At 61.3% G+C, this 56,909-nt stretch carries 35 protein-coding genes (1 of these 35 only partly in view); 17 read left to right on the top strand and 18 right to left on the bottom strand.

Translation table 11 applies throughout. From position 1 onward, the window contains the following. Positions 1-2,493: the 3' portion of a TonB-dependent receptor gene (locus ASG67_RS13925; RefSeq protein ID WP_056531334.1), read on the top strand. The gene continues 528 nt to the left of window position 1, outside the view; only the last 2,493 of its 3,021 coding nucleotides appear in the window; its start codon lies off the left edge, out of view; it ends in the stop codon at positions 2,491-2,493. A 73-nt stretch (positions 2,494-2,566) separates the two neighbouring features. On the opposite strand, the gene ASG67_RS18470 is transcribed toward ASG67_RS13925, so the two are convergent. After that, entirely contained in the window at positions 2,567-4,798 is a 2,232-nt protein-coding gene (locus ASG67_RS18470) for a glycoside hydrolase family 88 protein (RefSeq protein ID WP_082543536.1), read from the bottom strand. 126 nt (positions 4,799-4,924) lie between these two features. Further along, positions 4,925-6,280 (bottom strand): glycoside hydrolase family 28 protein, encoded by a 1,356-nt coding sequence (locus tag ASG67_RS13935; protein WP_056531336.1) that lies wholly within the window; start codon positions 6,278-6,280, stop codon positions 4,925-4,927. Between the two features lie 224 nt (positions 6,281-6,504). Between ASG67_RS13935 and ASG67_RS13940 the strand changes: the two genes are divergently transcribed. Continuing rightward, entirely contained in the window at positions 6,505-9,138 is a 2,634-nt protein-coding gene (locus tag ASG67_RS13940) for a glycosyl hydrolase (protein WP_162244363.1), read from the top strand. On the opposite strand, the gene ASG67_RS13945 is transcribed toward ASG67_RS13940, so the two are convergent. After that, positions 9,124-10,680: a glycoside hydrolase family 28 protein gene (locus ASG67_RS13945; protein ID WP_056531340.1), complete on the bottom strand. Its 1,557-nt coding sequence runs from the start codon at positions 10,678-10,680 to the stop codon at positions 9,124-9,126. The genes ASG67_RS13940 and ASG67_RS13945 overlap by 15 nt on opposite strands. Positions 10,681-10,742: 62 nt before the next feature. Further along, a complete protein-coding gene (locus tag ASG67_RS13950) occupies positions 10,743-13,892 on the bottom strand; it encodes a TonB-dependent receptor domain-containing protein (protein ID WP_082543537.1) in 3,150 nt (1,049 codons plus the stop codon). Positions 13,893-14,377: 485 nt separating this feature from the next. Between ASG67_RS13950 and ASG67_RS13955 the strand changes: the two genes are divergently transcribed. From ASG67_RS13955 to ASG67_RS13965, 3 genes are all read left to right on the top strand, one after another. Further along, positions 14,378-15,874, top strand: coding sequence for a glycoside hydrolase 43 family protein (locus tag ASG67_RS13955; RefSeq protein WP_235535216.1), 1,497 nt, complete (start codon positions 14,378-14,380; stop codon positions 15,872-15,874). A gap of 30 nt (positions 15,875-15,904) precedes the next feature. After that, positions 15,905-17,476 carry an MGH1-like glycoside hydrolase domain-containing protein gene (locus ASG67_RS13960; RefSeq protein ID WP_056531342.1) on the top strand — a complete coding sequence of 524 codons (1,572 nt, stop codon included), beginning with the start codon at positions 15,905-15,907 and terminating at the stop codon, positions 17,474-17,476. Positions 17,477-17,855: 379 nt separating this feature from the next. Beyond that, positions 17,856-19,028, top strand: coding sequence for a pectinesterase family protein (locus ASG67_RS13965; RefSeq protein ID WP_082543538.1), 1,173 nt, complete (start codon positions 17,856-17,858; stop codon positions 19,026-19,028). Positions 19,029-19,089: 61 nt separating this feature from the next. Here ASG67_RS13965 and ASG67_RS13970 read toward each other — a convergent pair whose 3' ends face one another. Next, on the bottom strand, positions 19,090-19,404 hold the full coding sequence (locus tag ASG67_RS13970; RefSeq protein WP_056531343.1) for a hypothetical protein: 315 nt from the start codon (positions 19,402-19,404) through the stop codon (positions 19,090-19,092). Positions 19,405-19,705: 301 nt separating this feature from the next. After that, a complete protein-coding gene (locus ASG67_RS13975) occupies positions 19,706-20,488 on the bottom strand; it encodes a cupin domain-containing protein (RefSeq protein WP_235535217.1) in 783 nt (260 codons plus the stop codon). On the opposite strand from ASG67_RS13975, the gene ASG67_RS18475 reads away from it, so the two are divergent. Further along, entirely contained in the window at positions 20,474-22,750 is a 2,277-nt protein-coding gene (locus ASG67_RS18475; RefSeq protein ID WP_235535218.1) for an alpha/beta fold hydrolase, read from the top strand. The genes ASG67_RS13975 and ASG67_RS18475 overlap by 15 nt on opposite strands. Positions 22,751-22,825: 75 nt before the next feature. Continuing rightward, entirely contained in the window at positions 22,826-24,199 is a 1,374-nt protein-coding gene (locus ASG67_RS13985) for an amidase (RefSeq protein WP_156460830.1), read from the top strand. A gap of 94 nt (positions 24,200-24,293) precedes the next feature. Here the strand turns inward: ASG67_RS13985 and ASG67_RS13990 are convergent, their stop codons facing one another. Further along, positions 24,294-26,648, bottom strand: coding sequence for a TonB-dependent receptor (locus ASG67_RS13990; protein WP_162244364.1), 2,355 nt, complete (start codon positions 26,646-26,648; stop codon positions 24,294-24,296). Between ASG67_RS13990 and ASG67_RS13995 the strand changes: the two genes are divergently transcribed. Next, on the top strand, positions 26,618-28,213 hold the full coding sequence (locus tag ASG67_RS13995; RefSeq protein WP_082543542.1) for an MFS transporter: 1,596 nt from the start codon (positions 26,618-26,620) through the stop codon (positions 28,211-28,213). The two genes, ASG67_RS13990 and ASG67_RS13995, sit on opposite strands and share 31 nt — an antisense overlap. A gap of 32 nt (positions 28,214-28,245) precedes the next feature. Next, positions 28,246-29,331, top strand: coding sequence for an alcohol dehydrogenase catalytic domain-containing protein (locus ASG67_RS14000; protein WP_162244365.1), 1,086 nt, complete (start codon positions 28,246-28,248; stop codon positions 29,329-29,331). An 11-nt stretch (positions 29,332-29,342) separates the two neighbouring features. Here the strand turns inward: ASG67_RS14000 and hisD (ASG67_RS14005) are convergent, their stop codons facing one another. Further along, entirely contained in the window at positions 29,343-30,647 is a 1,305-nt protein-coding gene (gene hisD / locus ASG67_RS14005; protein WP_056531471.1) for a histidinol dehydrogenase, read from the bottom strand. Between the two features lie 78 nt (positions 30,648-30,725). Between hisD (ASG67_RS14005) and ASG67_RS14010 the strand changes: the two genes are divergently transcribed. From ASG67_RS14010 to ASG67_RS14020, 3 genes are all read left to right on the top strand, one after another. Then, entirely contained in the window at positions 30,726-31,799 is a 1,074-nt protein-coding gene (locus ASG67_RS14010; protein WP_056531354.1) for a LacI family DNA-binding transcriptional regulator, read from the top strand. Between the two features lie 190 nt (positions 31,800-31,989). Next, on the top strand, positions 31,990-34,356 hold the full coding sequence (locus tag ASG67_RS14015; protein WP_056531356.1) for a TonB-dependent receptor: 2,367 nt from the start codon (positions 31,990-31,992) through the stop codon (positions 34,354-34,356). Between the two features lie 5 nt (positions 34,357-34,361). Then, a complete protein-coding gene (locus ASG67_RS14020; RefSeq protein ID WP_056531358.1) occupies positions 34,362-35,642 on the top strand; it encodes an MFS transporter in 1,281 nt (426 codons plus the stop codon). Here the strand turns inward: ASG67_RS14020 and ASG67_RS14025 are convergent. The 7 genes from ASG67_RS14025 to ASG67_RS14055 all read right to left on the bottom strand — a co-directional run bounded on the left by ASG67_RS14025 (position 35,639) and on the right by ASG67_RS14055 (position 44,595). Further along, positions 35,639-36,394 carry an HpcH/HpaI aldolase family protein gene (locus ASG67_RS14025; protein WP_056531472.1) on the bottom strand — a complete coding sequence of 252 codons (756 nt, stop codon included), beginning with the start codon at positions 36,392-36,394 and terminating at the stop codon, positions 35,639-35,641. The two genes, ASG67_RS14020 and ASG67_RS14025, sit on opposite strands and share 4 nt — an antisense overlap. Then, positions 36,391-37,539, bottom strand: coding sequence for a cobalamin-independent methionine synthase II family protein (locus ASG67_RS14030; RefSeq protein WP_056531360.1), 1,149 nt, complete (start codon positions 37,537-37,539; stop codon positions 36,391-36,393). Before ASG67_RS14030 ends, ASG67_RS14025 begins: the two co-directional genes overlap by 4 nt. 24 nt (positions 37,540-37,563) lie before the next feature. Next, positions 37,564-38,328 (bottom strand): SDR family NAD(P)-dependent oxidoreductase, encoded by a 765-nt coding sequence (locus ASG67_RS14035; RefSeq protein WP_056531362.1) that lies wholly within the window; start codon positions 38,326-38,328, stop codon positions 37,564-37,566. Then, positions 38,325-39,650: a histidinol dehydrogenase gene (gene hisD, locus ASG67_RS14040; protein WP_056531364.1), complete on the bottom strand. Its 1,326-nt coding sequence runs from the start codon at positions 39,648-39,650 to the stop codon at positions 38,325-38,327. Before hisD (ASG67_RS14040) ends, ASG67_RS14035 begins: the two co-directional genes overlap by 4 nt. 893 nt (positions 39,651-40,543) lie before the next feature. Further along, complete coding sequence (locus tag ASG67_RS14050; protein ID WP_200940802.1) at positions 40,544-43,489, bottom strand: TonB-dependent receptor; 2,946 nt, start codon at positions 43,487-43,489, stop codon at positions 40,544-40,546. Positions 43,490-43,875: 386 nt separating this feature from the next. Further along, positions 43,876-44,241: a hypothetical protein gene (locus ASG67_RS18480; RefSeq protein ID WP_235535219.1), complete on the bottom strand. Its 366-nt coding sequence runs from the start codon at positions 44,239-44,241 to the stop codon at positions 43,876-43,878. Positions 44,242-44,250: 9 nt separating this feature from the next. Then, a complete protein-coding gene (locus tag ASG67_RS14055; protein WP_056531371.1) occupies positions 44,251-44,595 on the bottom strand; it encodes a phytanoyl-CoA dioxygenase family protein in 345 nt (114 codons plus the stop codon). Positions 44,596-44,967: 372 nt separating this feature from the next. On the opposite strand from ASG67_RS14055, the gene ASG67_RS14060 reads away from it, so the two are divergent. The 4 genes from ASG67_RS14060 to ASG67_RS14075 all read left to right on the top strand — a co-directional run bounded on the left by ASG67_RS14060 (position 44,968) and on the right by ASG67_RS14075 (position 51,719). Further along, a complete protein-coding gene (locus ASG67_RS14060; protein ID WP_056531373.1) occupies positions 44,968-47,415 on the top strand; it encodes a S9 family peptidase in 2,448 nt (815 codons plus the stop codon). Positions 47,416-47,612: 197 nt separating this feature from the next. After that, entirely contained in the window at positions 47,613-47,882 is a 270-nt protein-coding gene (locus ASG67_RS14065) for a glycoside hydrolase domain-containing protein (protein WP_056531375.1), read from the top strand. 241 nt (positions 47,883-48,123) lie between these two features. Next, positions 48,124-50,637 carry a TonB-dependent receptor domain-containing protein gene (locus ASG67_RS14070; RefSeq protein WP_082543554.1) on the top strand — a complete coding sequence of 838 codons (2,514 nt, stop codon included), beginning with the start codon at positions 48,124-48,126 and terminating at the stop codon, positions 50,635-50,637. A gap of 185 nt (positions 50,638-50,822) precedes the next feature. Further along, entirely contained in the window at positions 50,823-51,719 is an 897-nt protein-coding gene (locus ASG67_RS14075; RefSeq protein ID WP_200940803.1) for a YdcF family protein, read from the top strand. 1,257 nt (positions 51,720-52,976) lie between these two features. On the opposite strand, the gene ASG67_RS14080 is transcribed toward ASG67_RS14075, so the two are convergent. After that, entirely contained in the window at positions 52,977-53,651 is a 675-nt protein-coding gene (locus tag ASG67_RS14080; protein ID WP_082543544.1) for a DUF1349 domain-containing protein, read from the bottom strand. 85 nt (positions 53,652-53,736) lie between these two features. On the opposite strand from ASG67_RS14080, the gene ASG67_RS14085 reads away from it, so the two are divergent. Continuing rightward, positions 53,737-54,285 (top strand): TetR/AcrR family transcriptional regulator, encoded by a 549-nt coding sequence (locus ASG67_RS14085; RefSeq protein WP_056531382.1) that lies wholly within the window; start codon positions 53,737-53,739, stop codon positions 54,283-54,285. Between the two features lie 300 nt (positions 54,286-54,585). Here the strand turns inward: ASG67_RS14085 and ASG67_RS18490 are convergent, their stop codons facing one another. Next, complete coding sequence (locus ASG67_RS18490) at positions 54,586-55,122, bottom strand: J domain-containing protein (RefSeq protein ID WP_082543545.1); 537 nt, start codon at positions 55,120-55,122, stop codon at positions 54,586-54,588. Between the two features lie 543 nt (positions 55,123-55,665). Further along, a protein-coding gene (locus ASG67_RS14090; RefSeq protein ID WP_414887637.1) for an IS3 family transposase occupies positions 55,666-56,849 on the bottom strand; the annotation gives its coding sequence in 2 pieces (ribosomal slippage) (positions 55,666-56,567 and positions 56,567-56,849; 1,185 coding nt in all). Positions 56,850-56,909: the final 60 nt, after the last annotated feature.

Here is a 56,909-nt window from a genome sequence, read left to right on the forward strand (position 1 = left end):
TTCCCCACCGAAATCTTCGCGGCCCTGGCGGTGCGTAAGACGCCATCGGCGGATATCGAGGAAGGATCGTTGGGTGCGACCGTCGATCTGAAGGCACCACACCCGCTCGACTTCAAGACCGACTTCGTGATCACTGCCACCGCGCGCGGCATCTATAACGAGGTCGCCAAGAAGGTCGACCCGCGCGCTTCGATCCTGGTGGCCAAGCAGTTCGCCAACGGCACACTCGGCGTCCTCGGCTCGTTCGCCTATGGTAAGCGCAATCTGCGCGAGGTCGGTTATTCGGCGGTCAACATCCTGCCGGCGTACATCGATGGCGGCTTCTGTTCGCCGGTCGGCTATGCACCGCAGAACCCGGCGACCAATGCCACCCGTGGCACCAACGCCGCCAATTGCAGCACCAACAATCCCCGCACCAGCACGACTGCGGCGTATAACACTATCCAGAACCTGCGCGGCATCACCAACCAGCCCGGCGGCGGCGCGTTTTTCCCGCGCATCCCGCGTTACGTCAATTCGGAGCAGGACGCCGAGCGGCTGGGCGGCACGCTGACGTTGCAGTGGAAGCCCGACGATAACACCGATATCTCGATCGATGGCTTGTATTCGCGGTTCGATGTCGAGCGGCGCGACAATTACATCGGCGCGATCTCGTTCGGCCGTACCGCCACCAACGGCGGCAAGCCGATGACATCGGTGCGAGACATCCAGTTCGACCAGAACGGCTCGCTGCAATATGGCGTGTTCGACGGCGTCGATGTTCGGTCAGAGGGACTGGTCGACCGGTTCGTGTCGACCTTCAAACAGGTAAATCTGAACGTCGAACACCGCTTTTCCGACAGTTTCAAATTCACCGGGCTCGCCGGTATCTCCAACTCGCGGTTCTATAGTCCGCTGCGATTGCAGACGTTCATGGACGTCATCAATGCTAATGGCTTCACGATCGACTTCCGGGACGGCGGCAACATTCCCAAGATCGGCTTCGGCGTCGATGTGGCGAACCCAGCCAACTTCAGTTATGCGCCGAGCCCGGACGGCAACTTCACGGTGTTGGGCGGATTCAGCACAGCCGGTCGGCCGCTGACTCAGAATACCCGCAACAAGACATTCGAGGGCAATCTCGAATGGAACGTCACCGATAATTTTGCCTTTAAGGCCGGTGGCCAGTTCCGTGAGAGCAATCTCCAGATCACAGGTAACAATTTGATTCCCAGCCAGGTCGCGGTGCGCGCCCTGCCGGCCGGTACGACACTGGCCAGCATCACGCGGCAGATCACAAATTTCGGCAAACTGCTGGGTGACGGGTCGCCAGCCGAATTCTCGGCGATCGATCCGGACAAGTGGAAACAGGCCGTCGGGTTCGACAGCTTCCAGTATTGCGGCGTCGAATGCGGTGCCCAGCGCTCGGGTGTGCGCGAGCGGATCAAGAGCGGTTACCTGATGGCGACGTTCAACACCGAGGACATATTGCCGATCCCGATCCGCGGCGACATGGGTGTCCGCTACGTCCACACCGATCAGGACTCGTTTGGCTTTATTCCGGTGGTGGCGCCGGCGGGATCTACCTACCCAACGGTCGGTCGGCGCGGCGATGTCAGCCGGTCATATGAAGACTGGTTGCCGTCGATCAACATAGTTGGCGAACTGAGGTCCGACCTGCTACTGCGTCTGTCCGCGGCCAGCGTGCTGTCGCGACCGGAACTGGGCCAGTTAACCCCTACCTCCGGCGTGACGGTCGCGACGCGAACCGGCTCGGTCAACAACCCGTTCCTCGACCCGATCCGGGCCAACACGCTGGATGCCGCGCTGGAATGGTATTTCGCTCCCGGATCGCTATTGTCGGTCGCATATTTTCACAAGAATATCGGATCGTATATCCAGTCGATCTCAAGCCAGGTGCCTTACAGCTCACTGGGCCTGCCAGACGAGTTGCTGGCGGGGACGCCATCGACCCCGGCTGATCTGTTCACCGTCAACCGGTCGGCGAATACGCCGGGCGGTTCACTTAACGGTGTCGAGGTCAATGCCCAGCTCCAACTGCGCTTCCTGCCCGGTTTCCTGTCGAACCTCGGCGTGTTGGGCAGCTACACCTACGTCAAATCCAAGATCAACTATATCTTGGCCAGCGCGAATGGCGTGCCGACGCAGACGACGACCGACGACTTAATCGATCTGTCCAAGAATTCGGCCAGCGGCACGCTGTATTACGAGGACAAGCGGTTCAGCATCCGCAGCACGGCGAGCTATCGGTCCAGCTTCAATCGCGGCATTCCGTCAGGTGCGAACGACAGCGACGTGCGCGCCAACGCATCCACGCTGTTCGTCGATGCCTCCGCGTCGTACAACCTGACCGACAACTTCAAGCTGATCATCGAAGCGCAAAATCTGACGGACGAGCGCAACACGCTGTATATCGACAGCACGCGTAAGGACACGCTGTTCGAAACACGGTTAGGCCGGACGTTCAATGTGGGCGCAACGGTGAAGTTCTGAAGGCTTTCGCCTGACGTCAAGAAAAGGGCGCCGGCAGCGATGCCGGCGCCCTTTTCTCGTCAACCGCCGATTGTCAGCGCGGCGGTGTGAAACTCGGCGTTTGCGCCATCACATAGCGTTCCCACGTCGCGCGATCGTGGAAGTCGCGGCTCTTGCTCCACGTTGCACCCATATAATAAACCAGCGGCTTACCCGGCGTGACATTTACCAGGATCAGGTAGTTGTCCGAATCCTCCACCACATCCGCGATCTGCGCCGGATCGACCATGATCGCGACACCCATGGCGCCCTTGTCCGGATCAGTGGGGGTCCAGAAGCTGAACCGACCGCGCGCGCGGTCGGCGGTAAAGGTGCCAGCGGTGGTCGTCGTCGGTTTCTTCTGAATACCGATGCCGACCACCATTGGACCCGGCTTGTCGGAATGAAGGGTCGACACCATCCGGGTGAAGTTGGTGCCGGTAGGCAAGGTGAAGCGGCGGGTTTCCGAGACCGTGCGCTTCACGTCCACCGGCCAGGGCGCGTAATCTACCTCGAAATCGGCCGTGTCCGGCCCGTCCTTCAGGATGCGGTATTCCGTCCAGTTTCGCGACACCCACAGCTTGTCGTCGTACCAGATGCCTAGCCCGCCTGCCCCGCGCGTGGTGCCGGCGTTGTAGAAATCGATGCCTTCACCGTGATAATCATGCTGCTTGCCGGTCTTCAACTGGCGTTCCATGAACGGCCATTCGACGTTCTTGCCCCAGGCATCGATGGCGCTGCTCGATGGCGGTTCCTCTCGCTGCAGGGCGGGGCCGTAGATGCGGTGCGCCGTGCGGTCGTTTTCCCACAACAGATCGTCGAAGCGATAGGGCGCGAACTTCACGCTCGCCCGCGCGGCGCGCTGATCTACGGGCGGCGGCGTCAGCGGCAGCGTGATGCGCGGCATGACGACGCCATCGGGGCCGGGCACTGGTGCGTCGGCGGGTTTCGCCGCGGCGGGGTTGTATGCCAGATCGACCATCGCCTGCCGTTCCGCCATGATGCGTTCCCATGCCGGGATGAGGGCAGGGTCGGACGGGCGATCGCGCAGCGCAATCGGCAGGCGCATCGGGCCGGGCGCATCGCGGGGCGGCTCGGCGACCGGAAGCGCGCTGACCGGCACGCCCAGCTTCATGACTTCCACCCCCGCCAGCAGGAACGCGCCCGTGCCATAAAGCGCATGGTCGCCCGCAACCGCCGGTTCCGGCTGATCGCCCGCGCGTTGCGCAAAACCGAGCAGCCCATCCGGCTGTATCTTTCCTGCCAGCCCTGCCCAGGCGCGCTCCACCTTTGGCAGATACAGCGCCCGGTCGAGCAGGCCGTGATTGATCCCCCAAGCCATGGCATAGGTGAAGAAGGCCGATCCCGTCGTCTCCGGCCCGACCGGATCGGCGGGATCGAGCAGATTGGCCGTCCACAAGCCGTCCTCGCGCCGTTGCGCGGTGGCGATACTGGCCATCATCGCGGTGAAGGTATCGACATAGCGTTGCCGCGACGGAAATTTGACCGGCATGGTATCGAGTACGCGCGCGAGGCCACCCACGACCCAGCCATTGCCGCGCGCCCAGAAGACTGGCTTGCCGTTCCGCGTGCGACGATCGACGAAGCGTTCGTCGCGGAAATAGAGGTGATGCTCTTTCGACCAGAGCCGGTCATAGGTCCGCCACCAGCCGGCATCCATCGCTGTCAGATAACTATGGTCATGCAACTGCGCTGCCGCGCGGGCGAAGACCGGCGGCGCCATAAACATCGCATCGGCCCACCACCAGACGAGCTGCTTCGGCGCCGGCTCGATGCCGAGATACTGGCCGGTATAGTCGAGCCTGGTGCGTAGCGGGGCGATCTCACCGCCCTCGCCGGAGCGGGCATAAAGCTCCTGATAGACCTCGCCCATCGCCAGATTGTCGGCATCTAGCATGCCATAGGATGACCAGCCGCCGAGCAAGCCGAAATTATAATGGTCCGCTACGTCGCGCAGATATTGTCGGGCGCCGGATTCGTCCGATACGCGGGCGAGGCGCCCGAGACCGATCAGGAACGTCGCCGATATCCAGTTCGGCGCGACCTGACGCATCGTGTTGGGGAGGCTCAGATTCTGCGCCTTCAACGCCGCTATCTGCGCGGTCGCGGTGCGATTGAGCAGGGCAAGAACCTGTGCCTCATCCATTGCTCCTGCGACAGCTATCGGTGCCAGCGCCCGCGCCGCCACAGGGGTGCCGGTGGCCAACATGCTCGCGGAAAGCAGCAAAGGCAACGCACGTGTCAGACAACCGGGAGAAGCGCGCATGTGGTGATCCCTCTCGTTCCGCGAGCGTCGCTGCGCTTGCTTTGCCCGGATCATATGGCGGGCCGATCACCCACGCAATCAGGTTATCATATCTGTTCCTACGGTCAGATAGACTGGCTGCACCCGTTAACCGGATACACGGTACGTCGGCGCATTGGCCGCGGGATCGGGCGCGACATAGCCCGGCGCGGACACCGCCCTGTCGTTGATGACCACCTTATCGAACATGATTCCGGTCGCGCCCGTGGCGGCCAAGGCGGCCTCCACCGTCAACCGCACCCGGATATCGGCGAGTCGAATGTTGTCGATCGTCGTCTGCCCGACATTGGGTCGGACGGTGCCGAAGGAGCCGAAGCGCCCCCGGATGTTTTGCAGGGTGATGTTGCGGACCGTCGACGTCGGCGGTTCGGCACCACCAAAATCCTCGTATTGCGACCATGGTTCGATCAACAGCATCCGCCCGCCGGAACTGTCGAGCGTGATGTTGCGTACGTGGATATCCTCGTACCGCTGCGGTGTATCGGGACGCAGTTTCAGCATCAGCAGGTTGATCGCGCCGGTGACTATGCAATCCTCCATCACCACGTTGCGGACGATCGTCGCTTCGCTGCCGCAGGTGAACGCCTGATGCCCGCGACGGAAATGGCAGCGTCGTATTCGAATATTCTCGACCGGCGGACTGTCCGTATCTGCCGTCGCCCGTGGGCCCTTGGAACCCTTGGCCGCGATACAGTCGTCGGTCACCGAGAAGTAGCAGCCCTCGATTACGATGTTCCGGCTGCTGTCGAGATCGATGCCATCGGTGCTGGGTGCCTGCTTGTAATCGTCCGGCACCTCGAACCGGGCTTTATGCACCTGTACGCCATCGCACCGGTAGATATGCAGGTTCCAGAACTGCGAGTCTTTGAAGGTGATGCCGTCGATCACGACCCCCTTCGCATTCTCGATGATCGCCAGCCGGGCACGGGCCAGTCCGACGTTCGGAAAGCTAGCGGGGTCCGGTGATGCCGCCCGCATCGCCCAGAACCTGTCCCAGATCGGCCGCCCTGCGCCATCGAGCGTTCCCTGCCCGGTGATCCGCAGACCATGACAGCCATCAGCATTGATGAGGGCGGGCGTGAAATGCGGTTCGAAATGCCCCTCGATCCGGGTTCGCTGGCGGGGGAAGTTCTCCATCGCGGTACTGCATCGGAGCACAGCACCCCGAGCGAGATGCAGATTGACACAGGGTTTGAGGAACAGGGCGCCGCTGACGAATATGCCGGATGGCACGACCACCGTTCCGCCGCCCTGCGTCGCCGCATGGTCGATCGCCGACTGAATCGCCTTGGTGTTGACGGTGATGCCATCCGCCACCGCGCCGAAATCGGTGACGACCGCTCGATCCGATGGCATCCGCTTCGCTTTCGCCATCTGAGTCCACAGCGCCGAGGCCAGAACCGACAAGGTGAAGCCACGACGGGTTTGAAACGGCGTCGTCATGGTCCGCTTTCTCCTCGCCGGGTCGGTTATCCCGCTGCCGGCCTGCTAGACAGACAGGTGCGCGGGTAAGTTGTTCCCAAGACTGACCATCCAATGCCGGCGGTTCAAGCGATAATATGTCGGCGGGCTCCCGTGGCGGCAGGATGGCACAACATCACTGGCCTTTCCAACAACCGTGGCTCAACATCTCGGTCGCCCATGTGCCGCCCGGGAATTATCGATCGATGAAACGCTTCATTCTGCTGCTTGCTCTGGTGTCGACCGTACCCGTCGCGGCGCAGGACGCGCCATCGAGTGGATCCGATTTATGGGACCGTTTCCAGTCACCACCAAATGACGCCCGCCCCATGGTCCGCTGGTGGTGGTTCGGCCCGGCCGTCGATACTGCCGAACTGGATCGCGAGATCGTGGCGATGAAGGCCGGGGGGTTCGGCGGGTTCGAGGTGCAACCGACCTATCCCCTTTCGCTGGACGATCCGGCGGTCGGTATCCGTACCCTGCCCTACCTATCCGATCCATTCCTGTCCGCGCTTCGTCATGTCGGCGACACCGCCCATGCGACAGGAATGCGGATGGATGTGACGATCGGCAGCGGATGGCCGTTCGGGGGTCCGCATGTGCCGGTGTCGCAGGCGGCGGCGGAGGTTCATATGGTGAAACTACCCGTGCCGGCGGGTGCCGATCGCGTGCCATTGCCGTCGATGCAGCAAGGTGAGCGGGCGCTGGCAATTTTTATCGACGGGCAACGCCTCACCATGATCGGGGCGGACACCATATCGGTGAAGGCAAGCCCGATCGAGCGTCAGGCGATGTTGTTCGGCGCTGGCCGCACCGGCCAGCAGGTGAAACGTGCGGCGGTTGGTGCCGAAGGGTTCGTGATCGATCACGTCAGCATTGCCGCCGTAACGAACCATCTCAAGACGGTCGGTGACCGCCTGTTATCGGCGTTCGCCGGCACGGCGCCGCCCTATGCGATGTTCTCCGACAGTCTTGAGGTCTATGGCTCAAGCTGGACGCACGATCTGCCCGAACAGTTCCGACGCCGTCGCGGCTACGACCTGCTCGATCACCTGCCTGCACTGTTCGCCGATACGCCCGACAGCGCGGCCGTCCGCTTCGACTGGTCGCGAACCCTCTCCGAACTGGTCGATGAACGCTATCTGCGGCCGATCACCGATTGGGCCCATGCCCGTGGCACCCGGTTCCGGGCGCAGGTCTATGGCATTCCGCCGCCGACGCTGTCGAGCAACGCGCTGGTCGATCTGCCGGAGGGCGAAGGCGCCGACTGGCGTTCCTTCACCTCAACCCGGTGGGCGACGTCGGCCGCGCACCTGTACGGCCGCCCGGTCGTGTCCTCGGAAACCTGGACGTGGCTGCATTCGCCCGCCTGGGCGGCAACACCGCTCGACATGAAGGTCGAGGCCGATCGACATTTCCTGCAAGGGGTCAACCAGATCGTCGGTCATGGCTGGCCCTATTCGCCGCCGGGCGCGGGCGAACCCGGCTGGGCCTTTTATGCAGCGGCGGCGCTCAGCGATCACAATCCCTGGTATCCCGCGATGCCGGCGGTGACGCAGTATCTGCAACGCGTCAGCGCCATGCTGCGCGAGGGGACGCCTGATGGCGATGTGGCGATCTATCTGCCCATCGAGGATGCCTTTGCCGATATGCGCCCGGCGCACGCATCGGTGAACGAGGAGAAGCGGTCCCGATTGCGCGGCGATGTCGTGGCACAGGTGCTGGATGCAGGACACGGCTTTGATTTTGTCGATGCGCAGGCGGTGGTGGCGGGAAAGCTGAACGCGCGCGTGCTGGTGTTGCCCGGCCTGACGCGGATGGATCCGGCAGCCCTGCGTGCCATCGCGACGTGGGTCGATCGCGGCGGCCTGCTGGTGGCGACCGGTGCCGCTCCCGCTGCTGCGGGTGGTCTACGTGATGGCAGGGCCGGGAGCCTTGCCGTTCGCCCGTTGGTGCGGTCGATTTTCCGAATGAAGAACGCCTCGATCGTACCGCCCCAAGCATTGGGCGAGACATTGCGACGGATCACGTCGCCCACGATGGTGCTGGCGCAGCCAGATGCGGCAGTCGGCTTCGTCCGGCGTAAGATTCCGGGTGGCGACCTCTATTTTGTCGTTAACACCAGCGCCCGGTCGATACGGACGACCGCGCGGTTTGCGGGCGACACCGGTAACGGCGAATGGTGGGACCCCTTGACCGGCACCCGACAAGCGGCAGGCGGCGGCGACATCGCGCTCAGCCTCGCCCCCTATCAATCGCGTCTGCTGGTGATGTCGCCCAAGCTGCCGGCTGCACGTGCGGCGCAAACGCTGCGACCATTGATGGACCTGTCGACCGGGTGGGAGATGACGCTGCGTGCGCCGCCGCCAGGAACATCCTGGACCAGCGTCGCGGCGTTGCGCCATTATTCGGGCGCGATCCGCTATTCTCGGCGTTTCGTCTTACCGAAACGCGGATCGTCAGGACGAGTGATCCTGGATTTCGGCGAGGGAACGCCATTGCCGGATATCGGCGGCGATCGCCCGCGCGCCGCGATCGCCGCCCCCGTGCGCGAGGCCGCGATTATCCGCATCAATGATCGTGAGGCGGGCACCGTCTGGGCGGCGCCGTGGCAGATCGATATCGGGCCATTCCTGCGTTCCGGCCAGAACCAGATTGACGTCACCGTGATGAACGGCGCCACCAACGCCTTGTCCGCGCGGACACTACCGGATCGTCGTTTGCTGACCATGCGGTATGGCGAACGCTTCGTCGATCAGGACCGCGACAAGCTGGCGCCTGCCCCATCGGGGTTGCTCAGTCGTATCACGCTGAACGTGGCATCCTCAGACGCGCCCTGAATAGGGGCCGGCAATCGATCGATCCGCAGCGCCCCGACCGCCGATGCTGCGGAATTCCGTTACCCGGTCCAGCGCATAACCGGTGCCATGGGGCAGTCGCATACCGGCAAAATCCGCGTCCTCGACATCGTCCAACGCAATCGCCGCCCGCGGATCGGGTGCGGCCACTGCAATCTCGACGTGGTGCATCGCCAGACCGCGAACATGGCGGACGAAAAAACCCGTGGCCGGCAAGCCTCCAAACATCGTCGCCTCGGGATAGCCCAATTCCGCCTCGGGCGGGCGGACCTTCGCCATGGCGACCGGTGCGCCACCGACATGGTGGAAATGACTGTCGGCGATCTGCACGTCCTCGATCCGGTGATCCGTCAGCCCGGCGATGACCGACGGCAGCATCGTCGCGTTGGAGCTGACGATGTTCTGGAGCGACACCCGCTTCAGCGTGCCGATCGGTCGCTCCGCCGGCCCGCGCATCCGCTTGCCCAACCGCAGGAAGATGGGCGCATCCACCGTACCGCGCATGGTGATGTTGCTGACCGCGATATCCTCGACCATCGCGCCATCGACCGTCTCGAACGCCAGCCCGCGGCTGTCTTCGAACACGCAGTCGCTGATCGTGATGTTGCGAAAACCCCCGTTTGATTCTGTGCCGCATTTGATTCGGCCATGGATCTTGGGCGCGAACGAGGCAGGCATTTTGCGCCAGCTGCCGTCGAGCACCGATCCAACCTGGTAATTGCCCGATACGAAGCAACCGGTGATCGTGACGTTTTCGGTGATGCGCGGCGCGCCGAGTGCGTAACTGCTCTTGGGACAAATCGCATCGTCCCATGGCGCATTGACGGTACAGTTGCTGATCCGCACATTCTTGCAGCAATCGATGTCGAAACCGTCGCGGTTGGTATCGACCAGCACGTTGTCGATCGTCAGGTTATCGACCCCCGTCGCCAGCAGGGCGAACCACCCGCCCTCCAGCATCCGCACATCGCGCAGCGTGACGTTGTGGCAGTTCTTCAGCGCAATCGCCTTGTTGCCGGTGCCGGGGCCGCTGGGGTCCTTCAGCCAATCGTCCTTGCCGTCACCCCGGCCCAACCCCTTGCCCCAGATCAGGCCGCTGCCGACGATTGCGATGTCATGCAGCCCCTCTCCCCAGATCAGGCTATTGCGCCAATGGCTGTGGCCCAAGTCCTGAAACGCGGCATAGGCGGGGTCGATCGGCTCGGCGAGGTCGTAACCGGTCGTACCTCTCGGCGCCGCGGCTAGAATCGTCGCACCGCTATCCAGCATCAGCGTCACCCGGCTTTTCAGGCGGATGGTGTAGCAGGCATAGGTGCCGGCCGGAAACCAGACGGTTCCACCGCCACGGGCCGCGACATCGTCAATTGCGCGGTTGATCGCCGCAGAATCGATCGTGACCCCATCACCCTTGGCGCCGAAACGGCGGACGCTGGTCCACCCCTCACCCGCCGCGAACGCCGGCAACGCGGCAAAGCCCGCGACCGCTGCTCCACCCAAAATTAACGAACGCCGGTTGACGGTCATGTCATTCCCTTCCTGTGTCGCAGGGGGTGCAAACCAAGGTCCGCCCCCCCTGTCATCCGGTCCTAGAACTTCAGCGTCGCGCCCAGGAAGAATTCGGTGCCGATCACGTCATAGGTGGCGGAGAACGTGTTGGCGTTCGGTCCCTGCGTGGTGACCGGCGGATCCTTGCCGAACACGTTGTTGGCGCCGCCGTACAACTGCACGCTTTTCAGGACATCGAGATTGAACGACAGATCGAAATAATGCTGATCGCCCAGTTTCGGATACGGGATGGCGGACAGGAGCGGCGTCGCCACCGATCCCTGGCGCAGCGGCACAACGTAACGGTCGGTCGTGACCGGGCCGATATAGCGATGCCGTACCGATAGGCCGAGATCGCCGGTCGTCCACGTCACGCGCGACGTACCCCGCCAGCGTGGCAATGGCTGGCCGCATGTCGGCCCGAACGATCCGGCACACCGGTTGACGACGTTTGGGAACGCCGCCACCGGCACTGAATCGAATTGCGCGAGCCATGTATAATTCATGCCGAAATCGATCGTGCTGCTATTGCCGAGACCCGGCATCCCGAACCCAAGGGTGTGGCGGTAGCGCGCCGCGAAATCGACGCCCGAGGTCTTCAGGTTGCCGGTATTGGCGTTACGCACCTGAACCGCGAACGGCTCGTTGATCTCACCCGTCACCGGATTGCGTTGCACGGCGCGGCAAAACTCGCTGCCGGCATCCTGCACGATGGTATAGCATAGGTTCAGTGCATTCTGGAGGCCACCACCCAGTGGCGCGATCGCACCTGCCAACGAGACGTTGAAATAATCGACGCTCACGAACAGGCGCGGCGCGAAGCTGGGTGTGAAGACGACCCCGCCGGTATAGGTGTCGGACACTTCCGCGCCAAGATTGGGATTGCCGCCTGAATCAGCCGGGAAGAACGCGTTCGGCTGGATCGAATTGTTGAAGACCGATGCCGCCGGCACCCCGGTCGCCACGCACACCGCGCGCACCGCCGCAGTCTGTTGCGCCGCCGCGGCGCGGCTGGAGCAGGGGTCGGTTGCGGTGATGAACGACCGACTCGATCCGCCGAACAACTCAGCGACGCTCGGTGCCCGGATCGCGCGCTGATACTGGCCGCGGAAGGCGATGCTGCGGTTGACCCGCCAATCGAGCCCGCCAAGATATGTCCAGACACCGCCGATCCCTGACAAACCGTATTTGGAATACCGGAACGCGCCGTTCGCCACCAAACTATCGATCAATGGCGTGTCGTGAGCCAAAGGAACGCGGATTTCTCCGAACACTTCCTTGACCGACACGGATCCGCTGGTGGCAAGACCGGGGTTGAAACCGACAACGTCACCCGACGACAGGAAACTATCGGGCGTGAACGTCGCCTGCGATTTGCGCCATTCATAGCCATAGGAGAAGCCGACCGGGCCGGCGGGCAGTTGGAACAGGTTGCCGGTGATGCTGCCCTGCGCGACCTGCTGCGTCGCGATCGTCGAGTTGGTCGCGCCGATCGAAATGGCGCTGACGCACGCGGCGGATACGTTTGCGCCAAAGATATTGCAGACGGGCGCCGCGCCGTTTGCAGACAGCAGGGCTGTTTGCAACCGGCTGCGCGAAACGGCATTCCTCAGCTGCAACGTGTCTTCGCTGCGCGCATAAGTGTAATAGACGTCGTATTTCAGGTCGGTGAGGAACGAGTCCGACACGTTGCCTAGATCGCCGCGGAAACCCCATGCACCACGAAACACGTTGCGCCGCTCCGTCGCGAACCGCGCACCGTTTTCGACATAGCGGCGACCGGCGGTCAACACCGCCAGCCCGTCGCCTCGCACCGTCGTCCGTGTCGAGGTGCCGGTCCCGACTGTCGTCGTCCCCGTTTCTGCCAGATCGAGCTGGCGCAGCACCTCACGCAAGGGCGCCGTCAGATACGGATTATCGACATTGAAAAGTGTCGATGTACCGACATTGGTCGGCGCCAACTGAGCATCGACGGTGTTGTTGCTGTAATGCAGCTCCATGTAGCCGGTGATTGCATCGCTGAAATCATAATGGCCAAAGCTGTTTATCATCCAGCGTTCCTGCGGCTGGATCAGGTAATTGAAAGGCCCGAGATTGAAATCGTCCTGCGGCGTCAACGCCGGGCGGGCAGCGGTGCCGGTGTCGTTGAACGTGAAGCCACGGGTGCCGAGCGCGCCCAGTCCAGCGGCGGCATAGGCCGCGTTCAGCGCGGTATTCGTGCCGCCCGCCGCCGGGATGCCGGAGAAGCGACCGTTCGGAATGTCGCCACTGCCGCCGGCCAGAAAGCCGAGTTCGCCGCCCGCCGCCGCACAGCCGCTGACCGCGTTGGACCGGAATGGCGTGCCGGCGCGGCTGTCGCTGCCTGTGCCGGGGACGACGCAGCCATCGACCAGAGAGTCGAACGCGTAACCGCCGCGCTGACCACGGGTGATCGAGCCACGCTTCAGGTAATTACCGGACACCACGAGGTTGCCGCGACCCTCGGCGAAATTACCGCCCATCGTCAGGTCGACATTATACACGGGCGTGCCGGTCGGCCCGTCCATGTTCAACTGGGCACGACCCTCGATCCCGTTGAAATCCTGCCGCATGATGAAATTCACGACGCCGGTGATGGCATCCGATCCGTAGACGGCGGACGATCCGCCGGTGACAATCTCGGTACGCGCGACCAGCGACGACGGAATCGTGTTCAGATCGGTCACCTGTTCCGGCCCGAAGATCGCAAAACGGCGACCATTCACCAGCACGAGGTTCCGTTGTGAGCCGAAGCCGCGCAAATTGACATCGGCATAGCCACCCGGAACAGTGTTCGACGTGGCACTACCAAGCGCCGAACCCACCGCCTGTGGCAACTGCACCAGCGTCTTTTCGATGTTGACGTTACCCGACAGCTTGATGTCGTCCTGATTGACGACGTTGACCGGGGTCGAGGCGTCGAACCCGGTCCGGGCGATGCGTGATCCAGTAACGACGATATCGGGTGCCGTAGCCTCTGGGCGGGCATTCTCCGGCGCCGGATCAATCGTTGCACCCGGCGGGGTCGCGGACTCCTGACTATCGGTGGTGGCCGCAGTCGTGGGCAGCGGCGCGGTTTGTGCGGTGGCCGACGAAACCGCAAACGCGGCGATCAGTGAAGCGGCAGTGCCGCAGAAATACCGTACGTGACGCCCTTTGACGATCTGATTCATACATCCTCCCCTATTCGGTTTGTTCTGCTGCGCCCTGCACTGGGCATGACAGACCTCTTTTGCGCTGGCGGTTGCTCCGCCTAATCACCGTGACTTTTAATTTATATTAGCGGTACCATAACAAATTAACGCGTGACGCGTTGGTTGCGATTAATTGGTATACCCCATTATTTACTTTGTTTTTACGTAACTTGACAAATATCACATCAAACTATTCTACGAACTAAATTTATTCAGTAGAGCTATACGACATCTATAGTGACTAATCCGATCACTGCTGATACCGATACCGCAAAGTTGCCACCGGTGGCAACTAGCAAAATAATGATCAGGAGAGGCTCGCCTTGGACATCGCACCCCCAATAAAAGGCAGCCGGTCCCGATTTTCCATCAATGGCTACCCATGCCGTGCGACGTTGGTAGCGCTCGTGATCTGGGCCGGTGGTGCGGTCGAATCGGCAGCGACCACGGCCCCTGTGTCGTATGTGAATCCCATCCTATTCGCAGACTATTCCGATCCCGACATCGTCCGAGTCGGGAGCGATTACTACCTTGTCGCCTCGAGTTTTCATTTCTCGCCGGGCATCCCGATCTTGCATTCGCGCGATCTGGTTCACTGGAAGATCATCGGCCATGTCCTGCCGACCCTGCCATTCGCGCCCGAATATGACATGCCAGGGCCACACACGCTAACGGACGCGCTGTCGAAACTGGTGGGCGGCACCCGGTATGCCGGTGGTGTGTGGGCGCCGTCGATCCGCCATCATGCGGGCCTGTTTTACGTTTATTGGGCGACGCCGGATGAGGGTGTCTTCATGGCGACTGCCGCACAACCGACCGGTCCTTGGAGCAAACCCGTCAAGGTCATCGACCAGCCATTGCTGGAAGATCCCTGCCCATTCTGGGATGATGACGGCGCTGCCTGGCTCGTCCATTCGCGCCACGGCGCCGGTCCCCTGATTCTCCACCGCATGAGTGCCGACGGTACACGCGTCCTCGATGCCGGCACGACCATCGTCGAGGACAAGACAAACCTGCCGATCCTCGAAGGCCCCAAGCTCTATAAGCGGAACGGCTGGTACTACATCCTCGGCCCGTTCGGCGGCGTCGAGAAGGGCGCGCAGGTCGCGCTGCGCTCGCGCGATATCCGCGGCCCCTACGAACACCGCGTCGTGTTACGCCAGGGCAGTACCGCGCTGGAAGGGCCGCATCAGGGCGGCTGGGTAGAGACGCCATCGGGCGAGGGCTGGTTCGTTCATTTCAACAGCGCCGGCGCGTTCGGACGCATCGTCTATTTGGAGCCGCTGCGGTGGACCGACGACTGGCCGGTGATCGGCAACGCCGGCGAACCCGTCCTGCGTCACACGATGCCAGATACCGGACACGCGCCGACGCGTGACCGGTTGCAGGGGTCGGATGATTTTTCAAGGCGACGATTGGGCCTGCATTGGGAATGGAACCACAATCCCGACGATCGCGCTTGGAGCCTGACCGCCCGTCCCGGCTATCTGCGGCTGAACGCGCTGCCCGGGGACCACCTCGTCACCGCCCGCAACACGCTCACCCAGATACTGCAAGGCCCCCACAGCCAAATCAGCGCCCGAATCGACGTATCGGGCATGGCGGACGGGCAACGCGCGGGGCTTACGCTGTTCGGCGTGCGTCCAAGCTGGATCGGCATCGTGCGCGACGCGGGCCGTCTGCGGATAACGGGCGCCGATCAGGGTATCGAAACGCCGGTCACGGCGCTGAACGCACGGACGATCGATCTACGTGCCGAGGTTGGCGCCGACCAGACCGTCCGTTACAGTTATAGCGTCGGTGGATCGCGGCATTTCCTTTCGATCGGCGCGCCCATTCCCCTGGCGCGGTTTTCGTGGTGGAAAGGGTCACGACCAGCGCTCTTCTCCTTCAACAAGGGTGGCGGCGGCGGGCATGTCGATATCGATTGGGTCCGGGTTGATCACCGCCCCACGAACTGACGATACCGCCTGATCCTAAGGAGTTGTGCCATGGACCGACGCTCTTTCATCGCCGGTGGCACCGCCGCCATCTCACTAGGCGCGATGCCGCCGGCCGCCGGGGCCGAAGTGTTGGCCGACGCTCCGACCTATTCGACCAGCAACGCCCGGTGGCAGAACGCCTATGACAAGGCGCTGGCCGTGCTCGCCGCCAACGTACAGGTCATGCCTTATTGCAGCGAGCCCGTGCTGATCGAGGGCGCGAGCTATCGCGGCATCTGGCAAGAATGCGGACCGCACGAAGCGCTGGTCTATCGCAAATGGCGACCTGACGTGGCACGCCACAGTCATCTCACCTTCTTCGATCTGCAACGCGCCGATGGGCAGCTGCCGGCGAACAACAAGCTGGTGGAGACAAGTTTCGGCCAGATCCAGATGGTCGTGCCGATCGCCGCGACCGCATGGGAGCTGGCGGAGGCGACCGGTGATGGCGAGCTGCTCGACGCCGCCTATCGCGGGTGCGCCGCGTGGGACGGGTGGCTCGACCGATATCGCAACACACGCGGGACCGGGCTGGTCGAGGGGTTCTGCACCTATGACACGGGGCACGACAACAGCCCGCGCTGGGCGGGAATGCCCAACCAGTGTCCGAACAAGAATGCGCGCGCTCATCATCCCATCGCGTCGCTGCCGCGACTGTGTCCGGACCTGTCGGCAACGACCTATGGCGCGCGACGCGCGCTGGCGTCGATGGCGACCGCGCTGGGGAAGACCGCCGAGGCGGATCGCTGGACCGAACGGGCCGAGACGATCCGCCGGGCGATCATCGCCCGTTTGTATGTCGCCGCCGATGCGGCGTTCTATGATCTCGATGCGCAGGATGCTTTCGTGCGTATCCGATCAGATATCCTGACGCGGGTGTGCGGGGAGCATGTCCCCGATCAGGCGATGTTCGATACGCTGTGGACCCGGCAGATCCACGATCCCCGCGCCTTCTGGGCGCCCTGCCCCCTTCCCTCGATCGCGCTTGACGATCCCCGGTTCGTGCGACCGATCCCGGCCAATTCATGGGGCGGCGCGGCGCAGGCGCTGACGGCATTGCGCGCCGGTCGCTGGTTCGATCATTACAACCGCGCCAGCGCGTTCGGCGCGATGATGGATCGCTGGTGCGATGCGATCCAGGCCGACCCGACGATGCGTCAACAGGTCGATCCGCAGAACGGGGCCTTCACGCAGGCGGATGAGCCCGGCTATTCGCCGACGTCGCTCGTCATGGTGGATTACACATGGCGGCTGGTCGGCGTGCGTGAGGAACGCGATCGGCTCGACTGGAACATCCGCCCCCGCCATCCCGCCGCGCGCGATGCCATGCTGGCCATGCCGCTTGATGCCGGCAACATGGCGACAATCCGATATGATCGGACCGGCGCCACGCTCCTCCTAGGCAAGAGCCTGTCGATGCGGGTGGCCGGCGGCAGCGTCCGCGTGTCGACGGACAAGCAGGGCAAGCCGATCAGCCTGCTTGGCATCGACCCCGCGCCGCAACACGTCACCCTGTCGCAAAACGGCCGGCCGACACGATCGTTTCTGATCCAACCGGATCAGCGCATTTTGATCGATTGACCACCCGCCTGTGCAGCGCGGGATCGCGGCCGGCTGCGGCCTGAACACTACGTATAGAGCTGACACCGCATCCAACATGAACATCGCAGTTCATCGGATGAAGCGGCGCGATTAATCGAGTTCGAGGTACAGCTAGCCCAACATCTGCTCCCACCAAGGCGCCCATCCTCGCCGGGCTGGCCGTGGCGCGGCTTCAGAGCATCGAGCCCGGCTCATCGTAGTGAAGGGGAACGGTCGCTCGGTCGGTAAACGTGGGAATAGGTGAAGCCTGATCTGGGTATGCGCGTTCCCGCTCATGATGGACGGCGCATCGCGCATCCATTAGCCTGACCAGCTATCCAGACCGGGAAACAACCGGATCGCACCATTGGGATGACGGATGAGCTTGATCCAGCGGATACACGGCGCCGTGGCGGCACGCTCCTTCAGCTTTGCCGCACGCTGGTGGCGCCTCGCCACACTTGCACTGCTGGCGTGTACCATCACCGCGCCTGCCCGGTCTGATGATCCAGCCACCTACCACGTGCGGAAAATCTGTGACCGACCGACCGGGTGTTTCACCACCATCCAGGCGGCGGTCGATGCGGCGAAAAACGACCAGTCCGTCGGCTGGGTCCTGGTCGACGTGGGTCCCGGCGACTTCAATGAAAAGGTCGTCCTCAACCGCGATAAAATCCGTCTTATGGGTGCCGGCCCGACACGGACACGACTGCACTTCGATTCGGTGGCCGAATACGCCGGCCATTACGACCGGGACAACTGGGGCACGCCCGGTTCCGCGACGCTGGCCATCGCCGCCGACGACGTGGCGATCCGTAAACTGACGATCGAGAACACGTTCGATTATCTGGCGAACGACGCCCTGCCGCCGGGCGACCCGCGCAAGATCAGCAATTCTCAGGGCTTGGCTGTGTTACTGGATACCGACAGCGACCGGATATCTTTCGACAAGGTACATCTCATCGGATATCAGGACACGCTCTTCACCCATGGCAAGCGCGCGCTGTTCCGAAACGGGGTGATTTCCGGCAACATCGACTTCATCTTCGGCAGTGGCATGTTGCTGATCGAAAATAGCACGATCCGTTCGCGACGACGGGCTGCATCGATTCCGCCGGGCGGATTTGCTTCGTTCATCACCGCCCCATCTACCCCGGCGAACCAGCCGATCGGCATCGTGATCTATCGTTCGCGCCTGACGCGCGAACCGGGCGTAGCCGATGGCTCGGTCGCGCTGGGGCGGCCATGGCATCCGACAACGACGTTCCCCGACGGACGCTATGCCGATCCGCAGGCGATCGGGCAGGCGATATTCATCGACTGTTTCATGGACGCCCACATTCATCCGGATCACTGGACGAGCATGGCCGGCACCGCACCCGATGGCAGCAAGAACCGCTTATTCCACGCCGCAGACTCCCGCTTCTTCGAACAAGGATCATCCGGTCCCGGATCAAGACGGCGCCCAGTCGATATCAAATGGACCAACCCGCCGACCATTGCAGAAGTTCGCCAGATCCTTTTTGCCGGATGGGATTACCCCATGGGGTAGCCGCTGCATCGACGCATGATGAATTGTTATTACGATGCCAAATGGCAGCGCGAAGGTGCCGTCAGTCTAATGCGAACCGCTCTCCACATGATGTACGGCGGTCTTTAACGCTGGCGGCCCTGCTCGCAAGGTTCTGCCACTTAGCCAGCGCGGCTGAGCCTTGATCCTTAAAGGGCTGTCGGTCGGGGAGATGGCGCTCCAGGCTGAAGTGGTTGTGGACGTTGGCATGAACCGATGCGAACTTCTGCGGCGTCTTGATCTGCCTAAAGCTTCGTAACGCCCTCTCCCGCCGTCGGAACGGCAGGTGAGAGTTCTCCACCCGCCTTTTCGCCCAGCGGCCCACCTCCCGCTTCTCGGTGTTGCCAGGATCGTTCATCGCGGTTCGATAAGAACGCGGGCCATCGGTGGTGATCGCTTCCGGTGAGCCATGGCGTTGCGGGTCTTATTCATGACAGTGAGCGCCGCCGCCTTTTTGCGTGTCTTCGTGACATAGCTCTCCAGCACCTCGCCCGCGATCATAGCAGCGGAAAGCGGACATACCATCAGAACTACGAGCCGGATCACCCAAGCGATGAGTTGAAGTACCGAAACAGCGTTGCAGGCTTGCGGGGGCGGAGCATAGGCCTCGCCTGCCCTACCCTCATTATCAGCCGGTGCATTCGGAGGCTGACAGAGCCCTAAATCATCGGAACGCCGGCAACGAATTGAGGTAGCCCCGGCGCATCCCCCCCTCGTACCACGAACGCTACGAGATCGACCGATGCCGTATTCCGGAATGCATGCGGCAGACCGACCGGAACGCTCAACGTGTCGCCAGCGCCCATTATGATTGCGCCGCCGTCCCAGCTTACTTCCAGCGTGCCGGAATGAACAAATATCACCTCGACCTCTGCGCGGGCATGCTGCGGGATATAGGCCCCGGCCGACATTGTAAGGCGACGCACATTAAACCCATGGGGCCACCAGCCTGAGATCGGACCCGCCTTGAACCCGTCGTCGGTCGCCACCGGCGTGATGACCCCCGCTTCTTCAACGCCCTCCATCGCAAGCCGCGAATTCGGGTTGCCTGTCATCGCATCAGCCGCGACGACGCATTGGCGAAGCTTATCCATCGGCGGCGTCTTCAGTTCGGCGGCGGTATCGTCACCGGTGGCCTCAGCCAGTTCAACGTCCTGCAACGTATAATCGCCTTGCGAGGTGTCGATCAGCCGCCCCCCTTTCGCGAGCTTCAGTCCATGGTCAGCCGCGGCCTCGAACACCGCCGGCGCCCAAGTGACCTTGCCGGGATTGTCTTCTCCTAAAACTGTAAAAAGGAACCCCACGCCCTCGTCAAGCTTCTCAAAACCGCGAAACATGTGGATCGGCACCGAAGCGACATCGCCGGGACCAATGACGATCGACCCGTCTTCCTTGTTCGGACCAAACGGCAACCGCCAGTGACCGGAATGGACGATGAACACCTCAGCGGTATCGTGGCTGTGCTGCGAGTTGACGCAGCCGAACGGCTGACGCGCCGCGCCGATATTGAACCCATGCCGTTCGGTGATGTGGACATGCTGGTCCGCACTTTCCGAAACGCCCGCACCGATAATCGTGAAGTTCTCCTTTTCCGTCGACCCAGGCGTGCGGGTATCGATGAACGCGGTGCGGCACGGCACCAGATCGGCATACCGCACCAGACGGGCCTTCATGGCTTCCTCAGTCCAATTCACATCCATCTCCCGGTAACGGCAAACATGCTTGCATCCGAATGCAGAACAGCTAGACCAAGCGTGATCGTCATGCAAGACGACAGCTACAGGGCAATGCCAAGCGTGACTTCCCCGATCCGCTCTCCGATCGTGCGCAAAGATAGCGCCATGGCGGTCCCGCTCGTGCTGTTGCCTGGCACCCTGTGCGACGAGCGCCTGTTCGCGCCGCTGTTGGCACGGCTGTCCGAGCGCGTCACTATGGTGCTGCCAATCGACGACGACGATCCGGTTGTCCTCGCCACGACGCTCCTCAACATGGCGCCCCCGCAGTTCGCCCTTCTTGGTTTTTCGCTCGGCGGACTTGTCGCACTGGAGATGGCGTTGCTCGCACCGGACCGGGTCGCGGGACTCGCCCTTGTCGACAGCAACGCCCGCGCCCGCGCTGGCGACGCGCCACCCCATCCTGGCCCCCCGGCGGCGGCTGTTGCTGCGATGTGGCCGCGCGCTACCGGTCTGGCAGGACATGACAATCAAGTCCTTCGCGCGCTGTTGGACGCTATGGCCGAGGGCATCGGCCCGCAGACCCACGCCACGCAGGAGAGACTGGCTTGCGCCCGCACCGACAAGCGCGACCAGCTGTCCCGCTTGACTATGCCAGCGCTGATCCTCGCCGGGGCGGACGACCTTCTCTGCCCACCGCCGATGCAGCATGAGCTGGCCGATGGCTTGCCCAAAGCGACCCTCGTCCTGATCGATGGCGCCGGCCATTTTGCGCCGCTGGAGGCTCCGGACCAGGTTGCTGGGCATGTCGCGGCCTGGCTCGCGCGGGTCGATCATGCTCTCTCATCTAATATCCGGCCATTAACCCCGTTCCGCACAGGAGACGACATGACCAAGACCGATTCTTCGCACCAACCGGCTCGCCGCGCCGATGCGACCGCCGCCGAGACGGATGGCACTGTACTGCAGGTCGAACGCCGCGACTTTACCGAGTTGGTTCCGACGGATCGTGCGCGAGTGCAAGGGATGCGGGGTTTCGACCCGATCTACACCGATATCGTCGATTACATCGTTCGTTGCACGCACCGCATCTGGGACGAACGCGACGTTGGTCTGATCTATACACACTATACGCACAATTGCGTCGCCTACACGACCATGGGCACGATGTACGATCGCGAAACGCACATCCGCGACACAATCCAGCGGCTGGTCGAATTTCCGGATCGTCGCGGGCTTGCTCAACAGGTGATTTGGCGAGGTAATGACAGCGACGGTTTCTACACCAGCCATATGACGCATGGGCAGGGCCGTCACAGCCAATATGGCATGTACGGCAAACCGACAGGCCGCACCTTCTTAACACGCACCGTCGCCGATTGCATGATTATCGAAAACAAGATCTACAAGGAGTGGATCGTCCGTGACAATATGGGCCCAGTTATTCAGCTTGGGCTTGACCCCCATGCCTATGCGCAGGACATCGCTAACCGCAAGTTTGAGGCAAACGAACCGATCATGGAGGTGGTCGAGAACCGCCGCCTGCTCGGCCAGTACCCGCCGGAGACCGATGCCGACACGTCGATCGCACATAATGACAGCGAAGCGCAGTTACTGCGTGACCTGCACTACATCTACAACAAGCGTATGTTCGGCCGCATTCATGAACTATACGCCCCGAATTGCCAGTGGCACGGGCCGCTAATGCGGGAATATTACGGCGTCGCGGCGGTGTTGCAGCAGACGATGCGACTGGTCGCGCTGATTTCCGACGGATATTATGTGCCTCAGCACATCTGTTCGGTAGACAGCGAGGAAGGCGGCACTAAATACGCTGTCCGTTGGACGCTGGAAGGCCATCATCTTGGCTATGGTCCGTTGGGCGCACCTACCGGCCATCCCCTCTCAGTCATGGGCATCACTCACTATCACGTTCGCGATGGCAAGATTATCGACGAATGGGCCGTCTATGACGAACTGTCGATGCTGGCACAGGTCAAGCTGGCCGCCCTCCACCGGGCGGCTGGCTAACCCGCCTTTTGGGCGGCGTCGTCCGTGCATCATGCCGTTCACGCTGCCCATTCATTCGATCAGGTGGGCGACGACATGTCAGATGACGATCAGGATATACGGTCATTCCAGATCAGGTGTGCAACGGAAGCCACTGGGGCAGAGCAAACCGCACGTGCGTGCCTAGCGCGCATTGCCGCGCATGACCGCAACGGCGTGAAACTGGCCGCAATGCTAAGGGTATACCCGGAAGCAATCGAGGTCGCCCGCGCCCGTGACCGTGAACGTTTCCGCGGCGCTGCCAAAAACTTGCCGTCGCTGCAAGGCGTTCCAATCGCCGTGAAAGACAATATCGACCTGCTCAACGATCCGACGACTTCGGGGTGCCGCGCCCTGGCCGGCGCAATGCCGCGGAAGACCGCACCGGCGCTCGCGGCGCTGCTCGGCGCCGGTGCGGTCGTTATCGGCAAGACCAACCTCTCAGAGTTCTCGTTCGAAATTCGCTCGCGCAGCTCGCTCGGCGGCGACACGCGCAACCCGTTCGCGCCCATGGTCACGTCCGGCGGATCGAGCGGCGGCACCGCGGTCGCCGTCGCCGCCGGTTTTGCAATGGCCGGTCTCGGCACCGACACCGGCGGTTCGATCCGTATTCCTGCCGCGTATAACGGCCTAGTCGGCCTGCGTCCGACCTGGGGCGTCGTACCGATCACCGGTGTGGCGCCGCTCGCGCCATCGACCGATACGGTCGGCACGATAACGCGGAGCGTTGACGATGCGATGACGATGTTCGCCGTCCTCTCCGCAAATCATAATCAGCGTCTTCGCTCCGCCAGAGGTATGCGTGTCGGCGTTATCCGGCAATTGACGGGCGCGGTGCCGATGATCGCGGCGGGGCTGGAAAACGCAGTCGCGGCACTGTGCGCCGCAGGTGTCGATGTCGATGACGCGCCCGACCTGCCACAAAACCTCATCCCCGCCGGCGACCACATCGTCGACGAAGAGTTCGGCCTAGCATTCGACCGATATTTGCGTGGCAATTTTCACGAGAAGACGGCTCCGGCTTCGCTAGCGGCACTGATCGCGAGCGGCCAATATTTGCCGGAGTACGACATAAATCTGAAGGCGAGGGCACGTCCTCGCAATCCGGAGATCCGTACCGCCATCCTGATCAGGCACGCGCATCTGCGATCGGCACTCGACACGATCATCAATGAAGGGCGCTACGATGCGCTACTCTATCCCCCGTCGGCCGTGCTCCCGCTTTCGATGGATAACCCAAAGGGGGGATGGGCGCCCGAACTGGCGGCATGCAGCGGCTGGCCTGCCCTGGCAGTGCCCGTTGGCCAGTCTGCGCAGGGCTTCCCCCTGTCGGTTGAGCTGCTGGCGCGCGCCAATGCCGAACCGACGCTATTTACACTCGGCGCCGCAATCGAGCGGGCAATGCCTCGGCGATTAATTCCGTCGTGGTAACCATCCAGACAAATTTTCTAGTCGAATGGCATGGAGGCTGGGCGTACCTGCGAGCCCGCTGCTTACCGATACGCCCGCCCGAAGTAACGCCCGATTAGAACTTAACACCCGCACGGGCTCCATAGGTCGCTGGCGCACCGTAGGATACCTGCACCCGTTGTGCGCGGCCGACCACGGCACTTAGCAACACTGCCTTGTCAGTGATGTTATTGCCATATCCCTCGACGTAGAACCGCCCGCGTTGCTCAGTCCAACGGAGCGACACATCAAACTTGTCATAGGCGCGTTGAAAATCGAGGACGGTGTTATAGTCGGTGGTGAAGTAGCTGCTGGAATGCAGCCAGTTGGCATATGGCGCGATCGTGCCATTAGTGCCCAAGTCGATGTTGTAATATACAGCCAGCGTTGTCTTCAGTCGTGGCGATTGTGGTATGCGCCGCCCCGCCAAGTTCAGCGAGACCGGATCCGCAGCGTTCGAGGCACCATAGAAGTTATTGCCGCTGATGTAGCGTGTATATTCCGCATTAAGATATGCGAGCGTTGCGTCGATGTGCAGATCGGGCAGCGGCAACGTCCGTACGCTCACTTCGCCGCCGTAACTGCGAGCGCGGCCGGCGCTGCCAAAATAGGATACCTGCGGCGTATAAACGTTAATCTGCAGGTTCGAATATTTATTATAGTAGAGCGCCAGCTCGGTCTGGACGCGTCCGTTCAGGAACTGGTTTTTGATCCCTGCCTCATAGGCATTCACCTTTTGCGGCGCGTAGGACTCAGGAATTGCCGCACTGCCGCCGGTATCGTTTACGCCTCCTGACGCGAAGCCCGTCGATGCCGTGGCATAGATCATCGTTGCCCGATCCGGCGTAAACTGAACGCCCGCGCGCCAGGTCACGCTGTCGAACGATGGCGATCCCGACGTCACACTGTACGGCGTGGTGAAGGTGTAGGTATTGGGAATGCCATCGGCGAAGTCCGCAAAATCGAACGACTTCTTCTCGTATGAATAACGGATGCCACCGATCAGGCGCAACGTATCAGGGACTATGGCATAGGTACCCTGCGCATAGGCAGCATAGGCGTTAGTCTTTAGCGCGGCATCGGCCCGGAACCCCGGCACCGCCGAATTCGGCGCGTCGATCTTTTGCTGGTACGTCTCGAAGATATCATCGTGCAGGTAATAGCCCCCGATGATCCATTGGAACGGCGTGGTGCTGTTCGAGACCAGCTGCAGTTCCTGCGTGAACGTCTTGGCGCGCGTGTTTGGTTCCTGCTGCCCCGATCCGAAGCCAAGCGCGGGCGCCTGGAAGACGACGCTGCTCTGGTCGTTATCGGCACTCCGATGCGCGCGGAAGAAGGTATAGCCAGTGATTGAACGCACCGTTGCCGCGCCGACATCATAACTGACCGTGCCCGATCCGTAATTTTCGCGAATGCGCTCGAACGGCTGATAGTCCCAATCGTTGGTGTACGGCCCAGGCGTCACGGCGACACCGATGTCGACGCCGTTGACCAGTACCGATCCGTTCTTGACCGACGGGTTGACAGCATAGGGTACGCCGTTGATCGACTGGTACCCGGTCTGCGGATTGATAAGAGTGCCCGCTATCTTGTAGCCGTACGAGCCCGCGCCAGCATCATTGCGGCGCCAAAAGCCACCATGCAGTTCTACCTCCAGGCGGCTGTCGGGTGTCCAGCGAAGCGAGGCACGACCGGCATATTCCTGCAGATCCGCGATCCTGACACCGGCGCGGCTGCGGACATAACCATCGTGATCCTGATAGACACCGGCCACCCGCAGCGCGAGCGTATCACTGAGCGGCGTATTGACGAATCCATCGATCCGCTGTGAATTATAATTGCCGAAATCGACGTTCAGCCCGCCTTCGAACTTGTTGGTCGGCGAGGCGGTGACGACGCTGAGATTGCCGCCAAACGTGTTGCGGCCGTACAGCGTACCTTGTGGCCCGCGCTGCACTTCTACCCGTGCGATATCGAACAGCGGGATACTCTGCTGCTGGGTGCGGCTCTGATAGATGCCGTCGATATAAAAGCCGATGACTGGATCGTTCTGCGCGCTGACCAGGCTCGTACGCACGCCGCGGATTGCCGGAAATGAGTCTGACCCCTGGCTGCCCCATGTGAAGCCGGGCGCAATGAATTCCAGGCGGCTGACATTGTCAGCATGCAGACGCTGTAAATCCGCACCACTGACCGCAGTAATTGAGATCGGCACGTCAAGCAGGCGCTCGGCCCGACGCTGCGCCGTCACAACAATCTCGCCGGGAAGCAGATCGCTGGTCTGGTCGGTCGATGACGACGATTGCTGGGTAGCATCAACGTTGCCCGACGCGGGGATCGGCGCATCCTGCGCAAGGGCTGGCGTGGCGATCGCCGCAGCGACGGTTATCGCCAGTATCGATGCATTACGAAGCCAGTGTGTCCCGCTCATTGCGCATTCCTCCACCTTGCCAAACTTTTGCCCTGCGCCGCCACCCATCGGTTCAGCGTCGACAAATTTGTGAATGGGAATGCACCAATGGGCAAGATGCCGTAATATTAAAAAAGCTATTACAAAGGCTTTTCTTTGGCATTTTGTTGCGAAATAGTCACGTTTTCCGGATTGAACACCCGAACCCGCCTTTTAGTCAGTCTTTTATCTCGCTTTACAAGCGAATTGGGATGCAATCTAATAGCGAGGGGAGGGCTGACCTGATGACAGATCGCAGTGAGCCGGAGACGCTATCACTGGCAGCGCCGCTGACCCGGGGGCGGCGGCTCGCAATATTCGCCGCGTTGATGATCGGAGAATTCCTCTACGGCTGGGCGTGGAACAGCGTCGATGTACTGCGTCCCTTCCAGCGTACCGCCTTGGGACTTTCTCTCGTTCAGGCGGGATCGACCTATTCAGCTCAGGGGGCCGGTGCCCTTATCGGTGCGGTGATGATTGGACAGTTGGCCGATCGATTTGGACGCCGCCTTGTTCTGGCCGCCATCATCTCAGGCTATGGACTGTCGTTGCTCGCCGGTCTGCTGGTAGCGAGCTACCCGCAATTGCTGATGCAGCGTTTCCTGCTCGGCATGTTCGCGGGTGGCGTCTTTCCAGTCGGCGTCAGCATCTATGTCAACCTTTTTGAAGAAGGCTTTCGCGGCCGCGTCGCAGGGACGTTGAACGCCTGTTTCAGCTTTTCGATCGTTGCGCTTGGCCTCGCCTTGGGGCGGCTTGGCGGGCATGACTGGCACCTTCTGCTATGGCTAGGTGGCGTGCCGCCGCTGATACTTGCCGTGGTCATGTTGTTGCTGATTCCGGCAGGATCGAGCGTTGATCGTCATCATGTCCGCAGCGCCGAGAAGCTGCCCGTGCGCGAACTGTTCCATGCCACGGTCCGCCGTCAGACGTTGCTATTGGCGGCAATGACGGGCCTGAATTTCTTTGGCTACCAAGCCTATAGCGGTTGGCTGACTACCTACCTGACCGATACGCGCGGCCTGTCGGCGGCAGTCGCGGGTGATCTGGTTGCCTGGCAATTCGCGGGCAACATCGCCGGGGGTTTTGTCTGGGGTTGGGCGGCCGATCGCTACGGCCGCCGGTTCAACGCAATTGGATTCCTCATCGCGGCGGCAGCGATTCTGGTGTATCTTGCGATGCCCACAAACATGCTCCTCTTCCGGCTGGTCGGTTTGGTTTATGGGGCGATGCTGTGCTCCAGCGTGATCTGGGGCCCTTGGCTTGCCGAGCTCTATCCTCCTCACCTCCGCTCGACCGCAGCGTCGATCTTCAACTGGGGACGCATCATCAGCTTCTTCGCGCCGCTTATCACTGGTTTCCTCGCTGATCGTTACGGTCTGACTGCGCCGATGGCCTCAGCGGCCGTCGCATTTACGATTGCGGCGATCATCTGGCTGAAACAGCGCGAAACGCTGCCCTCGCGAACACCAGCATCCGACATTCCGATACCACCGCCGATCGATCCATCATTCGTCGTCGACATCCCGCCACGGACGCCGGCATCGTGATTTCGGATCAACCGCTGCTAATGAAAGCAGCCGTGCTGCGCCGAACTGGCCTCGACCTTTGCGTCGAAGACGTTGTGATTGCCCCGCCGCAACCGGGCGAGATACTGGTCCGCATTGCCGCGACGGGCATCTGTCAAAGTGACGTCAGCGTCATCCGCGGCAAGGTACCGATTGAGCTGCCGCTGATACCGGGTCATGAGGCGGCCGGCACCGTCGAGCAAATTGGAGGCGGCGGCGGTGGCCGGATCGCCGCTGGCGACCGTGTCGCCTTATCCTGGGCACCGAATTGCGCGCACTGTTTCTATTGCAAACGCGATCATCCGACGCTGTGCAGCGTCTATAATACGGCGGCAGCCACGGGCACGCTGTGGAACGGCACCAGCCGCCTTGGTTCTGCCGGATCCATCCGGCATTACAGCTGCATCTCGTCTTTTGCAGAATACGCGGTCGTGCCGGAGGCGGCATGCGTACGATTGCCTGATGCCGTGCCCTTCACGGTTGGCGCGCTGGTCGGATGTGCGGTCACGACCGGGTTCGGCGCTGTCGTCTACGACGCCGGGGCCCAGCCTGGTGACAGCATCGCCGTATTTGGCATCGGCGGCGTCGGGATTAACGCGTTGGAGGCTGCGCGGTTATCACGTGCCGGCACGATCGTCGCAGTGGATATCGATCCCGACAAACAAGTCGCGGCAACAGCGGCTGGCGCGAATATATTCATCGATGCGCGCGATAGCGATGCCGTGGATCGTATCCGCGCCGCGACCAACGGGCGCGGCGTCGATCATGCGATCGAGTGCACCGGGCAAGCATCGGCCATGCAGCTTGCTTATGCCGTTACGCGGCCGGCAGGTACATTGGTCGTCGTGGGGATCACTGCCAGCGGCACCGACATTACTATACCGGCGAGCGGCTTTCCGGGCTCAAAGAAACGCATCATCGGCTCGATCTATGGCGGCGGCCAGCCTGCGACCGATTTTGGCCGCATCTTCGCGCTTTATGAAGACGGTCTGCTTGACCTGGACCGGCAGATTGGTGCGATCCTGCCACTAACCGCGATCAACGATGCAGTGCGAATAACTGAGAAGGGTGCGGCGGGCCGGATTATGATCCGGCCCTGACCCGCCGTTCTTCAGCCGGTCGCCATCTGGTGCAGCTTGTCGACGCGCACCTGCGCCGCCTTCATATGACCGTCCAACCCCTCGCTGGCGCTTTGCCGCGACGCGGGCGGACCGACCTTCAAAACTGCTTCGTCGTCGAGCCATTGATGTGTGGCGATCTTGACGTAACTACCAACCCACAATCCGCCAGTATAACGTCCCGCGCCCATCGTCGGCAGCGTATGATTAGTCCCTACCGTTTTGTCCGAATAAACGACGCTGGCGTTCTCGCCTATGAACAGCGATCCATAGTTGCGCAGTTTGGCGGCCAGCCCATGCGCGTCGCTAGTGTGTACCTGCAAATGCTCAGCTGCCACATGATCTGAATAGGCGATCATCGCCGCCTCGTCCTCGCACAGCACAATCTCGCCATAATCCGCCCAGCTGACCCCTGCAATGTTCGCTGTCTTCAACATTTCCAGCTGGCGCGTGACTTCATCTGCAGTCCGTTCCGCCACCGCGCGATCGGTGGTGATCAAGCCGACGCGGGTGCGCACGTCATGCTCGGCCTGCGCTAGCAGATCGGTCGCGATCAGACGGGGGTCGCCGCTGGCATCGGCGAGTACGAATATCTCAGACGGACCTGCCAGCTGGTCAATCCCAACCGGTCCGAACACCTGCCGCTTTGCCTCATTAACGAAGGCGTTGCCGGGGCCGACGATCTTGTTGACCTGCGGTACGGTTTCCGTGCCGAACGCCATGGCGGCGATTGCCTGCGCACCGCCGATACGGAAGATTCGGTCAGCGCCTGACAAGTGACAACCGGCGATCATTGCGCGATGGGCGTTAGGCGGCAGACAGGCGACCACTTCGCGACACCCTGCCACCTTGCCCGGCACGATCGTCATGATCGGCGCCGATAGCAGCGGGAAGCGGCCGCCAGGCACATAGGCGCCGACCCGATCGATCGGTATCACGCGGTGACCGAGATGCAGGCCGGGCATTGGCTCAACTTCAAGCGGCAGTATGGTCGCCAGCTGTGCCTCAGCGAAGCGGCGGACGTTGTCGATTGCGAACTCCGTGTCAGCGCGGGTCTGCGGATCGAGTTCAGCGACCGCAGCCTCCCGGTCGGCCATGGATACTTCAAACACATCGACATCCGCCTGATCGAACTTCACCGAGTATTCGCGGACCGCTGCATCGCCGCGGGTACGAACGTGCGTCAGAATGACTTCGACCAACCCCGACACGCCCTGCTGATCGCCGATCGAGTCGCGTGCAGGCGCCTTGACATACACTGTTGTCTGCTCGAACCCCTTCGGTGCCACGTCGGCCATTTCGTTCTCCTCTGCGCTGCCACGCCGTGGCGCTGGGAAGATCATATTGAATTCGGATGCAAATGTCACGGGGGTCTGGTGGCGAAGTCTGATCGAAAAAGTGAAGATGGCATCAAGCAAACTGTCGCGACATCGGTCGATCCGGTTGCGTTCGGCAGCGTGCGGCGGGCGACGTCCTATGATGTCGCACGTATGGCAGGCGTATCGCAGTCGGCCGTTTCGCGGTGCTTCGCGCCAGGCGGCAGCATCGCACCGGCAACCCGTGCGAAGGTCATGAAGGCGGCAACCGAGCTTGGCTACCGCCCCAACGCACTGGCACAGGCGCTGATCACCCGGCGCACCAATCTAGTGGCAGTATTCATCTCGCGCTTGACCAACCTCCATTATCCGGAAGTGCTGGCAGAAATCAGCCGTCAGTTGACCGACCGCGACATCCGCGTCCTGCTGTTCGCGTTGACCGCTGAGAGCGAGATCGACTCTATCCTCGAACAGGTCTGGCGCCACGATGTCGATGGCATCATCTCGGCCGCGCGCCTCGATAACGATCAAATCGCCGGCATCCGCCGTCATGGTATCCCGATCGTCCTCTACAATAGGACCGCCGGCGAGCATCTGACGCCTAGCGTTTGGTGCGACTCGACGACGGGAGAGCGTGACCTGATCGATAGATTGCTCGCTGCCGGTCATCGCCGCTTCGCCGTGGTCGCTGGCCCCGAGGACAGCGCTGTCGGTGAGGAACGCCGTCAGGCGGCCCTCGCGCGGCTGGTCGAAGCAGGCATCGTAGACACGCCCGTCGTGCGGGGCGACTTCAGCTACGCCAGCGGCCGGGAAGCGGTCGCGATAGTGGCCAATGCTACACCGTCGTTGGACGCAGTTGTATGTGTCAGCGACGTTATGGCCATCGGAGCCATCGACGGATGCCGCTTCGATCTGGGATTAAGGGTTCCAGATGATATCTCCGTCGTCGGATTTGACGGATCAGATCCGGCAGGCTGGATGAGCTATCAGGTTACCTCAATCCGCCAGCCGGTGCGCCGGATGACCGCCGCGGCGGTGCAGATGCTGATGGAACGGATTGAAGATCCTACCTTACCGGCGGAGCGTCGTTCCTTCGTCGGTGCATTCGTCCCCGGGAAATCTGCCCGGTTTTAGAGCGATTTCCTAGTCAGCGCTGACCCTTTTGAACCTCAAATGGAAATGGCAAACCGCTGTCCTGTTCAAATATCATGACCAAATACATCCTGCATTCGGATGCAAATTTGACTGGACAGTGACATCAGCCGCCGATAGCCATTGTCCAACGAAGCGGCAGAGCCGTTTAGTAACGATTGGGGGTTGGGGAATGAGCAAGCGGGTTCTGGGCGGCGTGTCCTTGACGATCCTGGCGGCGATGCTGTCGCTGCCGGCAGTGGCGCAAACGGCGCCTATCGACGCATCTGCGGGTTCCGCCGAACAATCCCCAGCCGCCGCCGACCGCGTCGCGAGCGAGCCGACAGAAAGCAATACTGGCGGGCTGGGAGATATCGTTGTCACAGCCCAGCGCCGTACAGAGCGGTTGCAGGACGTGCCGCTATCCGTCACCGCGGTCAGTGCGGAGGACCTGAACCGGATCCGCATCACCGATGCCAGCCGCCTGCAATTGCTGTCGCCCGGCCTGACCTGGGGTCAACAGGGTTCGGACTCTTTTCCGGCAATCCGCGGTGTACGCACCCAGTTGGTCAGCGCGCAGAGCGATCCGGTAATCGGCTTCTATCTCGACGGCATCTATCAGAGCCGCACCCAGCAGCAGAGCATCCCGCTGTTCGACGTGGCGCGGGTTGAGGTGCAGCGCGGACCTCAAGGCACTCTGTATGGCCGTAATACCTTCGGCGGCAACCTGAGCGTTACGACCAATGCCCCTAGCAAACGGTTCGAGGCCGGGGCGAACGGCACAATGGGCAACTATGACCTGCGCCAGTTTGACGGCTATCTGAACCTGCCCGTCAGCGATGCTGTCCAGCTACGCGTCGCCGGCTATCACAGTGAGCATGATGGCTATGTTCGCTCGACAGGCGGTTTTCGCCTGCTCGACGAGGATCAGACCGCGCTGCGCGGTGCGATAGCGATCACGCTGACGCCCGAAATCCAGATTGACGCACGCGGCGGTTACTGGGAGCGGAACAACACCGGCGGCGGCGCTTACGGATACCGCGTCGGCGGTACGCTCATCAATCCGGCGACCGGATTGCGTTCTATCAATGGTCAGCCCTATGCGGTGAATCCCAGTGCCCGGAATGGCAGCAACTTTATTAACGGTGTCGACATCGGCGTGTCGGTGACCAATGATCCTTACACAAATTCGTGGGACTATAAACCGTTCGAACAACTCCGACAGAAGTATGGCAGTGGCTTGATCGCGTTTGATTTGGGCTTTGCCACACTGCGCTCGATCACCGGCTACACCGATTTCCACGCCTATCGCAGCGCCGATCTGGACCAGACGAGCGTTGTTTTTCCCGCTACGGGCACGGCAGGTGGATTCGCCGCTTCGGGTCTGCAGGCGGCAAACACCTACACTACCTCGTTGACGCAGGAGGTGCAGCTCGCCTCGGCCGGATCATCGGCGTTCGAGTGGATTGTCGGAGGTTATTATTTCCACGACAAGATCACCGAGTATTACCAGCAGGTTTACACGACCGGCACCACCCGCGGCACACAGTCTCGAACTGATATCAACACCAAGGCCTACGCCGCATACGGCCAGGCAAGCCTGGCGATCGTTCCCGATACACTAAAGATTATCGGCGGTGTCCGCTACTCCGACGAGAGTAAGGGCTATCTGATCACAAACTTCACCGCTGCCCCGGGAACGTTTAACTTTACCACACAGACCGCCGCGCGTGCGACTGGCGAGCCGACTTTCGACAAGGTCACGTGGAAGGGCGGCGTCGAATTCACACCCAGTCGCCGGATGATGCTGTACGGTACAGTATCGACCGGCTTTTCGTCGGGGGGTATCAACAACAATTCCTCAAACGCGGCAATTCCATTCAGCTACGCGCCGCAGACGGTTACCGCGTACGAGATTGGCAGCAAGAACACGCTGATTGGCGGGCGCATGATCCTGAACCTGTCGGCGTTCTACAACGACTATAAGGACTTGCAGATCACGATTCTCGATCAGCGGACCAACTTGTCTTATTACGCCAGCGCCGGTGCCGCGCGCAGCTATGGCGCCGAGGTCGAACTACGCACCCTTCCCTTGCAGGGACTGCACGTCGACCTGACCGGCGCGCTGCTCGATGCTCAGTTCACTGCCTACACGCGCCCCAACCCGTTTTACACCGCAGTTAACGGCGATCCTGTGACAGTCGATCTAGCGGGCAAGGACGTTCCGATGTCGCCGACGTTCAAGGGCACAGCGAGCGTCTATTACGACCTTGAAATGGCGAGCGGCGCGCGGATCACGCCGTCGGTGAACGTGCTATATTCGACGTCCTACTATTCCACCGACTACAATACCCGACTTGATCGGCAGGGCGCCTATGCGCTGCTCGACGCGAGCCTGCGCTGGACCTCAGCTACTTCCAGCCTCTACGTCGAAGCATTCGGCAACAACCTGACCAAGAAAGCGGTGCTATACAGCTCCACGGTCGGCAACAACCAGCGCATCCAGCAGTCATATGGACCACCGCGCGTGTACGGCTTGCGGGTCGGCGTTCGGTACTGAAGTCGATGTCGTCCGCCATCCTTCCGGTGGCGGACGCCGCCCCCGGTACACTGGCGGAACCATCCGCTCTCCATGAGGACGCGACCTGCCGCCCGCCGCTGGGCCGTGCGGTGGTCGCCTTCGCTTTCCTGATGGTAGCAGAGTTCTTCTACAGCTGGGCATGGAACAGCGTCGACGTCCTGCGTCCTTACATGCGCGACACCTTGGGGCTGTCGCTCACCCAGGCGGGATCGGGCTATTCCGCACAAGGCGCAGGGGCGCTGGTAGGCGCGGTGGTGATCGGGCAGTTGGCAGACCGGTTCGGCCGACGCGCTATGCTAGCGCTGGTCATGGTTGGCTATGGCGCAACGCTGATCGCAGGAAGTTTTGTTAACGGCTATTCAGCCTACCTGGCACAGCGGGTTGTGCTGGGCTTGTTTCTGGGCGGCATATTTCCGATCGTCGTCGGCATTTATGTCGGCCTGTTCTCGCCCAGCGTACGCGGGCGGCTCGCCAGCCTCATCAACGCGATCTTTTCCAGCGCGATCACCATACTAGGCCTTGCGAGCGGCTGGCTGAATGGCGACTGGCGAGCGCTGTTGCTGGCTGGGGGAGTGCCGCCGATCCTGCTTGCCGGGCTCGCCTTCGTTCTGATCCCGAAGTCGGCAGACGTGCGTGCGCGGGTTATCGATAAGACGGCACGCCTGCCTGTGTTGGAACTGTTCGCCCCAGGGCTGCGCGCCCGCACCTTGCTCCTGGCAGCACTGACCGGCCTGAATTTCTTCGGCTATCAGGCTTATAGCGGCTGGCTGTCGACATATCTGCGTGACGTTCGCGGGCTGGATCCGACCGCGATGGGCCGTCTGGTTGCTTGGCAGTTTGGCGCCAACATTATTGGCGGATTTGTCTGGGGCTGGGCGGGCGACCGGTTTGGGCGGCGCTTCAATGCCCTCGGCTTTCTGGCAGCCGCTGCAGCAATTCTGCTGTATCTGCATGTCGAGACCGACGCAGTACTGCTCGGCTCGATCGGCGTTGTGTACGGTTTCATGCTGTCTACCAGCGTGATCTGGGGACCTTGGCTGACCGAGTTGTATCCTGCCCATCTGAAATCGACCGCAGCGTCGATCTTCAACTGGGGACGGCTGGTCTCCTTCTTTGCGCCGCTTATTACCGGCACGCTTGCGACGCGCTTCGGGTTAGGCGTCACGATGGGGACGGCCGCGGCCGCCTTCACCGCGGCCGCGCTGATCTGGCTATGGCTACCCGAGACGCACCCCAATCCGCTACTTCCGGGACGTCGTATTTAGCCCCTCGCCGCCGCAACCAGGGACGCTGCGCCGGCAAGTATGAATCCGTGGTCCGATCCCAGCAGGAACAACGTCGCGCCCTGCCCCTGCCAGTGCGGGATGTCAGATGCACGGGCCAGGAACATACCGACTGGCACGCCGTGTCTCCTCCCCGCCGCGCACACCGCCTCAACCGCCGAGACAACGCGTTGGTCGTCCTGCGTCTCGGCGCCATAAGCTACCGTCAGATCGGCCCGACCGACGAATAGCGCGTCAAGCCCCGGCACCCCCGCGATCGCGTCGATCGCGTCGATGGCCTCCGGATCCTCGATCTGCGCTACAACCACCGTATGCTCCGCCGAGGCCGCGAGGTGTGCCGCCATCGTTCGGGTTGTGTAGCCTGCTGCGCGTGACGATCCTGCATAGCCGCGCCCGCCGTGACCATAGCGCGTCATCGCGATCAATGCTGCTGCCTCCTCCGCTGAACGGATATGCGGTGCGACGATACCGGTCGCACCGCAGTCTAGCGCATTCAACACATGCTCGGGCGTGACCAGCGGAATACGAACCAGTACATCGGTGGCAGCCGCCCGCGCCGCCATAATACAGCCGTCTATTGCCAGCCGATCGAACGGTGCATGCTCCGCATCGAGGCATAAACAGTCGAGCTCCGTCAGTGACATTACCTCGACCACGATCGGCGATGGCGTCTTGATGAAGGTCCCGACAATCGTCTCGCCAGCGGCGAGCCGCTGCTTCAGACCGCCGCTCATGCCGCCCGCCACAGCCGCTCGCTGGCACGCGCAGCTCCCTCGGCAAGCGTCGCGAGCTTCGCGTAGACGATTTCGGGATCGACCGCGCCGAAGCCTGCAAATGTCGAAAAGCCGCAATCTGTGCCGGCCACTATTCGTTCGCGGCCCACGATCATCGCAAACTGCTCGATCCGCTGCGCGACGACCTCGGGATGCTCGACGAAGTTGGTAGTTGAATCGATGACACCCGGGATCAACACGCGATCGTCCGGGATCAGTGCGGCGAGGTCGCGAAACGCCTGCCAGTCGTGCTGGTGGCGCGGGTTGGAGGTCTCAAACAGCAGTCCCTGCGGCTTGGCCTCCATAAGCACCGGAAGGATCGTCCGCATTTCGACGTCGCAGTGATGCGGGCCCTCGTAATTGCCCCAGCAGACATGCATACGAACGCGGTCGGACGGCACGTTGCGCAGCGCGTAATTCAGCACCTCGACATGGCGGGCGATCAAGATGAGATAGTCATCGTCGCTGCGATCCTTAAAGATCATGTGCCGACCCAGACCGAGGTCGGGGCTGTCGAGCTGCAGCACATGGCCAGCGGCGACGATCGCTTCGTATTCTGGGCGCATCGCCTCTGCCAGCGCCTCGAGGTACGCGTCCTGCGAGCCGTAATGCCGATCGGGCTGAAACAGCGCGATCACGCCGGGCGATGCAGCGTTCATGAAACCGCCCGCCGGCCCGTGCGCCGCGATCGCCGCGTCGAAGCGGGCAAGGTCCTCCTCTAACGGTTTCAATGTCTTCGGCGCCACCGGGCCGACGCAGCACGGGCGGCGATAGGTAGGCGTGCCGCCGCTTTTCGCCTGCCGCTGGAGAAAGGAGGGGAAGGCCTCCAGATCGGCGGGCGGCGTGCGTTCGCTGTCGCCATCGAAGCCGGTGATCCGGTCCTTGATGTATGTAGCATACGAGATTTTGGCCATCTCGCCGTCCGACACCAGATCAATGCCACAGGCGACCTGACGCGCAACGCAGGTATCGACCGCCTGCGTCAAAACCGTGTCGAAACGGTCAGCATCGACGGATTCACCGCGCTCATGCGCGAAGATCAGTTCGGTTACCTCGGCACTACGGGGCAACGAGCCGACATGGGTCGTCTGGATATGATCGGGCATGGCGGTGCTTTCTTTTGATTTGGGTCAGTCGGCAGTCCAGCCGCCGTCGACGATCAGGCTGGTACCCGTCACGATCGCCGCGGCGTCGGAGGCGAGATAGACGGCAGCTCCCATCAGATCCTCAACCTGACCGAGCCGCCCAAGCTTGATCTTCGCTAGCACGCTGGCCTTGAACGCGGCATCCTCGAAATAGGGACGGGTCAGCGGTGTCTCGATAAAAGTCGGTGCGATCGTGTTCGATCGGATGCCGTGTGGTGCCAGATCAAGCGCGAACGCCTTGCTCATTCCCTCCAGCGCCCATTTTGAAGCACAATACAGCGACCGGTTCGGTCCGCCGACATGTCCCATCTGGCTGCTTATATGAATCAACGAGCCCCGGATGCCACCGGCCAGCATTGCCTTTACACAGGCCTGCGACACGAAGAACGCGGCGCGAACGTTCAGATCTAGCACCGCATCGTAATCGCCGGCGGTCACCTCCTGCATTGGCTTTGGCCGGTTGGTACCGGCGTTGTTGACCAATATGTCGAACGGAGCGTTTTCGTCGAAGAAGGTGGCAACCGCCTCGGCATCGGCAACATCAAGCGTCGCCGCATCAGCACGCCCACCGGCCGCGCGAATTGCGGCCGCACCCGCTTCGATCTCGTCCGCCGATCGAGCCACAAGGACCACCTCGGACCCCGCTTCCGCCAGTGCCACAGCGAGAGCCAGGCCAATGCCCCGCCCCGCTCCGGTTACCAGAGCGCGCCGGTCATCTAGCCGGAACGAGGGCGTCCGCGGCAGCGTCACGCCGGTTCGGCGACCGGCTCGGCCCGGCCGGCATAGGGGACGTTGCGGCCACCATAGCGGCGCACGCGGACATTGGCCTGCTCACCATGTCCCGCAAAGCCCTCCAGTGCACACAGCCGGCTGCAATATTCCCCGATCATCGCCGATGCCGCGTCGCTGGTCACCCGTTGATAGGTACATGTCTTCAGGAATTTGCCGACCCAAAGCCCGCCTGTATAGCGCGCCGCCTTCTTGGTCGGCAGCGTATGGTTGGTCCCGATCACCTTGTCTCCATACGCGACATTGGTCCGTGGCCCTAAAAACAACGCCCCGTAGTTGGTCATGTTAGTCAGGAAGTAATCGGGATCGCGGGTCATCACCTGGACATGCTCTGACGCGATATCATCTGCAATCTGTAGCATCTCCTCGTCGGAGTCGGCGACGATCACTTCACCGTACGTCTCCCACGCCTTGCGAGCATAGTCGGCAGTCGGCAGGATCTTTAACAGCCGGTCGATTTCCGCAAGCGTATCATGTGCAAGCTTCTCCGACGTGGTAAGCAGTATTGCGGGGCTATCCGGGCCATGCTCGGCCTGACCCAACAGGTCGGTCGCGCACAATTCACCATCTGCGCCGATCTCGTCCGCGATCACGAGAGTCTCAGTCGGGCCGGCGAACAGATCGATGCCGACACGGCCGAATAGTTGTCGCTTGGCTTCCGCAACGAAAGCGTTGCCGGGGCCAACCAAAATATCGACCGGTGCGATTGACTGGGTACCCAGACCCATTGCCGCAACCGCCTGGATACCACCCAGGCAATAAATTTCGTCAGCACCTGCCATTGCCTGCGCGGCAACTATCGCCGGAGCCGCTGCGCCGTTGAACGGTGGCGCACAGGTCGCCACTCGTTTCACGCCGGCAACCTTGGCAGTGATGACGCTCATGTGGGCGCTTGCGAGGAGCGGATACTTACCACCGGGAACATAGCATCCTGCTGCGTTCAGCGGGATATTTTTGTGCCCGAGAATAACCCCGGGAAGCGTCTCTACCTCGACATCACTCATGCTTGCGCGTTGGATTTGTGCAAAATTTCGCACCTGGGCCTGCGCAAATTCGATGTCACGGAGATCCTGAGGGCTTAGCTGATCTGTGCAGGACTGAATTTCAGCATCCGATAGCCGATAGCTGTCACGGTCCCAACGATCGAAGCGGATCGACAGGTCGCGCACCGCCTCGTCACCACGCGCTTCAACATCGGCAAGGATGCCCTCCACCGTTTCGCGCACTGACCGGTTATTTTCGACACGAGCTTCGTGTCCCAGTCCCTTCTTCAGATAGCGCACCCTCGTCCTCCTTTTGCATTCGAATGCAATTTAGAACGAAGTTTGTGCTTTAGCAACTTGTCGAAATTGAGCGAATGCCATTCACCCGCGGGCATTCGCTAGGCACCGCATATTGCCACAGAGCGATTTGGTCGACGACGGCGCTCTCGACCCCGTTCAGGCAACCTGTTGCGGGGTTGATGGACAGGATCACTCCTCCTGATGCCCGACTATTCGCCTTACAATGCCCACCCTTTCAGAGAGGCCCCGAAGAAGCTTGTTTTGCACACGACATGCGTGTCAGCGGCTTGGGCGATCGAGATCTGGCGGTGATGCCCCGGCAGACCCTCGTGAAAGTCAGTGTGGGCAGGATATATTTCGCCCAATTGCCAACGCTCTTCAGATTGATCCAGTAAATGGACGGCCGCGAACCATCGAGCGCTGCTCTGGAGTAGTAGCCATTCGAGGCCCATCCTGAATCTCAGCCGGCACTGCCCGGATTTCGAGCGGCGCATCGACTGGATGATTGAAAACGTTCACAGCCTCGCATGCATGGCAATCACGCTGGTGTTCAGGCTGGCGATGAGGGGAGTGCGACCAGCCGCGGTGTCAGGATATAATTGCGCCGGACTCGCACTCGGTGCCGTTAAGCGAACGCTTGCACTGCCACTAATAGCAGCACATTAGATTAGAAATTATTATCTATCTAAAGAGCTTGGTTATATTATCGTATAGATTTTAAAACGAGTTACTTTAAAAGTATCGCTATCACTCTTTCGTATACAAATAAAAGCCTCTGCAATTTTATTGCAAATGCACTAGTACCAATACGACTGATTATAACTTATTCGAGCATTGGTAATTTACACAAATATACCAATCTTTTGATCGTATATATATTTATTCACCTTTCATTAAAATCGATACTGAGCACCCGCGTAAAACTGTGGCCCTGTATGGCTGTAGACGAACGTGCTATTACGCGTTGAGTCGATGAATTGGCGATAAAAACGATCAAATATGTTCAACCCTTCAAACGTTAACTTGATTCTGTCAGTAACTTGATAAGATGCCGAGAGATCGAAAACGAGGCTCTTATCTACGCCTTCGAGATCTTGCAGGGGATTATTGGCAGGGAGGGCAATGATATACGGCCCGCGGTAAGAACCGGAAATCCGTGCGCTTACTTTTTTGTCTTCATAATAGAGCGTAGCATTAAAAGCGTCACGCGACAGACCCAGCAGGTCACGCTTGGTAGTATTAGCAGCACTGGCAGCGAGGAAATAGGTGATCTTTGACTGGACGTGAGTGTAGTTGAACAGGGCACCAAGATTCCCTAGCGGTCCAGGCAAGAAGGTGAAGGCCTGCTGATAATTTACCTCGACGCCTTTCAGCGGCCCTCCCGGCGTATTGCGTGCCTGGTTGACGGTAAACAGCGTTACATTCGGGTCGAGACCGCTGTTAGCGATCAGTTCAACCGGCAGGCCGGTCTGATTGAACGTCAGCTGCTGCGCCTGATTCTGAATGTATGATTTGATGTCCTTGTAAAAGACCGCAATCGACAGCAGCGAGTTACGCGAAAAGTACCATTCAAGCGATGCATCGTAAGTATTGGCACGGATCGGATCTAGTGCAGGATTCCCCCCATTGACGCTGGGTGTGCCACTGATCGTAACGCTCGCACCAGGACTCAGGAATGCCAATTCTGGCCGCGTGATGACTTTCGCGAAGGCGGTACGTACCAGCAGATTCGATGTCAGATCGCCGACGAGGTTGATCGACGGTAGCCAGTCGTCGTATTTATTTCCCGCCGTCACGAACTGCGCGATCCCACTGGAATACCCTGTCGAGGTCAGATCGGTCTTTGCATAGCGTAGACCGGCATTGCCGCGGACTGGAAGCCCCCAGCGGTTCAGATTGAAATCAAGCTGACCAAAGGCAGAGAAAATCCTTTCATGTACCCGCCGGGATGCGCCCAGGTTCTCGATGAGTGCAAAGGTTCCGGTATAGTTATCCAAGCCATATTGCTTGGCGAAGGCTGGGTAATTGATGGCTACCCACGAAGTAGGAAAAACACCCTCACGCATCCCGTCGCCAAAATCATTCACCAGCCTGGTGAGTCCGGCTAGCTCCGCTGCGGTCAGCGTTGGGACAATGAAATTATTCGCCCGCTGGTAGACCCGATTTTCGAAATCAAATTTGTCGTAGTGAATGCCGCCCTTTACCGTGAATCCATCATCAAACTTCCAGGCGAGGTTATATTCGAAAGTCCGGTTCTTGTTATCGAGGGTGGACGGAGTGGCGCGGATTTCGGCGCTGCCTGGGGCAAGCGTAAATTGAGATGGGTCGGTTACGTCGAAACCGAAGCCGATGGTCGGTTGGTTGCGGCTATCGCGAAAATCGATCGTCTGCCGGGTGTTGTTGCGCCCAAATAGAAACGTGGTCTGATCTTTCTGACGAAAATCGGTCTTGGCAATGCCCAACAGCGCACTTCCCACCAGATTGTCGGTAATATCGAATTTGCCATGCAGCGTGTACTGGCTGAACTTGCTACGAAAGCGGTCATATTGGGTGTCCGATCGTACATCGACGCCATCGAATACGCCGTACGCGATATCCGATACCTGCTGCCCGAAGTTTACCCCTTGCGTGCCGCTGGTACCCGCCGGCCGAAGTACGGCGTCGCGGATCGCGGTCTGTGGCTTTCCAAAATTTGGCGAAGCAATGGCCCGAGCAAACGAGAAGCCCTCTAGCCAATTCTCTTCGCGCTTTACTTTAAAGTCGGAGAACAGCGCATCGACCCCAATCTCGACACCATCGGTGGGTTCCCACTGCAGCGACCCTGTCACCCCGAGCCGCTGCTGGTTGTGGTTGAATCGGCCGTAACGTGGCAAGCGAGGGAGGAAGACGGTTGATCGGTTTACCTGCCCATACAGCTGATCCCCTGCCGCTGGACGTGCTACTCCAGTCGCGCAATTCGCCGCGTCAGTGCCCTGCGCTGCGTTGAACGCGGGTGATACAGGCGCAACTCCAACGGGAGAACAAAACCCACCATCGGTCGTGGCCGGGTTCCAACCGCCTGATCCGAACTGATCCTCGTAATAGCGCCGCCGACTAAAAGCTGCCGACACCAGCGCGCCTATCCTTCCAATTCCGGTATCCCAAGTGCGCGAGGCAACGCCCGTCAGCTTGGGATCAACGTTTTTGGCCAGCGAATTATACCCCGCCTGTGCGCTTAGGACGAGGGTCGGTTCCTTATAGTCAAAAGGCCTTGCGACGTTCAAATCAACTGTGGCGCCCAACGATCCTTCGATCGTTTCAGCATCGGCGGTCTTTCGAACGACCAGATTATTGAACAACTCTGAAGCAAACACATTGAAGTCAAAACCGCGCCCGGTATTGATCCCCCGATCGGACGTCGTGGCGCCAGAGATCGCCTGCGCTTCCATTCCGTTGACCCGCACCCGGGTGAAGCTGCCAGACAGCCCACGGACGGTAATTGCCCGGCCTTCACCGCCGACGCGGTTGATTGACACGCCTGGGACCCGCTGAAGGGACTCCGCCAGATTGTTGTCGGGGAAATCGGCGATGTCCTCCGCCTTGATGACGTCGATGGCGGAATTCTCGGAGCGCTTGGCATTAAGGGCACTGTTCAGACTAGCGCGAAAACCGGTGACGACGATGTCCGGACCATCTGCGGTGGTGGTCGCATCCACCGCCTGTGGATTACCGGCAGTTCCGCTGGGATCCGCGGCCGGTCCCTCGCTATTGGCCGGTACGCTGCCACCTGGCTGAGAAGTAGGCTGAACCGTCTGTGCAACGGCGAACCCCGGCGAAGCCAGCACTATGACCAACCCCATGTAAGACGCGTTCAACAGAAATCGCCCGCGTGATGCCCCCGACTTCATAAACCACCCTCCAACGGAGGTGCTACTTGGTCCACACCTCTCGTCGCGCATAATATGCATACTAAAACCAGCCGTTCAAATCATAATTTGATACCGCGTTCCGGATCATGAAAAGCTGCGCATTATTTGCGCTGAAATTGCTCTGGTGTGATTTATTTATGGCTGGCTGAACGACAGGATCACTATCGAAGCTGTGGCCTATTCGTCGGGTTTTTAGATGGCCAATCGATCTATCTGATCCAGAGGCGGACATTAATGCCCCCCCTGCCAACTCCCCAACTTCGGTCGCTCATTTAGCCGACAGCTAGGCAGCCCACTCGCGATTTCGAGCCGGTCGATCAAGCTTTGGCTCTTGCGGCACTGGCATCGCAGGCAGATGGCGGCTCACCTTGATCTCCCGTACCCGGACCAATTCGGGCTGCATTAAGCCGCAGTTGTCCGGTATTTCTAAGCAGATACGCGCCTGCCACCGAGAGCCGCCCGGAAGCGCCGCTGCAGCTTGCCGCGATGGGCCTTTCCAGGACGAAGATCACGTCGGCCCACGCGACCAGCTCGGCCGTGAGCGGGTTGTCGGCGTCATGATTGGTGCCAGCAGAGTCAACTTCCAGGTTTTGCCGGCGCGCAAACACCTGCTCGGCGGTGGGGCTGCAAAGTCTGTTCTGGCTGCATAAGAACAGCACGGTCTGAGTGCGGCGGGGGCTCAACCCTGGCCCCTACACGCCGCGCCAGGCAAGCGGACCTGGCGTCGCGTAGGCCGAGAAGTCGACCTGGAGGACGCGGCGCCGTCGCAGCGGATCAGCGGCGAGCGAGGCATGGATGATCGACGTGGCGTACAACCACACGTCGCCGCGCTCGGCCAAATATAGCCGCTCGCCGAACGCCGCCACTACGCGCTCGATCTCGGCTTCGGGCAGGCGGCCGAGCCTGTGCGAGCCAGGCACGATGCGGAGGGGCGCGTTGCGCTCGTTAACCGCGTCCAGGTGCATGCAAAGCGTCCCCATCCGCTCCAGGATCTCGAACGGCGGTTTCACCTGGGTCAGCCAGACTTGACCGTCCACGGCCCGTATCCGTCCGTGTCCATACGGTCATTGACCACATTCGTGCGGTCCTGGTGCCAGCTTCGTCCAGAGCATGCGCGAACCGCTGGGTCCATCACCGTTGAAAGTAAGGTCAGCTGAGCGGCAGACGGTTGCGAGTATGAGGATGGGGTTAGCCCAACCTGATCGGGGCGTCGACCCAAACCCAAGTACGGCGGTTCCAACGACCACCAGCCGCTCCTTATGATCAGACGTTCGTTCATGTTGGGGCTGAAGGAATACCAAGCCTTGCTCCATAGAGAAACTCACGTAATCTTCGACCTCTCGCCTTGATGTCAGCCCATACAAAACCCAGACGCTGAACAGCTTTGCGATCGAGAAAAAGGAATTCGAATGCGCGCCGGTGCCCGTCTGATCGCCCTGCTTCTCTCTACCACTGCCTACGCTGAGACGCCCAGCGGGAGTGCCTATCATCGCGCGCCCGATGCAATCGCCAAGGCACTTGAGGCGCCCCCCACTCCCGGCGTCGCCGTTAGCCCCGATCATCGCACGCTCGCGATCCTGGGCCGTGAGAATCTGCCGTCGATCGCCAATCTGTCGAAGCCGATCTTGCGGCTGGGCGGCTACCGCATCGATCCAGCCACCAACGGCCTGGCCGAGGTGCGCGTGCAAAGGTTGAACGCGCTCAGCTTCAAGGACGTAGGCTCCGGGCGAACCGTGGCGGTCAAGCTACCCGCCGGCATGCGCTTTGCCGCGCCCGATTGGTCACCTGACGGCACTCGGGTCGCCTTCTACGCGCAAGGATCCAACGGCTTGTCGCTATGGATCGCCGAGCGCGACGGCAGCACCCGCATGATCGCCCGCGGTCTGAACGGCACGTTCGGCACACCCTTCGCCTGGATGCCAGATGGCAAGGCTCTGATCGCCTACACCGTGCCAGCGGGTCGCGGCGTAGCGCCCGTCGCGAGCAGCGCCCCGACCGGCCCGGTGATACAGGAAAGCGCCGGCCGCACCTCGGCCGCGCGGACCTATGAGGATCTGCTCGGCGATGCGCATGACGAGGCGCTATTCGACCATTACTTTACCGGCCAGCTGGTCCGGATCGATCTCGCCGGCACCGCGCAGCCGATCGGAACGCCGGGCCTGATCACCGATTTCAGCGTCTCCCCAGACGGTCGCTACCTGCTGACCGAGCGACTCAAGCGGCCTTATTCCTATCTGCTGCCCGCCAGTTTTTTCCCGACCGAAATCGCTGTTTCGACAATCGACGGTCAACCAGTGAAAACGCTGGTCGATCGCCCGCTCGCTGACGATCTGCCGGTCGATTTCGATGCCACCGTCAAGGGGCCACGCGAGGCGGTTTGGCGCTCGGATGCACCGGCGACACTAGTTTGGGCCGAGGCACTCGACGGTGGCAATCCGCGCATGAAAATGGCGTTCCACGACAAGGTGATGATGCAGGCGGCGCCGTTCGCTGCGGCACCGGTCGAACTGGCGCAGACCCCCGCCCGCTATGCAGAGATCCTGTGGGGAGATGATGGCTTCGCGATGGTCATCGACCGTGAGTGGCGCACGCGCACTGAGCATCGGTTGGCCATTAAGCCATCGCGACCAGGCCAGACGCGGACGATATCGACCCTCAACTATCAGGATCAATATGGCGATCCTGGCGAACCGATGATCGAAGATAATGCCGCAGGCAAACCGGCTATGCGCTTCACACCGGCGCACGACGGCGTTTACGCCACAGGCAACGGCGCGACGAAAGCAGGCGCGTTCCCCTTCCTAGCGACGATGCCGCTGGCCGGGGGCAACCAGACGCGGCTGTGGACCGCCAAGGCGCCCTATTACGAAACGGTAGTCGCCTTGATGGACGACCGTGGTCAACGCATTCTGACACGGCGTGAGAGCGCGAAGCTAGCACCGAACTACATGATCCGCAGTGTGAACGGCGGCAGCGCCAAGGCGATCACGGCGTTCACTGATCCCACCCCGGTTTTTGCCGGCGTCACGCAGCGCACGATCACCTATCCGCGTGCCGACGGACTGCCACTGTCAGGATCACTGTATCTGCCTGCCGGTTATGACGCGAGACGCGACGGGCCATTGCCGACGTTGCTGTGGGCATACCCGGCAGAGTTCACCGACGCGAAGGTCGCCGGCCAGACGGTCGATCAGGGCAACCGGTTCGTCCGCCCACGCGGCATCAGCCACCTGTTCTTGCTGACTCAGGGCTATGCGATCCTCGACAATCCATCGATGCCGATTATCGGCGAGGGCGGCGCCGAGGCCAACGACACCTACGTCAAACAACTGCAGCAGGATGCGCAGGCCGCTGTTGACGCGGTGGTAAAACTGGGTGTCGGTGACCGCAGCCGGATGGCTGTCGGCGGGCACAGCTACGGCGCGTTCATGACCGCCAATCTGCTTGCGCATACAGATCTGTTCCGCGCCGGCATCGCGCGGTCGGGGGCCTACAACCGCACGCTGACGCCATTCGGGTTTCAGGCCGAGCAGCGCACCTATTGGCAGGCAACGCCAACCTACACTGAGATGAGTCCGTTCACGTACGCCGACCGGATCAAGGCGCCGATCCTGCTGATACATGGCGGCGCGGACGATAACAGCGGCACCTTCCCGATCCAGTCCGAGCGCATGTACGCGGCGCTGAAGGGCAATGGCGCAACGGTGCGCTACGTCGTCCTGCCCAACGAGCCGCATGGCTATCGCGCATTGGAATCGACCGAGGAGACTTTGTGGCAGATGACGGATTGGCTGGACCGCTATGTCAAACCGAAACAGACCGGATCGACGGTGGCGGCGAAAGCCGTAAAAAAGTGATCGATGTGCCGGTTGCAGTCCAGAAAGTAGGTAAGGATTCTACATTGGCGATGGCCGTTCATCAAAACCAGTGGCGGACGCAGGGGCAGTGTTGCGGCCTCCCCGAACCGGACATCCATTCATGATAACCGAGGACGTCTGCTGAGCGCACCAGTTCCAATCGGTTGCCGCTGCCAACGGCGCCTCAAAGGAAAACGTTGCACAGCGCCGCTGCCGCCAGCTTCGCGCTAGCGCCGCAGGCTTTTCCCAAAGGCATGGACGACGATGCCGGCGCGATAACCGCCTGGTACGCCTCGGCCAAGCCTAGCTTCTATCCGCTCGCGCCGGGCGAACCATCGCAGGTTGTCGCCACCTTGGCGATCACGAACGCACGGATCGATCTGGCCGAATGTCGCGCCGTATCGATCCGGCTGACAGGGCCGATGGCAGCACGCTCGATCACGTCGAACGGAACGGCCGTGCATTGACGGATTGGGCGGTCGACCAGGCGGCGCTGTCGCATGATGGCAACCTGAGTGTTACGATCTGAGCGTTATAGCGGCTTTCAGGTAACAGGGCCGCTGCAATCACCCTGCCCACCCCCCGATAATGCGTGACCTTTCATCAAAGTGACGCAAACTCGCGCAACGCGCCTCGTCACAAGAATGCGTGGGGGAAATAATGATCGCTTCTACCAAGTCCGTGCTGTTGCTCGGCACCTGTCTCACCATGCTCGGCATCGTGCTGCCAGCCGGCGCGGCATCCGCGCAGAGCGCCACACCGGTCGCTGCGCCAAGCACGCCAGAGAATGCAGATACCGCGCAGGCAGCCGGCACCGACACAGCGGAGGACGATATCGGATCGGATATTATCGTCACCGGTTCGGCGCGACGGCAGCGCCGCTTCGACGTCTCCTATGCGGTGAACTCATTGGGGCAGGATGACATCAAGCGGCTGGCGCCACTCAACTTCGCCGATCTGCTGGGCAAGCTGCCGGGCATCCAGGTCGAGGCGACCGGCGGCGAGGTGCAGAATGTCACCCGCATCCGCGGCATCCCGACCGATGACGGTTATGCCGTTTTTCAGCAGGACGGCTTGCCACTGTTCCACGACATCAACGGCAATTTCTTCCGCGGCGACAGTCTCAACCGCTACGACCTGATGACCGAGCGGGTAGAGGTGGTGCGCGGCGGCCCCGCGCCGATCTTCGCCAGCCAGGCAGCCGCAATCGTCAACAACATCACCGTGACGGGCGGCGACACGCCGCGCGGCAAGGTGCAGGTGACGGCGGGCACCACCGATCTCTACCGGCTCGACGCGGTGCAGTCCGGTCCGCTTGGCGGGGGCACCTATTATGCGGTCGGCGGCTATCTTCGCCGCGATGGCGGCCAGCGCGACAATGGCTTCCCGAACGATCGCGGCGGCCAGATCCGGGCGAACATCAAGCACGATCTGGACAATGGTTCGGTGCGGCTGAGCGTCAACTATCTGAACGATCACAACAGCTTCTATCTGCCGATCCCGGTCGCCGATCCACGCAACCCCTCGGTATCTCTCAACCCCTATATCAATTTTTTCAGCGGAACGCTCAACTCGCCAGCGTTCCGTGGCGTGACGCTCAAGTACCGCGATGCGGCCGGTGTGACGCAGAGCGAGACGCGCGATCTCGCCGATGGCCGGCATATGGAATACGGCAATATCGGTCTACAATATGACGGTGAATTCAGCGGCTGGCAGCTGGCCGTGCGCGCCGGCTTTACCAAGGGGCGCCTGGATTTCGATGCGCTCTACTCGACGTCCAACCCGGTCGACGCCAATACTTTCGCCGCCGGTTTCCGCTCGGCCGCCAACACCGCCTTCGGTACTGTCGCGACGCCGGTAGCGCGGCTGGGCTATGCGCTGTCGGGCACGAACGGCGCCACTGCCTATGATCCCTATGCGTCATCGGGGCTGGTCGTGCAGGGCCAGTATCGCGGCGTTGGCTCGAGCTTCTATTCAGGGCAGGGCGATGTCAGCGTCACGCGCAAGTTCGACACCGGTATCGGCACGCACGACCTGCGGATCGGCGGCTATGGATCTGCCTATGGCCTGACCAACAAGGCGGTCTATCAGGATTATCTGATGGAGGTGCGCGGCCAGCCGCGGACGCTCGATCTGGTCGCCTATTCGGCGACCGGCGCTGTGCTGGGTTCAGTTACCGATCGCGGCGTGTTGCGCTACGGCACGACGCTCAATCAGGGCAAGGTCGATTCCACCGTCTATGCGCTCTACGGCAACGACACCTGGGAGATTACGCGCGGCCTGCGGCTTGATGGCGGCATTCGGCACGAATGGTATCATATCGATGGCTACGGCCTGACTTCGACATCAGTTAATCTGGGCGACCCCACCACGCTGGCCGGCAACAACGTCCGCAGCTTCGACGGTGCCCGCCAATCGCGCAAGGACAGTCCGACCGCCACCAACTGGACGATCGGCGTCAACTACGACGTGAGCAACAATTTCGGTGGCTACGCCCGCGCCTCGCATTTGGAAGTACCGCCGCAGTCGAGCAGCTATTACGGCATCAACCCGGTATTGGTGAAGACGAAGGCCGATCAGTACGAAGCCGGCCTGAAGACGTCGTTCGGCCGCAACTACCTGTACCTCACCGGCTTCTACACCAAGTTCGATCCGTTCAACGCGTCGTTCGTGGCATTCAACCCCACCACCGGCCGCAATGACCAGGCGGTGCCGTTCATCGGCCAGGCCGAGGTCAAAGGCGTCGAGATCGACGGTGCGCTGGTGCCGGTGCCCTGGTTCTTCGTATCGGGATCGTTCACCTATCAGGACCCGAAGTACAAGAATCTGGAGAACACCGCCGGTGCCGACCCCACCGCCGTCAACGGTAACCAGATCATCCGCGAGCCCAAGGTATTTGGCAACGTGCGCCCCACATTCTCGTTCGAAGCCGGCAGCAGCCAAGTCGAACTTTATGGTCGTTATGAATATGTCGGCCGCCGTTTTGTCGACCTCTTCAACAACACTCGGCTACCATCCTATAATACCTTCGGTCTGGGTGGGACGCTGACGTCCAATGGCTTCCAGTTCCAGGTGGTCGGTGACAACATCTTCAACAACAAGGGCCTGACCGAGGGTAATCCCCGCACCGACCAGCTCGACGGACAGACTTCACGTGACGCGATCTATGGCCGCCCGATATTCGGCCGCAGCGTGCGCTTCATCGTCAGCAAGTCGTGGTGAGACACAGCGCCGCAGCGATGATGATCGCGGCCTTGCTCGCTGTGATCCCGGCTGCGGCGGTGCCTGTTCGCGACGCTCATCTGGCCGCCATGGCGGACCGGCTGTTCCCGTCGCTGCGCGGGCGCGCACTGGCGGGCACGGAAAGGCAACGGCGGATCGCTGCCTGCGCTGGTGCCGCGCCCTGTTTGGTCGAGGCCGCGATCTGGCGCGACGACGAGCGCGAGGCGCTTGCTCGCGGTGCCGGCACCGCTGCCGACGACGTGCGGCGTGAGATCGACGGCTTGAACGAAGTGCTGCGCGTCTATGGCGTCGGCAAGCTGCCGCGCTATCCCTTGATCGATGGTTCGGACGAGGCGTTCGGCAGCGCCGGCTTTGCGGCGAAAGTCGCTGACGCGGTGACGCTCGCCACGCTGCAGGGTGACGATCCCGCGGTCAAAGGCGATCCCAGCCTTTCTCTGGCTCTCGCCTTGCTTGACGTGAACGACAAAGACCAGGCGATTGCATTCGAGCCGCTCGACAAGCGATACAATGCCGGCGCGATAGCGAAGGCTCAGCGGCTGGACTGGTCGCGCTTCCAATACAGCGCGATTATCGCGTTGGGCGTCGGACCCGACGATCTTACAACGCCGCTCAGCGCTCGCGGAAAGGCCAACGTCAGGCTGGCTGCGAATGCGTTCAATCAAGGTTTGGCACCTTTTATCATCGTCAGCGGCAGCGCGGTCCACCCTCGCGACACACCTCATGTCGAGGCGGTGGAGATGCGCCGTGCTTTAATCGATCGGTTTGGTATTGCGGCCAACGCAATCATAGTCGAACCCTATGCACGGCATACTACCACCAACCTGCGCAACGCGACTCGGCAGCTTATTCGACTCGGCGCGCCGCTGGGTCACGACACGCTCGTCGTCAGCAACACCGCACATATCGATGCGATCGCCAGTCCGGCATTCACCACGCGCAATCAGCGAGAACTTGGATATCAACCGGGCCGAATCGGGCCACGCCGCTCGCAAAATGCGATCACGTTCCGCCCCGATGCGGCTTCACGGCGCGTAGACCCCATCGATCCGCTTGATCCTTAAATCTCGCTCGTCGTGTGCGAGTTGGTTTACGCTCCGAAACTGAAACGACCCATCCTCACTGATTCAACGTGACGTACCGGTTCACCAGATCCGGACAATGACTCAGATGGAATTAACGTTTTGTGAAGGCGCCTTTTGGCGACACCGCAACCGGCTAATCAGCTATCCGTTACGAAAACCGGGTGCGTACCAAAGTTGGCCGAGGACCCGGGCCTGTCTGTTATTCCTTTGCAATCATAGATTTGATCCGCTCCTTTGCCGTTCATGATGCTCCTCTCTCTAATGCTCGCCAGCGCGACGACTCCGATAATTTCCCCCACCGGAACAAAGGTCGACGTACGTGAACTTTCGTCCGACGCTTTTTCGGGTCGTGGGCCGGGAGAAGATGGAGAAGCGGTAACCCTTGCTCATCTTGAGCAGCAGTTCGCCAAGGCTGGATTTGAGCCTGCCGGCGAGCATGGCGGCTGGTATCAGGAGATGCCTCTCGTCCGACTTGACCGATGACCGGGCGCTACACTGTCGCTGACCGTTGCGGTTCGGGCGATGCCGCTTGCTATCGGCCGTCAGGCCTCACTCCAGCTCGCCAACGCTGGGCAAACGCAGATTACTAGTGCCTAGCTGGCAAGGTGGAGGCGTCCGGCACTCATAGCGATCTGCTTGCGGGCGGAGGCCGCTATGCGGAACCGTTTGAACTCCAAGCTGCGGGCTATCGATGATCTGCTTCGCGGCGGTGACTGATCCAATCCCGGACGTTGACAGGCGCTTTTGACTTTCCGAACATCGGACGCTCATTCATATCCTTGCGAAACCTGACGTGCATAAGCATTCCGACACGATCTCAGCGCGCAAGCGGGATGACCGGCAACCGTTACACCAGCGGGGACATTGCGGGTGACGACACTGCCTGCGCCAACGATCTCGTCGTCGCCGACGGTGTGCCAGGCAGGATCAGCTCTGCGCCGCCTATCCAGACGTTTCAGCCGATGGTGACGGGCGGCCGGAACTCGAGCATTTGCCTCGAATAGCCAGATCGCACGGATGGATGTTGGAGCCGTAGTCGCAGTGCACCGGCGGCCTGAGCGTTTCACGCGCTCGGCGAGACCAAGCCGTTCTGACAGTAGCGTACGGCGCTCTGCCGCCGTCCCCGTGGAAGCGCGATTGTAGCAATCAAGTCACGCAGCGGCGCGTGCCGCATTCGCGGATCGTCGGCGACGCAGAGCGTACTTGCCGACATACGTTGCCTCTGCCTCGTCGCGATCAACTCAGGTCGTGGAGGTCCTTGCCCAGCGGTGCGATGATGCTGAGGTCAGAGAACATGACCTCCAGGCCAGCACATTCGGGCGTACACGCCATCGGTCCGACCTGATAAAACGCGGCGATCGGAAAGGGCGCCAGCCGTACCAGTGGCCAGGTCTTGCCATCTGCCGAAACCTGCAACCGCAGGACGCCATTGGCGACGGTCGCGCGCATCCAGAAATCCTGCGCGTCATGCTCGTAAGGTCCGGTCGCCCAATCCGACTTGCCGTCAGTCAGCACGCTGCTCAGCATCGCGCGCCCGTCGGACAGTTCGATCCCGGCCTTGACCCAGCGCCGTTCGTCGACACGCACCATGATGCCCGCCTGATCGTAGAGCTTCTGATACTGGCCGCGAATACGCAGCTGGGCGGTGAACGCGGCAGGCGCGGTGAAGCCAAGAAAATGACCGCTGTCTCGGGTGAAACCATAATGCGTCTCGCGCCAGAAATCGCTGCCCTTGTCGGTGACGAGCGTCAGGTCTCCGCCGGGGGCGACCTTCCAGGACTTCGGCGCGTTCACCCAGCGGCCGTCACGGCGCTCAAGCGCCGAGGCCTTCACGCTTTGTGCCGTCGCGGTACCGGCATTGCCCGCGATCGCAAGTGCCGCAGCTCCACCGATTACCGTTCGCCTGCTCACCCGATCTTCTATCAAAGTCTGTGCCTTTAACGATCATCGACTTTATGTACATGTGTACATAACTCGCGAACGAGGTAAACAGGCGATGACCCAACAGTCTCGGCGCAACGATCCAGCGCGCCGACAGCGCATCATCGATGCGACGCTGGTGGTCATCGCCGATCACGGAACCGCGGCGACGACTCATCGCCGCATCGCTGCGGCTGCGCAGGTGCCGCTGGGATCGGTCACCTATTACTTCGCGACGCTGGAAGAATTGCTCACGGCAGCCTTCCTGCAACTAGCGGCGGAATCGTCTGCCGCTTTTCGCGCGCGCCTGAAGGCCGCTACGGACCGGGTAACGGCGTGTACGGCGGTCATCGACATCATCGCGAACCACGTCTGGGCAGAGCCCCGCACGCTGTTATTGAGCTACGAACTCTACGCCTTCGCCGCGCGGCATCCGCCGGTCGGCGCGGTCATGCAACGCTGGATGGACAGCAGCCGGGAGGCGCTGAGCCGCTTCTTCGACCCGCTCACGGCGCGCGCGCTTGATGCGTTAATCGAGGGTATCGGCATCCACAATTCGATCGATTGCGCGCCCCTCGACCGTGATGCGGTCAAGATTATCGTCGCGCGGATCGCCAATTGCTAGCCGGCCCGAACCAGCAGGCCGCCACAGCGCAAACGGAACTACTGTCGGCATCAAGGCCATGCTGAAGGTATTGATGCCTCATGCTCACAATCGATAATCCACTCAGGCTTACGTCAAATGCGGCCTGCTCCAAACTACGATCATGCCGCCGTGCAAAGCGAGAACAGTTCGGCATGACCCATAATCAGACGTCCCCGCCCCCTGCCCAGCTTCCCAACTTCGGCCGCTCGTTCTTCTCCGCGTTACGACCGCTTTTGGCGCATGGCCCTTAGAACTCGAATGTCGCGAATGGGCGATAGTTTAGGAAGCAGGCTGGCCAAGTCCGAGTTTTGCGCCCGATGAGCTGCGGACGGCTTTTGCAGGAGGCTCAGGCACGGGATGAGCGTCGACGCTACGTCGAACCGGAGATGCCAATCCGGATTCCTCATTGTACAAAACCAGGATTGTAGCGATCGGTGCGGCGGTGAGGATCAGCAGGAAAAGGCCCATCAGCCATTCGTTGGTCGCTAGTGGCTGCGAGAAGCTACCGCTGGGCTGCATTGACGGGTGAGGTCGCATCGGGCGCCTGCCGGCTTTCCTGGGGTGAAACGGGCGATCCGCGGTCGATCGAGAAGCAGACGGCCTGATCTGCGAGCGATCATAGGCTGCGCGTGCTTCCTGCTTTCCCAAAACGGCATACGCCTCGTTGATTTCTTTCGCACGAGCAGAAACATCCACACCATGATTGGCATCGGGATGATATTGACGGAGCAGCGCTTTCCACGCGGCGTGGATAGTGTCGCGACTTGCCGTCGATGGCACCCCTAGAACAGAATAATAGTCGGGTGAGAGCGCCATCTAGCTCTTATTTGCGGCTAAAAAGCGAAAAAGGAAAGTCCGTCTGGCGCGTGAATTTATTCGGCCTTCTCGGTGATCCAAAGGGCGGCTTTTAGGCGCCAATAGCCAGATGGCTACCATTCCCATCCGTAACTTCGTGCTTTCGACGACACCACGCCGCCCCCCGGAGCTGACCAGTAGCGGAAGTTCGTCGGGGTTATCCGCTTCCCAACTTTAGCCGTCGGCTCATCTTGCCGAATGTATCGCGAGCAGCAATCTAAATTCAGGCGCGCGACGAACCGCTAGCCAGATTTGGGCGTCGGTGGAGCGCAGCTGCCTCACACGTACCCGCGCATCACGTTTCCGCGGGGCAGACGACCCGCCTATACTATACCACCGGACACATGCATCCCGCATCCTATGCGTGGCTGGTCTTGATCTTTCCCTGACTCGGCGGACACGCTGGGTTAGCTGGTCATGCGCTGCTCGGCCTGTTCGGGCGTGAGATACCCGAGGGCCGAGTGCATGCGGCTGATCTTTCCCTGACTCGGCGGACACGCTGGGTTAGCTGGTCATGCGCTGCTCGGCCTGTTCGGGCGTGAGATACCCGAGGGCCGAGTGCATGCGGTTTCGATTGTAGTAGCCCTCGATGTATCCGAACAGCGCCTGTCTCGCCTCGGCCTGCGTCGCCCATCGGCGCTGATGGACGAGTTCGACCTTCAGGGTGTGGAAAAAGCTCTCCATCGGGGCATTGTCATAACAATTGCCGGTGCGGCTCATCGAAGGCACCGCGCCGATCGCAGCCAGGTGATCGACATAGGCGCCAGCCGCATATTGCGACCCGCGATCCGAGTGGCAGATGAGACCGGGCGCTGGTCGCTGTCGCTGTGCTGCCATCATCAGCGCCGCGAGCGGCAGCTCGGTGCGCATATGGTCGCGCATCGCCCAACCCACGATCTTGCGGGTTGCCAGGTCGAGCACCGCCGCCAGGTACAGCCAGCCTTCGCCGGTCGCGATATACGTGATGTCGGCGAGCCAGATCCGGTTCAGTGTCGGTGCTGAGAAGCGCTGCGCCAGCAGGTTTGGCGCGATCGGTAGATAGTGACGGCTGTCGGTCGTGCATGGTCGGAAGCGGCGTCCGGCCAGCGCTCGGATACGATGCCGACGCATCAGCCGCTCGACGCGGCCACGACTGCATCGATGGCCTTCCGCCCGCAGGGCGGCATGCATCCTCGGCGATCCGTATCGGCCCTGATGTCGTGCCTGGAGCCGGCGCACGTTGTCCAGCAGCACCAGGTTCGCCGTCGTTCGCGCGCTCGGTGCCCGACCACGCCAGTCGTAATAGCCGCTGCGCGACACGCCGAGCATGCGGCACATGACGTTCACCGGCCAGGTGGACGCATGCTGCTCGATAAAGGCGAACTTCATCGCGGCATCTCCGCAAAGATGCCGACGGCTTTTTTTAATATGTCGCGCTCCATCCGCGCACGGTCCAGCTCGCGCCGCAGCTTCGCAATCTCGGACGCCTGATCAGCCGGCGACGCCATCGTCGATACTGGCGGCTTCGCCGTCGGGCCCGCCGGCGGGCCGCTACTCTCCTGCAACTTGCGCTGCCAGCGACGCAGCATCGTTGGCATGATCCCCAACTCGCCCGCAATCTCCGTCTGCGGCCGACCGCTCGTCTCCCACAGCGCCACCGCTTCCCGCTTGAACTCGTCCGTGAACCGACGCTTCGTCGTACTCGCCATCATACACCTCCTGACTCCGCAAAGCCTATCATCGGTGTCCGCCAAACCGAGGGAAGATCA

The sequence above is a fragment of the Sphingomonas sp. Leaf339 genome, from assembly GCF_001426195.1.
Lineage (GTDB): Bacteria > Pseudomonadota > Alphaproteobacteria > Sphingomonadales > Sphingomonadaceae > Sphingomonas.

Excerpts from the sequence above, each read along its gene's own strand:
- ASG67_RS14020 (WP_056531358.1), top strand. The coding sequence starts at position 34,362 with ATGTCGTCCGCCATCCTTCCGGTGGCGGACGCCGCCCCCGGTACACTG.
- ASG67_RS14025 (WP_056531472.1), bottom strand. The coding sequence starts at position 36,394 with ATGAGCGGCGGTCTGAAGCAGCGGCTCGCCGCTGGCGAGACGATTGTC.
- ASG67_RS13940 (WP_162244363.1), top strand. The coding sequence starts at position 6,505 with ATGAAACGCTTCATTCTGCTGCTTGCTCTGGTGTCGACCGTACCCGTC.
- ASG67_RS13970 (WP_056531343.1), bottom strand. The coding sequence starts at position 19,404 with ATGAACGATCCTGGCAACACCGAGAAGCGGGAGGTGGGCCGCTGGGCG.
- ASG67_RS13995 (WP_082543542.1), top strand. The coding sequence starts at position 26,618 with ATGCATTACGAAGCCAGTGTGTCCCGCTCATTGCGCATTCCTCCACCT.
- ASG67_RS13950 (WP_082543537.1), bottom strand. The coding sequence starts at position 13,892 with ATGAATCAGATCGTCAAAGGGCGTCACGTACGGTATTTCTGCGGCACT.
- ASG67_RS13945 (WP_056531340.1), bottom strand. The coding sequence starts at position 10,680 with ATGACCGTCAACCGGCGTTCGTTAATTTTGGGTGGAGCAGCGGTCGCG.
- ASG67_RS18490 (WP_082543545.1), bottom strand. The coding sequence starts at position 55,122 with ATGGCGCTCTCACCCGACTATTATTCTGTTCTAGGGGTGCCATCGACG.
- ASG67_RS13965 (WP_082543538.1), top strand. The coding sequence starts at position 17,856 with ATGAGCTTGATCCAGCGGATACACGGCGCCGTGGCGGCACGCTCCTTC.
- ASG67_RS13985 (WP_156460830.1), top strand. The coding sequence starts at position 22,826 with ATGTCAGATGACGATCAGGATATACGGTCATTCCAGATCAGGTGTGCA.
- ASG67_RS14060 (WP_056531373.1), top strand. The coding sequence starts at position 44,968 with ATGCGCGCCGGTGCCCGTCTGATCGCCCTGCTTCTCTCTACCACTGCC.
- ASG67_RS13935 (WP_056531336.1), bottom strand. The coding sequence starts at position 6,280 with ATGACGACGCCGTTTCAAACCCGTCGTGGCTTCACCTTGTCGGTTCTG.
- ASG67_RS18475 (WP_235535218.1), top strand. The coding sequence starts at position 20,474 with ATGGACGATGAACACCTCAGCGGTATCGTGGCTGTGCTGCGAGTTGAC.
- ASG67_RS18470 (WP_082543536.1), bottom strand. The coding sequence starts at position 4,798 with ATGCGCGCTTCTCCCGGTTGTCTGACACGTGCGTTGCCTTTGCTGCTT.
- ASG67_RS14015 (WP_056531356.1), top strand. The coding sequence starts at position 31,990 with ATGAGCAAGCGGGTTCTGGGCGGCGTGTCCTTGACGATCCTGGCGGCG.
- ASG67_RS14050 (WP_200940802.1), bottom strand. The coding sequence starts at position 43,489 with ATGGGGTTGGTCATAGTGCTGGCTTCGCCGGGGTTCGCCGTTGCACAG.
- hisD (WP_056531471.1), bottom strand. The coding sequence starts at position 30,647 with ATGGCCGACGTGGCACCGAAGGGGTTCGAGCAGACAACAGTGTATGTC.
- ASG67_RS13960 (WP_056531342.1), top strand. The coding sequence starts at position 15,905 with ATGGACCGACGCTCTTTCATCGCCGGTGGCACCGCCGCCATCTCACTA.
- ASG67_RS14030 (WP_056531360.1), bottom strand. The coding sequence starts at position 37,539 with ATGCCCGATCATATCCAGACGACCCATGTCGGCTCGTTGCCCCGTAGT.
- ASG67_RS14070 (WP_082543554.1), top strand. The coding sequence starts at position 48,124 with ATGCTCGGCATCGTGCTGCCAGCCGGCGCGGCATCCGCGCAGAGCGCC.
- ASG67_RS13990 (WP_162244364.1), bottom strand. The coding sequence starts at position 26,648 with ATGAGCGGGACACACTGGCTTCGTAATGCATCGATACTGGCGATAACC.
- ASG67_RS14085 (WP_056531382.1), top strand. The coding sequence starts at position 53,737 with ATGACCCAACAGTCTCGGCGCAACGATCCAGCGCGCCGACAGCGCATC.